Source organism: Paenibacillus sp. FSL K6-2859 (genome assembly GCF_038008265.1).
Classification (GTDB): domain Bacteria; phylum Bacillota; class Bacilli; order Paenibacillales; family Paenibacillaceae; genus Paenibacillus_AQ; species Paenibacillus_AQ nitricinens.
In genome coordinates this window covers 4,205,403-4,263,073 of sequence record NZ_JBBOYU010000001.1, presented here as the reverse complement: position 1 = coordinate 4,263,073, position 57,671 = coordinate 4,205,403, and the positions used below count along the sequence as shown (strand labels likewise).

Genomic DNA, 57,671 nt, shown 5'->3' with positions numbered 1-57,671 from the left:
AGATCCAGTCTGCCTTCAGGCATACAGCTATACAGCGGGAATGAAGGTCTTGTTGAGGTGGCAGCAGGTGGAGATGCCGAAATGGTCGTAACGGCTGTTATGGGTAGTGTAGGCCTCCAATCCACGTTAGCTGCGATCGAAGCAGGCAAACATATTGGACTAGCTAATAAAGAGACTTTGGTAACGGCAGGACACCTCGTCACTGATCTAGCTAATCGTAAAGGTGTTAAGTTGTTACCTATCGATAGCGAGCATTCTGCTATTTTTCAGTGCTTAAATGGTGAGAATCTCGCGGATATTGCTTGCATCACTTTAACAGCTTCTGGTGGATCCTTCCGGGATTTCACTCGTGATCAACTCAAGAATGTAACGGTAGAAGATGCACTTCGTCATCCGAATTGGAGCATGGGCGCGAAAATCACGATTGATTCTGCTACAATGGTGAATAAAGGGCTTGAGGTGATTGAAGCGCATTGGCTATTTGGTCTACCTTATGAACAAGTAAATGTACTTTTGCATCCAGAGAGTATCATTCACTCTTATGTGGAGTTCCGTGACAGCAGCATTATTGCTCAGCTTGGTAATCCCGATATGCGTGTCCCCATTCAATATGCGCTCACTTATCCCGAACGCTGGGAGTCACCGGCACAGCGTTTGTCGTTGGCTGAAGTTGGACGTTTGACTTTCCGAGAAATGGACTATGAACGATTCCCTGCGCTTAAGCTAGCCATGGATTGTGGAAAAGCTGGAGGGACAGCTACTACAGCTTTTAATGCAGCAAATGAAATTGCTGTTGCTCGTTTCTTGAGTCATGAGATCCCATTCCTGCGCATTGAGGAGATCATCGGAGAAGTGCTTCATCTTCATATTAACGAGGATAATCCGAATTTAGAACAAATTGAATCCTGTGATAAGCGTGTTCGTGAGCTGGCAGCAACGTTGTAGAATGTAGATTGATCTCTTTTTGGCTGGAAATACTTACTTTGCCCTAAAAATAGGTTGGGACAGTTGATTCTCTTGTGCCTGATCGGAGAATAATGATAAATTAAGAGGACATACTTCGGTCTTACAGCTAAAGGGGGATGATACGTTTGGAAATGGTTCAAGTCGTTTTATTAACGGTGCTCATGTTTTTTGTTCTGGTGACTGTACATGAATGGGGTCACTATTATTTTGCCAAACGCGCCGGTATTCTCGTGAGGGAATTTGCTATCGGTTTCGGTCCGAAACTGTTTTCTTATAAACGGAATGAGACACAGTTCACTTTGCGTTTACTGCCTTTTGGCGGTTATGCTCGGATGGCTGGTGAAGATCCAGAGATTATTGAGATTGGCTCTGGACAAACCATTGCAGTAAGACTTGGTCAGGATAACAAAGTGAAAAATATTTATCTGGACGCATTGGATACACGTAAAAATGTTATCCGTGGTGAGGCTTTGCATACTGATCTTGAAAATGATCTGCAAATCCGCTTGGATGTGGATGGCGAAGTTACTACTTATGATGTTCATCCGCAAGCGATGATGATTAAAGGAACGCAGCAGACTCAAATTGCGCCTAAAGACCGCCAATTCGGTAGTAAAACCGTGGGTCAGCGGGCATTGGCTATTGTTGCGGGTCCTGTGATGAACTTCCTGTTAGCCTTTGTTCTGTTTGCCATCCATTTGCAAATGGTTGGGATTCCGGTGGAGAACCCTACTTATGTTAAGATCGGTGATGTCTCTGAAGGAATGCCTGCACAAGAGGCGGGATTGCAAAAGGGTGACATCATTGTATCCATCAACGGTGAGAAGATTGGTGCCGATTACCAAAAAATGATTGACTTAACCTCGGAGTCCAAAGGGAAAGAAATGAAATGGATGCTGCAACGTGGTGATGAGACCCTTAATGTGACTCTCGTTCCTCGTAGCATGGAGGGACAAGAAGGCGGTAAAATAGGGATTACACCTGAGCTTCCTACCCGCAAAGCAGGGGTTGGAGAGACGTTGACAGGTTCAGGTAAAGCTATGGTCGATACGACGGAAGCTATCTTTCTGGGCTTTAAGCAATTGATCAATAAATTTAATATGGATGATATTGGAGGTCCGGTTCGTACCTTTGAAGTAACCGGTCAAATTGCCCAACAAGGCATTCAGTATCTTACCTATTGGGCTGCTATCCTAAGCTTGTATCTGGGGATTTTCAACCTATTACCGATTCCAGCACTCGATGGAAGCCGTCTGGCGTTCCTAGGTGTGGAGGCATTACGCGGTAAACCTGTAGACCCGAGCCGTGAAGGTATGGTTCACTTTGTCGGATTTGCACTGTTATTTTTATTAATGATTGCTGTTACGTATAATGATATTTTACGTTTGATCAGCGGCTAATTTTCTTCGGGAGGCATTCCATTACATGGCAAAAGATAAGCAATTCGTTACGGAAATCACGCCGCAAAGCGAGGATTTCTCACGCTGGTATATTGATGTTATAAAAAAAGGGGACTTGATGGACTACTCTCCTGTTCGTGGCTGTATCGTATTTAAGCCAGAGGGCTATGAAATATGGGAGCATATTCAGGCGGAAATGAACCGTCGCCTTAAGGAAACAGGGCATCGTAATGCTTATTTTCCAGTGTTCATTCCAGAGAGTTTCTTTCAAAAGGAAAAGGATCATATTGAAGGCTTTAATCCCGAACTGCCATGGGTAACTGAGGCTGGTGGAGACGTGCTTGAAGAACGTCTGGCTGTCCGTCCTACTTCTGAAACCATGTTCGGGCATATGTATTCCAAATGGATTCAGTCCTATCGTGACCTTCCTGTACTTATCAATCAATGGGCGAACGTGGTTCGTTGGGAGAAGCGTACGTTACCATTTATCCGCACTACTGAGTTTCTTTGGCAAGAAGGGCATACTGCACATGAGAATGAAGCTGAAGCTCGTGAAGAAACCATGAAGATGCTGGATAACTACCGTGATTTTGCCGAGACTTTCCTTGCTATTCCGGTGATTACTGGACAAAAGACACCTTCCGAGCGTTTTGCTGGTGCTGTAGATACGTATTCTATTGAAGCGATGATGAAAGATGGACGTGCTGTTCAGGCTGCTACCTCACATTACTTGGGTACCAAGTTTGCAACAGCATTTGAGATCCAGTATTTGAGCCGCGACAATAATTTAGAATATGTGCATACGACCTCATGGGGATCCACTACACGCTTGATTGGTTCGCTGATTATGGTGCATGGCGATGACCGTGGGCTTGTTCTACCGCCTAAGGTAGCGCCAACTCAAGTAATTATGATTCCGATCGGACCTCCTAAAACTCGCGAAGCCGTGATTGGACGGACGGACGAGCTGTTCAAGGAACTGAAGAACGCAGGCGTTCGTGTACGTGTCGATGATCGTTCGGATGTAACGCCAGGTTGGAAGTTCAATGAATATGAAATGCGCGGTATACCTGTGCGCTTGGAGCTTGGACCACGCGACATGGAGAATGGCGTCTGCGTAATCGTCTCCCGTGTCACAGGTGAGAAGAAGGTTATTCAGCAAGAGAACCTCGTAGAAGAAGTTCAAGCAATGCTCGAACAGGTTCATAATGAAATGTTCGAACGTGCCTTGAAATTCCGCGAGGACCATTTCTATTCTGTGGATTCCTTGGAAGAAATGAAAGCTTCAATGGAAGAAAAACGCGGCTTTGCACTAGCTGGCTGGTGTGGTTCCGAAGCATGCGAGTCCAAAGTTAAGGAAGAGACAGGTGCGGGAAGCCGCAACATTCCTTTCGATCCGGCGGAGAAGAAGCAAGTCTGCATTTGCTGTGGCAAACCAGCTGAGCATACTGTGGTTTTTGCAAAGGCCTATTAATCTTTTGGCACCGATCAACAGTCTTGTAGTATTTTAATCTAGCTTCTGGAGAGAGGAGTCAGCGGGCCGAAAGTACCCAATGCTTTTTGAATCCAGAAGCTTTTTAAAATATAAGAATTTATAGGTTTGCACTATAAATTATCCCTTTTATTTTTACGAGAAACAGATATTGTCTTTAAAAGCCGACAACGTCGTTTTTTTATCATATTGTACTTTCACTGAATATCATTGATTGTGTTTTACGGAGTTATCAAAGGTGGGAGGAAAGCATGGAACAAAACCAGGAGAGAAGAAAAAGATTCGAGCTCTTGATGAAGCAAGGTGAAATTCCACCTGCAATTATGGATCCCTACTTTTTAGATGGATATATAGAGCGTGTAGAGATCAGCCGTGGTAACCGAGACTGGCAAATTATGATTGCGAAAGAAAGCCTGGTTCCAGCGCAGGTATACCGGACATTTTGCCTCAGAATGCGGGAGAAGCTACAGCATATAGCCAAAGTAAGCTTTTTATTCGTATATGATCAAAAAGTTAGTAGAGCAGAGATAGTCCAAGAATATTGGGGATTGTTTCTGGAGTGGGTGACTCGCGAGGTCCCTTCGGTTAATGGCTGGCTGACACGTTCTACCCAAGAGCTTAAAGAGGACACTTTAATGTTGACGATGAGTGACTCCACTTCTATGGAGCTGGCTCGTAAAAAAGGCATCGATGGGGCGATTATTAAATTTTATGATACGTATTTCGGTCTGACCTTAAAAGTTAAAGTGCTAATGGCAGAGAATGAAAATAATAATGTTGAGGCATATGAAGAATTTCAGCAAAAGCTTCAGCAAGAACAACGCGAGATCGTTGAGCAGATGATGACTGCAGTAGAAACAGAAGCTCCTGCTGATGATAGCGATCCTAGTGAAGTCATTAAGCTTCAAGTGGGGTATGAAATTAAGGAACAGGCTGTACCGATTCTTGAAATTCAAGATGAAGAGAAGAAAATTACTATTCAGGGTACCATTTTTGGTCTGGATCGTAAGGAACTTCGCAATGGCAGTACCTTGTTCACTTTCAGTCTGACCGATTTTACGGATTCTCTACAAATGAAGATGTTCGCGAAGACTAAAGATGATCTGAAGGTTATGAGTCAGTTAGCTAACGGTAAATGGGTAAGAGCACGCGGAAAAGTGGAATATGACCGGTTTATGCAGATTCCTGAGCTAGTGATGATTCCTTCGGACTTAACAGAAGTTAAGGCACCGCCTGCGCGTAAAGATACAGCTCCTAAGAAACGGGTGGAGTTTCACCTTCACACTACGATGAGTACGATGGATGCGGTCACTCCGATCACTACCTATGTCAAAACAGCTGCCCAGTGGGGTCATCCTGCGATTGCTATTTCTGATCATGGCGGAGTTCAGGCTTTTCCGGATGCGAACCATGCAGCTCATAAGCATAAGATAAAAATGATTTATGGCGTGGAAGCCAATGTTGTGAATGACTCTGTGAATATTGTCGAGAATGCTCAGCCTTTGGACTTGAAGACAGCTACCTATGTAGTGTTTGATATAGAGACCACGGGGTTATCGATTACCCGCAATAATATTACAGAGCTGGCGGCCATTAAAATGTGCGAAGGCAAAGAAGTAGACCGTTATTCTACTTTTGTTAATCCGCATGAGAAGATCCCTTATCATATTCAGCAATTGACCAATATTACGGATGAAATGGTGAAGGATGCTCCTGATCTTGAACCAGTACTGCGTAAGTTTGTTGAATTTGTGGGTGACAGTATCCTTGTTGCACATAACGCCAGATTTGATATGGGTTTTATTCAGGCCTCGTTACGTAAAATAGGTGAACCTGATCTTCCGAATCCATCTCTTGATACGCTTGAGCTCGCCCGGTTACTATATCCAAGCATGAAGAATCACAGGCTGAACACATTAGCCGATAAATATAAAGTTCTTCTGGAAAGCCATCACCGAGCGATTGATGATACTATAGCACTCGGTGGAATATTAACAGGATTGCTCGCAGATGCTGAAAAGATGAAGGGCATGACCCGCCTTGATCGACTAAACGATTATGTGGGTAATGATCTTTCGAACACAAGACCGTTCCACTGTAATATTTATGCACTTAATCAAGTAGGCAAAAAAAATCTCTATAAGCTCATTTCCATGTCACATACGGAATATTTCAAGCGTGTTCCTTGTATTCCGAAATCCAAGCTGGAAGAGCATAGAGATGGACTGCTCGTGATTTCCGGTTGTGAACGTGGAGAGTTTTTTGAAGCAGTACTCAACAAAACGACTGAGGAAGCCATGGAGGTTGCTCATTTTTATGATGTGCTAGAGATACAGCCATTGACCATGTACATGCATTTGGTAGACAAGGGCTTTGTAGCAGGCCCTGATGAGCTTCGTGATGTAGTCCGCAAGGTTTGTGAAATAGGGGAACAGTTGAATAAACCTGTTATCGCAACGGGGAATGTGCATTATCTTGAACCCCGGGACAAGCTGTATCGTGATATTACCATTAATGGAATCACAGGCTTTAGTCCGCTTAAAGACCAACGTAAACCAGATGCACACTTCCGCACAACCGATGAAATGCTGTCTGAATTCGAATTTCTCGGTGCTGAAAAAGCAATGGAAGTCGTAGTTACGAATACAGTTGAGCTGGCGGAACGTTTTGAAGAGCTGGAGCTGTTTCCGGATAAGCTATTTACACCCATTCTTGAAGGGGCGGACGAAGAAATTCGCGAGACCTGTTATAACACTGCGAAATCCATTTATGGCGAAGAATTGCCTGAGGTAGTCATTGCCCGTTTGGAGAAAGAGCTTGCACCAATTATCAAATTCGGGTTCTCTGCCAACTATTTGATTTCTGAACGTCTCGTTAAAAAATCAAATAAGGACGGATATCTCGTAGGTTCGCGGGGTTCCGTAGGCTCCTCTGTAGTAGCGACATTTCTTGGGATTTCAGAAGTTAATCCTTTGCCCGCGCATTATATTTGCCTAAACCCCGAGTGTCGCCATAGTGAATGGTTCCTGGACGGCAGTGTGCGGAGCGGATTCGACTTACCGGACAAAGTATGTCCGGATTGCGGTGAGAAGCTCAAAGGCGAAGGGCAGGATATTCCGTTTGAGACCTTCCTCGGATTTAAGGGCGACAAAGTTCCCGATATCGATTTGAACTTCTCAGGGGAATATCAGCCGAATGCCCATAACTTTACCAAAGAAATGTTTGGTGAGAAAAATGTATTCCGTGCCGGAACGATCGGTACCGTCGCTGAGAAGACTGCCTTCGGTTTCACGAAGAAATACGAAGAACTGCACCAGAAACGTTGGCGTGGAGCTGAAGTTGGCCGGCTGGCAGCTGGATGCACAGGCGTTAAACGCAGTACGGGACAACATCCCGGCGGTATAGTTGTTGTTCCAGATTACATGGAGGTTGAAGATATTACACCCGTGCAATTTCCAGCGGATGATGTCAATGCCGAGTGGAAGACCACGCACTTTGATTATCATGCTTTTGACGCGAATCTGTTGAAACTTGATATTCTGGGTCATGATGATCCGACAATGATGCGGATGCTGCAGGATTTGACAGGTGTTGATCCAACTACTATCCCGATGAATGATCCGAAAGTCATGAGCATGTTTAACTCTACAGATGCACTTGGAGTGAGACCTGACGAAATCAGATCACCAGTTGCGACATATGGTGTGCCCGAAATGGGTACCAAGTTCGTACGTCAAATGCTTATTGAGTCGAAACCATCCAGCTTTGCTGACTTACTGCAAATATCAGGTTTGTCTCATGGTACTGGGGTTTGGCTTGGTAACGCGCAAGAGCTTATAAAGAATAACACTTGTAACATTAAGACTGTTATCGGTTGTCGTGATGACATCATGCTCTTCTTAATTTATAAAGCGGGAATGGATGCGAGCTTGGCCTTTAAAATTACCGAGAGTGTTCGTAAAGGTAAAGGTTTATCTGACGAATGGATCGAGGAAATGAAAAAGTGCAAGGTTCCACAATGGTATATTGATTCTTGTCTGAAGATTCAATACATGTTCCCGAAGGCGCATGCTGCTGCATACGTTATTTCTGCAGTACGTACCGCTTACTTCAAGCTGTATCATCCTATTGAATATTATGCGACTTATTTCTCTGTACGTGCAGCAGATTTTGATATTGAATTGTGCTGTAAGGGATATGAAGCGATCAACCGTCAGATCGTAGACATTGAGCAAAAAGGATTTCAAGCTTTGCCTAAGGAAAAGGCTATGTTGCCTGTCCTTGAAATGGCTTTGGAGATGACGGCACGTGGGTTTACATTCAAAAACATTGATCTTTACCGCTCAGAAGCGAATAAGTTTATTGTTGATGACAAGAGTTTGATTCCTCCGTTTTCCGCATTAGCGGGAATTGGTGAGAATGCTGCTATCAACATAGCTGCTGCGAAAGATGCCGGGGAGTTCCTTTCTATTGAGGATTTCCAGCAGAAATCCAAGGCGAGTAAGACAGTTATTGAGCTGCTAACCAATATGGGCTGCTTCCGCGGCTTACCGGAGAGCAATCAACTTTCCCTATTTTAAAGGCTTTAACAACACTTATTTCATGGCTAGAAAAGAGAGCTCCAAAGGGGGAGTCAAGGGCTAGCACTTGTCAGTCCAGACTCACTATGGTATAATTTCTTTGGTAATAATGAGATAAGTCCGTTGTGTAAAGAGTGGGGAAACCCACTCTTTATCTTTGGTATATAGCAAAAGACAAGTTCGTGGAGGTAATTTTCTTTTGAGCACACCCAAATCTAAAATTAAACAAACGGTAGAGCAGATGCTCGGGCCCTATCTCGACGACAATGGTTTCGAACTGGTGGACGTTGAATACGTGAAGGAAGGCTCCAATTGGTTTCTGCGTATATTCGTAGATAAAGAAGGCGGCATTGATATTGATGACTGCGGAAGCATTAGCGAATATTTCAGTCAGCAGTTGGATGAGAATGATCCTATCCCTGAGGCATATTTCCTTGAGGTTTCCTCACCGGGAGCAGAGCGTCCTCTCAAAAAAGCTGCGGATGTAGCTAAAGCGGTAGGTAAGGACGTGTATGTGACTGTTTATGAGCCGATTCAAGGACTCAAAGAATTTGAAGGTCGTTTGCTCTCGTTCGAGAACGAGGAACTGCTCATCTCCGCGGGCAAAAAAGAACATGTAATACCGTATGCCAAAGTCGCAAGCGCGAGATTGGCCATTATTTTTTAACGTCTTGAAAGGGGGGCCGGAAATTCATGAGTATGGAGTTTATTGAAGCAATGAATGAGCTGGAAAGGGAGAGAGGCATCAGTAAAGATGTGCTGTTCGAAGCGATCGAAGCGGCGCTGATCTCTAGTTATAAACGTAATTTCAATGCAGCACAGAACGTGCGTGTTGATATGAACCGCAACACAGGTGTCATTAAAGTGTTTGCCCGCAAGCTAATTGTTGAAGAGGTCCTGGATACAAGGACTGAAATCTCATTGCCGGCAGCCAGAGAAATTAACCCGCATTTCCAGCTTGAAGACATTGCTGAGCTTGAAGTAACACCACGTGATTTCGGGCGCATTGCTGCACAGACTGCAAAGCAGGTTGTAACACAACGGATTCGCGAAGCAGAGCGTGGACTCATCTATAATGCCTTTATTGACAAAGAAGATGATATTGTAACAGGACTTGTACAACGTCAAGATATGCGGAACATCTACATTGATCTTGGTAAAATCGAAGCGGTCTTGCCGCTTAGTGAATTGATGCCAGGTGAGAAGTTTAAGCAAAGTGAGCGTATCAAGGCTTATATCACTAAAGTTGAGAATACCACTAAAGGACCGCAAATTATGCTGTCCCGCAGTCATCCCGGATTGCTGAAGCGTCTGTTCGAACTAGAAGTTCCGGAAATTTTTGATGGTGTAGTTGAAATTCGTTCCGTAGCTCGTGAAGCTGGCTTCCGTTCGAAGATTGCTGTGTATTCCCGCAATCCGGAAGTGGATCCAGTTGGTTCTTGCGTAGGCCCAAGAGGAACACGCGTTCAAACCATCGTTACTGAGCTTCGTGGCGAGAAGATCGATATCGTCCGTTACTCTGATCTGGTGCAAGAGTATGTTGCTAATGCACTCAGCCCTTCCAAGGTGCTTGAAGTTCAAGTCTTTGAAGCAGAGAAAATGGCACGGGTGATCGTTCCTGATTATCAATTATCACTGGCTATCGGTATTAAAGGGCAAAATGCACGCCTTGCCGCTAAGCTTACCGGCTGGAAAATTGATATCAAGAGTGAGAGTCAAGCGGAGCAGGAATACGGTAGACCGAGAACTTCTATTGATGAAATGCATCAGGATTCCGTCTCCATTGATTAATTAACCTGCTTGACGGGAGGCGTATGTATGAAACAAAGAAAGGTGCCGCTGCGCAAATGCGTTGCTACCCAAGAGATGATGCCGAAGAAAGAGCTGATTCGAGTGGTTAGAACGCCCGAGGGCGAAGTACTGATTGATCTGACAGGTAAGAAGTCAGGCCGTGGTGCTTACATATGCGGCAAGCTTGAATGCTTTAAGCTGGCACAGAAGAATAAAGCACTTGACCGCGCTTTGAAATGTCAAGTGAGTCCTGAAATCTATGACCAGCTTGCCAGGGAGTTTACTTCCGTGGAAGAGCAGTTTCTAGCAGCAAAGGATAGTGAGGATAATGAGTAAGGCGCTTTCTTATTTAGGGCTTGCCATGAGAGCAGGCAAGATAGTCACCGGCGATGAGGCTGTACTCAAAGCTGTACGGTCTTCAGAGGCGAAGCTGGTCGTTCTGGCAGGTGACGCTTCAGATAATACCCAAAAAAAGTTCCGTGATAAATGCGGAACCTACGATATTCCACTAGTAATCGCATTTCACCGAGACAGCCTCGGTGCAAGTATTGGTAAAGACCAGCGCGTAGTACTGGCCATTACGGATAAAGGATTCGCGGAAATGATCTCCAAGCAACTCGGAGATACTGTCGGAGGTGGATTTATTGACTAAAGAAGAGAACAAAGATAAATTGCGTGTGTACGAATATGCCAAGTCACTAAACATGAGCAGTAAAGAAATTATTACTATTCTGAAGCGTTTGAATGTCCCTGTGAATAATCATATGAGTGTCATGGAGAACGGTTCCGTGAACAAAGTAGAGCAATTCTTCAAGGATATCAAGTCGAACGCTGCAGCCAAGCGGGATACCGGCTCCAGCAGCCGCCCGGTGTCAACCGGTGCAGTAACTGCCGAACCCCAGAGTGCTCAGAATGCCAACAAAAATCAACAGGAAAAGCAGGTAGGTATGAACAGTAACCAAAACAACAACCAATCGACGACGTCCCCAAGGCCCCAAAGCGGACAAGATTCCCGCAGAACAACAACAGGTTCAACGCAAAATGCACGTCCGCAACAAAGCGGAGCTCCACGTACAAATAGTACTACCGGAAGCCGTCCGCAAGGAAGTAGCACAGGCGGCAATCGCCCACAAGGTAGCAATACCGGTGGCAGCCGTCCGCAAGGAAGTAGTACAGGCGGCAATCGCCCACAAGGTAGTAATACTGGTGGCAGCCGTCCGCAAGGAAGTAACACAGGTGGCAGCCGTCCGCAAGGTAGTACTACCGGCAGTAGCCGTCCACAAGGAAGTAATACTGGCAGCCGTCCGCAAGGACAAAGCAGTGCACCTCGCACGGACAGCCGCCCACAAGGTCAATCTGGCACAGGCGGTGGTTTCACACGCGGTGACGACAGAGGTCCTAAGAAGAACACAACCGGTGGTAGACCAAATACGAACAATAGACGGTTTGATGATGGTAAAGGCGGTAACTACCGCGGTCGTGGTGGTAAGAATGGCCGTGGCAAGAATCAACCTATGGTTCACCGTGAGAAGATTGATAATACACCTAAGAAAATTATCGTTCGTGGCAGCATGACCGTAGGTGAAACTGCGAAATTGCTTCACAAAGACGCTTCTGAAGTAATTAAGAAGCTGATTTCTATGGGTGTAATGGCAACCATTAACCAAGAATTGGATATCGACACCATTCTTCTGCTCGCTGCTGAATTTGGCGTAGAAGTAGAAGTGAAGATTCCTGTTGATGAGGATAGCTTCGAAACTGTGGAAGAGAATGATACTGAAGATGAGCTTCAGACCCGTCCTCCAGTAGTTACAATCATGGGTCACGTTGACCACGGTAAAACTACTTTGCTGGATGCCATTCGTTCGACAAGTGTGTCACTAGGCGAAGCTGGCGGAATCACACAGCATATTGGTGCTTATCAAGTTGAAATCAATCAGAAGAAAATCACGTTCCTTGATACACCTGGTCACGAAGCATTTACGGCTATGCGTGCTCGTGGTGCACAGGTTACGGATATGACAATTATCGTAGTTGCTGCGGATGACGGTGTTATGCCTCAGACTGTTGAAGCTATTGCACACGCTAAAGCTGCTGGACTTCCGATCATTGTTGCTGTCAATAAAATCGATAAGCCAGGTGCTGATCCTGATAAGGTGAAGCAAGAGCTTACAAGCTATGAACTCGTTCCTGAAGAGTGGGGCGGAGATACAATCTTCGTTAACCTTTCTGCAAAACAACGTATTAACTTGGAAGAACTGCTGGAAATGATTCTGCTCGTTGCTGAAGTAAATGAGTACAAAGCGAACCCTGACAAACGGGCACGCGGTACAGTTATAGAAGCTGAGCTTGATAAGAATCGTGGACCCGTTGCACGTGTTCTGGTACAGAACGGTACATTGAAAGTCGGCGATGCTTTTGTAGCAGGTAACTGCTTCGGACGTGTACGTGCGATGGTTAATGACAAAGGACGTAAGATCAAGGAAGCTGGACCATCCACTCCAGTAGAAATTACTGGTTTGACTGAAGTACCACAAGCTGGTGATCCGTTTATGGCCTTCGAAGACGAGCGTAAAGCCCGTGCGATTGCTGATAGACGTTCCACCTCCCAACGCCAATCTGAGCTGAATACGAACACTCGTGTAACATTGGATGATTTGTTCCAGCACATTAAAGACGGCGAGATCAAAGACCTTAACGTTATTATTAAAGCTGACGTACAAGGTTCAGTCGAGGCACTTAAAGGTTCCCTGGCTAAGATCGAAGTGGAAGGTGTCCGCGTGAAGATCATTCACAGCGGTGCTGGTGCCATTACGGAATCCGATATTACACTTGCAGCAGCATCTAATGCTATTGTTATTGGCTTTAACGTTCGTCCGGACGCTCAGACCAAGGCAGCTGCTGAACAAGAAAAAGTAGATGTTCGTCTCCATAACATCATATACAATGTAATCGAGGAAATTGAAAGTGCAATGAAGGGTATGCTTGATCCTATCTATAAAGAGAACGTTATCGGTCACGCTGAAGTGCGTAGCGTATTCAAAATCAGTAAAGTGGGTACCATTGCAGGTTGTATGGTTATTGATGGTAAAATTACCCGTAATGCTGAAATGCGCTTGATCCGTAGCGGAATCGTTGTATTTACAGGTAAAGTTGATACCTTGAAACGCTTTAAAGATGATGCCAAAGAAGTGGCGCAAGGTTATGAATGCGGCATAACTTTGGAACGCTATAATGACGTCCAAGAGGGCGACATTATCGAAGCGTTTCTTATGGAAACTGTAGAGCGCTAAGCGAAGAGGTGAATATAGATGTCTAAAATTAGAGCAGGACGAGTAGGCGAGCAGATCAAGAAAGAGCTTAGTCAACTTATCCAAAGCGGACTGAAAGATCCTCGAATCGGTTTTGTAACTGTAACTGGCGTAGACGTGACTAACGATCTGTCGCAAGCGAAAGTATACCTAAGCGTGTTCGGGGATGAAGAGCAGAAGTCAGGCTCCCTTAAAGCGATTGAGAAAGCAAATGGTTTTCTTCGCTCCGAGCTTGGCAAGGCGATTCGCCTCCGGCATACTCCGGAACTGATCTTCAAGATCGATGAATCTGTCGCTTATGGCAGTCACATTGAGAAACTTCTTGGAGAGCTTCATAAGAACGATTAGAAATAGGTACAAAAGGAGTTCAAAATAGCTCAAGGCTATTTTGAACAACCTTTATAAAGGAGACGGCGAATGCAGAGCTATGAACAAAGTCTCCAGCAGACCCGTGAGTTTCTGCTGGAACACGACGATTACCTTGTAGTGTCGCATGTTCAGCCGGACGGAGATGCAGTCAGCTCCACCCTAGCGGTGGGCTGGCTTCTCTCATGTCTGGGCAAAAAATACACTATGCTAAATGAAGGACCGATACCGAAGCGGATGGAATACTTATGGCATTCGGAGGAAATCATCAATATGGCCTCTAGTGAGCCGCCCCGTCAATACAGCAATGTGATCTGTGTGGACTGTGCTGATTTTCAGCGAGTAGGACTAACTCATCGCTATTTTGCGAAGGATGCTCTAATCCTGAACATTGACCACCATCCCACTAACAACGGTTATGGTCTTGTGAATTTAATCAAACCGGATGCTGCTGCGACTGCGGAAATTTTGTTCGATCTGTTGAAGACGTTCGAGATTGAATGGGACATTGATATCGCCACAGCTTTATACACAGGTCTTTTGACAGATACTGGCGGATTTCGATATACCAACACATCACCAAAAGTAATGGCAGCCGTATCTGAACTGCTATCATATGGCGTTAACGGTCCTGAACTGGCTGAGACATTACTTGAAGAAATGACATTGCCGCAGATTAAAATTTTAAATAAAGCGTTAAATACTCTTCAATTATCACCCGAAGGGGATATTGCCTGGCTCTATGTTACACCGGAGGATATGATTGAATGTGCTGCTGCTAATGAAGATTTAGAAGGTCTCGTGAACTACCCTCGCAATATTCGAGGTGTGGAAGTAGGGATTCTGTTCAAAGTCATTCATGAACATGCGGTTAAAGTTAGCTTACGTTCTGCGGGTAAGGTCGATGTGGCTGATCTAGCGCAAACGTTTGGAGGTGGCGGTCATACCCGTGCTGCAGGTGCGCGTATAGAAGCTACACTCGAAACGGCAATAGCGCAAGTGCTTGAGGAGGTAAGACGTCATTTATGAGTGAATTAGAAGGTGTACTGGCGGTTTACAAGCCAGCCGGGTTCACTTCACATGATGTTGTGGCCAAGGCGCGTCGTATTCTCGGCATGAAACGGATCGGACATACAGGAACACTTGATCCACAGGTAACAGGTGTGCTACCGCTTTGTTTAGGCCGCGCTACTCGTGTCGTGGAGTATATTCAGGAGTTGCCCAAAGAATATGTGGCAACATTGAGACTGGGGATGTCCAGTGATACTGAGGACTTAACTGGGACCATTATAGAAACTGTAGATGAGGTGCATGTAACTGAAGAAGAGATTCTGTCAGTGCTTGCTTCATTTAAAGGGGTTATTTCTCAGGTTCCACCGATGTATTCTGCGGTTAAAGTTGACGGCAAACGTCTTTATGAGTTGGCAAGAGAAGGTAAAACCGTTGAACGTAAAAGCCGTGAAGTAGAGATTTACGAAATTGAAATGACGGATATGACTTGGGAAGGCAATCATCCCGATATCACATTCCGGGTGCTTTGCTCTAAGGGGACGTACATTCGTACACTCTGTGTCGACATCGGACGAGCACTTGGACTGCCGGGTGTGATGGTGAAACTAGAGAGAACGATGTCGGCAGGGATTTCTGCTAGTCATTGTCTTACGCTAGAGGATATTGCGACTCATAAAGAAGCCGGAACATTGGTAGATCATTTAATCGCTGCAGACGAAGCCATTTCTCATATGCCAAAGCACACGGTAATGGATGAGAAAAAGAAGGCAGCTTTGCAGGGGCAGCGTTTGTCCTCACGATTTATCGCTCCAGAGGTGAAGTCGAACAGTCAATTTCGGCTATACGATCTTCAAGGTGGATTTCTTGGCATTTATGAATTGGAAGATACAGGTGCAATTGCTCCAGTGAAGGTGTTTGCACAAGCTTAAATCAATTTTACCAAGTGAATTGTAGGTGAGAAACAGCGTGAGAACCGTAACGTTAACCTATCCGATGTCTCCGGAGACTGCTGCAGAGTGGGCACAGCCTCAAGTGGCTGCTCTAGGGCAGTTTGACGGATTGCATCGTGGACATGCTAGCGTCATTACATCCGCTGTGGCCCTAGCCCGTAAACAAGGTGTGCCGGCTGCAGTCCTTACATTTCATCCCCATCCTAAAGATGTTATGGGTAAGGGTGATTATGAAGGGTATTTGACGCCACCCGTAGAAAAGCAGGAGATTCTTGCTAGTTTGGGTGTCGATATCTTATATGTTATTGAATTTAACGAGCAGCTTTCCCGTGTAAGTCCTCAGAATTTTGTCTCTGTTATGCTTTTGCCGCTACATATTGTAACTGCAGTTGTCGGCTTTGACTTTCGTTTTGGTTATCATGGTGAAGGCGATGTTGAGATGCTTCGCAAGCTGGGTGAAGGTATTATGAATGTAGAGGTTGCTCCCCCTTTTCTGCTGGATGGAGAGAAGGTAAGCAGCTCCGGCATTCGTAAAAGTCTCCAAAACGGGGATTTAGAGCTGGCAAACTCCTGGTTCGGACGTTGCTATTATCTGCGTGGTGAAGTGGGGCATGGTGAGAAGAGAGGTCGCACTATTGGTTTTCCAACAGCGAACTTGAAGCTTAGTGCACATTTTGTCATCCCGACTAAAGGTGTATATGCGGTCCGAGTCTTTTATAAGGATAAAGTTTTGTATGGGGTTATGAATGTGGGCGTTAAACCTACCTTCCATGAGGGTGTATTGACTCCAAGCTTTGAGGTCCATCTGTTTGACTTTGAAGGTGATTTGTATGATCAAGAGCTCAAGGTGGAGTTAGTATCTTATATTCGTCCTGAACGAAAATTCGAATCCATTGGTGCATTGATTACTCAAATCGGTGAGGATGCAGAAACCGCGAAGAAGATTTTGGGGTATAATCTATAGTCATCCCGGACAAGCCGTTTACTTTTGTTAATGGAGATGCTATACTAATAAACGTTGCTGGCTTACAGCACCATAACCTTAGCTTGGTTGCACGTTCTCACCGACGGTGACGAGGCTAGTGGCGATTATATTGAAGGAGGTGAACAGGATGGCATTAACTCAAGAACGTAAACATCAATTGATCGACGAGCACAAAACTCACGAATCCGATACTGGATCCCCTGAGGTGCAAGTTGCTATCCTAACGGAGAACATCGTTAATTTGACTGACCACTTGCGTACGCACAAGAAAGATCATCACTCCCGTCGCGGATTGTTGAAAATGGTTGGACAACGTCGTAAACTTCTGGCGTATTTGAAAAACAAAGACATCAGACGTTACAGCGCCCTGATCGAAAGACTGGGATTGCGTCGTTAATTTTCCATAAGATAACCCTTAAAGCAGCCTGGTTGTATACCGTATGTCCTTCTCGGAGCGACAGCGGGACAGCTGGGTTGCTTTTTGAAAATTTAGGGAAAACTTTATAGCAAGACTGATGAGATTATTCGTAAAAACGGCCACTTTACATCATCTGTGAGACTTAGCCGTTTCTTCTTATATGTATACAGAACAGGCTACATACCTTAGGGACAAGCCTTTCCGATTCATTAGATCTATTTGTGAACCTGCTATATTTGATTGCGGGTCTACTACTATTCAAGGAGGTATTTATGGAAAAACGTGTAGAAATGCAGCTAGGCGGAAGACGCCTTGTGCTGGAAACGGGCCGTCTAGCTAAACAAGCAAACGCAGCCGTTATGGTGCGTTATGGGGATACTTCGGTATTATGTACCGTTACGGCTTCGAAAGAGCCAAAGGATCTGGATTTTTTCCCCCTTACAGTTAACTATGAGGAAAGATTATATGCAGTAGGTAAAATTCCTGGCGGATTTATTAAACGGGAAGGCAGACCGAGTGAGAAAGCGATTCTGTCAAGCCGTTTGACAGACCGTCCAATCAGACCCCTGTTCCCTGAAGGATTCCGTAACGATGTTCAGGTATTGAACATGGTAATGAGTGTGGATCAGGACTGCGCACCAGATATTGCTGCTATGATCGGTACTTCAGCTGCACTTAGTATTTCTGATGTGCCTTTTGATGGACCAATCGGCGGTGTTGCTGTAGGTCGGGTTAATGGAGAATTTGTGATCAATCCGGATATGGCTCAGCAAGCAATCAGTGATATTTATGTAGTGGTTGCTGGAACGAAGGAAGCAATCATGATGGTTGAAGCGGAAGCGAACGAAGTGACGGAAGATGTGATGCTCGAAGCGATTATGTTCGGTCATGATGAAATCCGTAAGATCGTTGCAACCATCGAAGAACTGGTCAAAGTGGCTGGTAAAGAAAAAATGGCTGTGAAGCTGCATACAGTGAATGCTGACGTGAATACTGAGGTCCGCGCATATGCTGAGGCTCGTCTGGTGGAAGCCGTTAAAATTGCTGAAAAACATGCTCGTCAGGAAGCGATTGATGTCGTTAATGATGAAGCGGTTGCGTATTTCGTAGAGAAGTACATAGAAGCACCGGAGCTTCTGAAAGATGTTAAAGAAGTCCTCCATGATATCGTGAAGGATGAAGTAAGACGTCTAATCACGCATGATAAGGTTCGTCCAGATGGACGTAAACTTGATGAAATCCGTCCGATTGAATGTGATACAAGCCTGTTGCCGCGTACACATGGTTCCGGTCTGTTCACACGTGGACAAACACAAATCCTTAGCGTTTGTACCCTTGGAGCACTAGGTGATGTGCAAATTCTCGACGGAATCGATCCTACTGAAACGAAACGTTTCATGCACCATTACAATTTCCCGCCGTTCAGCGTAGGGGAAGCTCGTCCGCTTAGAGCACCAGGACGACGTGAAATCGGTCACGGAGCACTTGGAGAACGTGCATTATCCAAGGTAATTCCTAGTGAAACTGAATTCCCGTACACGATTCGTCTAGTATCAGAAGCGATTGAATCTAACGGTTCTACATCCCAGGCAAGCATCTGTGCCAGTATTCTGGCTATGATGGACGCTGGTGTGCCAATCAAAGCTCCAGTGGCCGGAGTAGCAATGGGTCTGATTAAAGACGGAGAGCATGTCTCCATCCTGACGGATATTCAAGGTATGGAAGATCATCTCGGAGATATGGACTTCAAGGTAGCTGGTACAGCAGAAGGTGTTACAGCTATTCAAATGGACATTAAGATTGCCGGTATCGACCGCAACATTCTTCAGGAAGCACTTCAACAGGCTAAAGAAGGCCGTCTGTTCATCTTGGACAAAATGAATGAAGCGATCTCTGCGCCAAGACCTAATCTGTCCAAATATGCTCCTAAAATCATTATTATCAACATCAATCCGGACAAAATCCGTGATGTTATCGGTGCTGGTGGTAAGATTATCAATAAAATTATTGAAGAAACCGGCGTGAAAATCGACATCGAACAAGATGGCCGTGTCTTTATCGGTTCTTCAGATGAAGAAATGATCCAAAAGGCTCGTTCGATTATCGAAGGTCTTGTGCGTGAAGTACAAGTCGGAGAAATCTATGTGGGTACAGTTAGACGTATTGAGAAATTTGGTGCATTTGTTGAACTGATTCCGGGCAAAGACGGATTGGTACACATTTCCCAATTGTCCACTGAGCGTGTAGCTAAGGTAGAAGATGTTGTTGCTATTGGTGACACCATTACCGTTAAAGTTACCGAGATCGATCCACAAGGCCGGGTTAACCTGTCTCGTAAAGCGGTGTTGACTTCGGAAACTGGAGCTAAAGCGTAAGTTTGATCTTAGTAATAACCTTTACAAAAGGGATCTAATTTCATTATTAAAAGAGACAGAAGCGATTTGCGTTCTGGCTCTTTTTTTATATGAAAGAAGGTGGAAAACTGTAGCAAACATTCCTATCTATTAGTCTTGTATCTGTTCATGACATAAATTCCTCCCTTGTCTCATAAATTGGGACAAAGTGTCTTTGTAATCGTGTGGAACGAACCTGAAATTCGTTTCTACCGGGGAGGAAGTCGTCATGAAGACGGAAAAAGTGGCATTAGTGGTTGCTTGTGTAGCAATCGTGATAGGAATTGGTAGCACACAGGGACCAGTCAAGGACATGCTTGCGCAATTGAAGCCGCAGGATGATCTTGCGGTGTGGATGGATATCCCTAAGGCGGCCAATAACGATCTTCGTCTGAGGATTGAGACCGCCGCGGCCAAACTAAATGCACCTCCAGTGGATGCAGTGGTTGACCGGGTGTGGAAAGCCATTCCGGGTTATAACGGACTTGAGATTGATGTAGAGAGTACCTATCGGAATGCTCTTTTGGCACCAAAAGAGCCCATAAAGTTAGTGTATCGGCAGATCGAACCAAAAGTATCGTTAAATGAACTGGGAGCAGAACCTATATATCGAGGAAATCCGGCGAAACCGATGGTATCACTGATGATTAATGTGGCTTGGGGGAATCAGTATATCGTGCCCATGCTGGATATTTTGGATGAAGAGAACGTGAAAGTTACGTTTTTTCTGGATGGAAGCTGGCTGAGCAAGAATCCAGAGCTTGCTGCAGAAATGTTAAAGCGTGGTCATGAGATGGAGAATCACGCCTATACCCACCCCAATATGAGTACTTTAAGTCGAGCGCGTGCTACAGTTGAGATTGAAAAGACGCAAAAGCTGCTAAAAGAATCACTTGGAGTCACTAATAAATGGTTCGCACCTCCATCTGGTGATTTCGATCAAGAGACAGTAGAAATTGCTAGCAGCTTGGGCTTAAAGACTGTACTCTGGACTGTGGATACGGTGGATTGGCGCAATCCTTCTCCTGAATCTATAGTTGCCAAAATCACAAGTAAAGCTGAATCCGGGACACTGGTTCTAATGCATCCTACTGCCTCATCCTCCAAGGCGCTGAAGGCCATGATACGCGGGATAAAGGCAAAAGGGTTACAGCTAGGAACAGTCAGCCAAACGCTGTCAGCGGAGCGTCTAATCCCCTCTGATGTTGAGTGAGTGATCTATTTCTGGTAGGATTATAGGCACGTGTATTAAATTAGATAGAACATGGCTATTGCCAGGAGGACATGAAGTGGAAAAAATAGTATTATCCAATGGATTACGAGTAGTGATGGAAAAAATTCCGACCGGCCGGTCCGTATCATTTGGAATTTGGGTGAAGACAGGTTCGCGGAATGAACACCCTGGAAACAACGGGATATCCCATTTTGTAGAGCATATGCTTTTTAAAGGTACGGACCGATATAGTGCTAAGGATATTGCCGAGCAGTTCGATGCTATTGGCGGCAATGTAAATGCGTTTACCTCTAAGGAATATACTTGCTATTATGCAAAGGTATTGGATGAGCATCTGCCTATCGCAGTAGATGTGTTAGCAGATATGTTCTTCCGTTCACGTATGGATGCTGAAGAGCTGGAGAAGGAAAAAAACGTCATCCTTGAGGAAATTTCTATGTGCGAGGATACACCAGACGACCTTGTGCATGATTTGATGTGTGCTGCTGCTTACAAGGATCATCCGCTTGCGTATTCTATCCTAGGCTTAAAGGAACGGCTGATGGAAATGAAGCCAGATGATCTTCGTGCTTACATGAAGGAGCAGTATACGATTGAGAATACGGTAATTAGTGTAGCGGGGAACATTAGTGATGGACTGATTGAGCTGCTGGAGCAGCATTTTGGTTCTTTTGCTAATCATGGCACATCTGCGCCGCTGACTCCACCGGATTATTATGGGGATTTGTTGTTTCACCGCAAAAAAACAGAACAGAATCATATCTGTCTTTCCTTACCAGGGGTCCGCTCTGGCGACCCAATGCAATATGCTATGGTGCTTATTAATAATGCCATTGGTGGGGGGATGAGCTCACGGATGTTCCAAGAGATTCGTGAAAAACGTGGCCTAGCTTATTCTGTATATTCATACCACAGTTCTCAGGCGGATTCTGGTTTATTCACGGTCTATGCTGGAACAGCACCGAAGCAAACTAAGGATGTAACAGAGCTAATTAAGGAAATGATGTACGAACTTGCTACTAAGGGTCTTAGTGAAGATGAACTGCGAAAAGGCAAGGAGCAGCTTAAAGGTAGCCTTATTCTTAGCCTGGAAAGCACTAGTAGCCGGATGAATCGGATTGGGAAAAATGAACTCATGCTCGGAAAACATAACACATTAGACGATATGATCGCCAAGATTCAGTTAGTAACGATGGACAATATCAACAGTGTGCTTGATAATATGTTTGCTGAGCCGCTTTCTTTAGCGATGGTAGGTTCAACAGATAAAGCTATTGCAAATGTTAGGAGAGATGATCTTGTCTTATTACGTACAAATCAATAAACTAGCTGGAAACGAGGATGTTAATCTTCCTTGTAAAATGTCAGAACAGGCTTCCGGGTATGATCTTTATGCCGCGGTTGAAAGCGAAGTCGTGCTTGCTCCTGGAGAACGTGCATTAATTCCAACAGGCATATCATTAGCTATGCCAGACGGATTAGAAGCTCAGATTCGCCCACGAAGTGGACTGGCCTTGAAGCATGGGATTACGTGTTTGAACACACCTGGAACGATTGATGCTGATTATCGTGGAGAGATCAAAGTGTTGTTGATCAATCTAGGGCAAGAGCCATTTGCTATTGCTCGCAATGAGCGTATTGCCCAAATGGTATTTCAAGCGGTTCCAGTGGTCACTTTGGTTGAAGTAGATACTTTATCCGAAACAGAACGTGGAGCCGGAGGCTTCGGTCACACTGGCAAATAATATGACTTATTAAAAAGCTTGCGAATTTATGCCTAATCGGCGTGATTCGTGAGCTTTTTTTTCGTTTAAATATGACGATTTATAAGTTTCACACATTTAAGCCTGCATGGTAATTCTTCTCCGCTTTTCACCCATTAAGAATGCCCAGCATAAGATGCTCTATAGTCGATAGTGTATGTTGAAAGGAGCGTCATCCCTATGCTTACTGGCGTCAGGATCGTGTTCCTGGGCGGGGACGCGAGACAGCTTGAAGTGATTCGGAAATGTGTGGAATTGGATGCGACGGTAAGCGCTGCCGGGTTCGATAAATGGGAAACCCCTTGCCCAGGGGTGAGCCTGGAACAGATGACGGTAGAGCTGCTTAGTAATGCAGATGTATTAGTGTTGCCTACGATTGGTTGTGATGATGAAGGAAATATCAGTGCTTTATTTTCTTCTGAACGCTTGATGCTCTTGGAAGAACATTTTGCTGCTCTGCCACCCCATTGTTTGGTGTATAGCGGCATGGCTAAAAGCTACTTACGCGGCATGTGCGCCAAGCATTCGTTAAAGTTAATTGAATTGCTTAATCGTGATGATGTAGCCATCTACAACTCCATCCCAACAGCGGAAGGGGCATTGGTTATGGCCATACAGAACACGGATTTTACCATTCACAGTTCCAAATCGATGGTACTGGGCTTGGGCAGAACGGGTTTTACAATGGCAAGAAGCCTGCAAGGGTTGGGTGCTAGTGTCAAAGCCGGAGTTAGAAAACAGGAACATTATGCACGTGCTGAGGAAATGGGCTGGAAGCCGTTTATGACCAGTGAACTGTTGCTTCATGTGCCGGATGTTGATCTAATATTTAATACGATTCCAAGTATGATCATCACCGCACAAGTGCTTTCACGTATCTCACCGAATTGTTTAATTGTTGACCTGGCTTCCGCTCCAGGTGGATGTGACTTTCGTTATGCGGAGAAAAGAGGAATTAAAGCGATGCTGGCACCTGGACTCCCTGGCATTGTAGCTCCTAAAAGCGCTGGGATTATTATGGCAAATGCGCTGGTTCAGTCGATATCGGACGAGGCTTTAATCAAGGGGGACGAATAAAATGGATTGGCACGGAAAAACAGTAGGGTATGCGATTACCGGATCTCACTGCACATTTGCGGAGGTAATGCCGCAAATTCAACGCTTCGTAGATGGAGGAGCAAACGTAGTGCCCATAGTTTCAGCATCCGTACTAGGCACCGACACCCGCTTTGGAACATCGCAAAATTGGCTAAAACAGTTGAAAGATATAACAGGTAATGATATCATTTCTACAATTGTTGAAGCGGAACCGCTGGGTCCTTCCAAGCTGCTGGATGTGCTTACCATAGCACCTTGCACTGGAAATACAACGAGTAAATTGGCAAATGCTATGACCGATAGTCCAGTGCTCATGGCTGCGAAATCGCAGATGCGCAATGGACGTCCACTAGTTCTCGCGATATCTACCAATGATGGCTTAGGTCTTAATGCCGCAAATATTGCAAAGCTTCTCGTGGCTAAACATATTTATTTTGTGCCATTCGGACAGGATAACCCTGAGGGCAAACCTAATTCGTTAGTAGCGCGTATGGATCTTATCCCAGAAGCTTGCTATGCCGCTTTGCAAGGTAAACAACTACAGCCGATGATTATTGAAAAGTTTCATTCCGTCTAGAATAAGGCGGAATCGGTGGGCTAGTTGCGGATAATAAAAGGGGAGATGCACTAAATGAGCAATGAGAAGTTAAATGCCGCCTTGGTTGGAGTTGCTTCTTAATCAATAGACGCGGTCGTTAACGCTCAAAGCCAAGATCTGCTAAACCCATTGCTGAGATCATTGCTACCAAAAAATATAAGCTTACTGCTACCGTCCTCATTTCGAGGGCGGTACAACCATTTTTCAAATTAAAAGAAAATTACTTAAGAAATAAGCTTACGTACTGTAAAGGAATTTCTCATTAGAAACGAAATGAATTCTATTTACGAACGATTAGTGTGTTTGCTTTGACAATAATGGAGGAATTATACATGGGTATTCTGGTACAAAAATTCGGAGGAACATCACTTTCAACACCGCAAGCTAGAGAGCACGTCATTCGTAATGTCAAACGGGAGCTCGCTAGTGGCTATAGTCTGGTCATCGTTGTTTCGGCTATGGGCAGACGCGGAGAACCTTATGCAACGGATACGCTGCTGGATTGGGCCGTACAGAATGGAGATTCACTTCCAGAGCGTGAGAAGGATCTCTTGATGTGCTGTGGTGAGATTATCTCTGCGACTACACTTTGTGGATTGCTGGAGAATGAAGGGATTGCTTCTACGGTATTAACGGGAGCTCAGGCTGGTTTCTTGACCGATAGCAACTATGGCAATGCAAGAATTCTAGATGTACGTCCTGAACGAGTTCTCCGCGAATTGCGTGAAGGTAAAGTGGTTATAGTGACAGGGTTCCAAGGACAGACTGAAGCGGGTGATTTGACGACTTTAGGACGTGGAGGAAGTGATACCTCTGCGACTGCACTGGGTGCTGCTCTTCATGCAGATATGGTTGATATCTATACAGACGTTAATGGGATTCTTACAGCAGATCCGCGGATCGTTGAAGATGCTAAACCGTTAACTTATGTTAGTTATACAGAAATTTGTAATATGGCTCATCAAGGAGCAAAGGTCATCCATCCGCGTGCGGTTGAGATTGCTATGCAGGCACAAATTCCAGTACGTGTTCGTTCAACATTTTCTGAGAATGAAGGAACGCTGGTTACGAATCCAGAAGGATTCAACGACATTCAGTCTGGCGGCATTGTAGATCGCTTCGTAACAGGGATTGCATATGTCAGCAACGTCACACAGATTTCTGTGGAGTGTCCAGATGGAAATGGTACGGGCGTTCAACTGCAAATTTTTAAAAGTATGGCTGACAACGGAATAAGCGTTGATTTTATTAATGTAACACCTACGGAAGCTCTTTATACTGTGTTCGATGACAAATCAGAAAAGGCCATCTCAGTTCTTCAGCAATTGGGCCTGCGTCCTAAGAGCTTATCAGGTTGTGCAAAAGTTTCCGTTATCGGAGGCGGAATTAATGGTGTGCCTGGTATTATGGCTCGTATCGTTGAGGCACTTAGCTCACAAAATATTCAGATTCTCCAATCCGCAGATTCGAATACAACGATTTGGGTGCTGGTGAAGAAAGAGGATATGGTGCAGTCCCTGCGTTCGCTGCACGCTATGTTTGAATTGCACCGCTAAGGAGGAATTCAAAGTGGATTTCGGAAGATTAATAACAGCCATGGTAACTCCCTTTGACGGGGATGGAGAAATCAACTGGGATGTAACTTCACAGCTTGTCAATTATTTAATTGAGGAACAGAAATCAGAGGCTTTGGTTGTCTGTGGCACAACTGGGGAATCCCCTACGTTAAGTGATGAGGAGAAACTGCAGCTGTTTTCTTTCGTACTAGAGAAGGCGAATGGTCGCTGTAAAATTATTGCTGGAACAGGCAGTAATAACACGAAGCACTCTATTCACCTCACGAAGGAAGCGGAGAAAATAGGTGTGGATGGCGTACTTTTGGTCGTTCCTTATTACAATAAGCCTAATCAGGAAGGGCTCTATCAGCATTTTTCTACGATTGCTTCGGAGACTTCATTGCCAGTTATGCTGTATAATGTTCCCGGTCGCACGGGTGTGAGTATGAGCGTAGACACAACCCTTCGACTTGCAGAAATTTCGAATATTGTTGCGACAAAAGAATGTGCATCTGTTGATCAAGTGACACTTATCGCTTCTGCGTCTGCCGATGACTTCCGTGTATATACTGGTGATGATTCAGCGGGCTTAGCTAGTCTAGCTGTAGGTGGATACGGAATTATCAGCGTAGCTAGTCATGTGGTTGGTGCACAGATGTCAGAAATGATCTATGCATACAGCTCCGGAAATGTGCAGCGAGCGGGAGAGATTCATCGGAAACTGTTCCCAATTTTTAAGGGATTATTCGAATGCCCGCAACCGCTACCGAATCCTTCCGCGGTCAAATATGCTTTAACTCTGAAGGGTCTGCCTGTTGGAGGCGTCAGATTGCCGCTTATTTCACCTACGGAAGCGGAAGCGGCCTTTATTGAAGCGCTATTTCACTAAGTGCTGAACAATGATATTCTTGTGTTTAAACCGGCTTCTCCTGTGGAGAGCCGGTTTTTATATTTATTATATTTTGCTAAAATAATGGGTCACATTTAAGGAAAGAATTTGGATACGAGATAGGGTGACTTGTCTTTTGCCAAAAAAATCATGTATAATGATCTTAAGTGACTGGGTGCGGTTAAAATTAAATATGCGGTAATCTTCCGTCAATGGTTTACATTGTGAGACAGGATAGGTCCCAAGATGAGTCTGTGTAAATGATTGAAATGTCTTCGCGCGAGGGGCGCGACGGTGAATTTTGACGGCATTTGTCCGTTTCAATATGAACTTTACTGCCCGGAATCGGGAGCTTTCGCATTGCGCATTTTACAGATATCAGGAATATCCTTGTTAATTAGGAAGCTATCAGCTGTTTGAAGAATGTGTTCAGCGCCGCTGAAATAATCGAAGTTCAATATTTACCAATAAAAGTATGACGTCCAACATCATAGGAGGGTTAGATTCATTTGTCCAAAAAAAACAACAACGATAAATTGATGATTTTCGCATTGGGCGGAGTCGGAGAAATCGGGAAAAACATGTATGTCATTCAATATGGAGCTGACATTGTAGTCGTGGATTCGGGACTTAAGTTCCCGGAAGAAGATATGCTCGGTATTGATATTGTAATTCCTGATATCTCTTATTTGACAGAGAACCGTGACAAGGTAAGAGGAATTGTACTTACCCACGGACACGAGGATCACATCGGTGGTCTCCCATATGTCCTGAAGAATTTGAATGTTCCGGTTTACGGAACAAGACTTACATTAGGCCTTGTAGAAAACAAATTGAAGGAAGCAAACTTACTGGGTGACACCAAACGGATTCTGATCAATGAAGATTCAGAAATTCAACTGGGAAGTTCACTCAAAGTTACTTTCTTCAGAACCAATCACAGTATTCCTGATTCCGTCGGTGTATGCATCGAAACACCGGAGGGTAACGTAGTTCATACGGGAGATTTCAAATTTGACCACACTCCAGTCAACGGTCAATTTGCAAATCTGCATCGGATGGCTGAAATTGGTCAGAAGGGCGTGCTTGCTCTTTTGTCGGATAGTACAAATGCTGAGAAACCAGGCTTTACCCCATCTGAAAAGAATGTTGGTATTGTTCTGGAAGATATTTTCCGCAAAGCTGAACAACGTGTCGTTGTAGCAACTTTTGCTTCCAATGTGCACCGTATTCAGCAAGTGGTTAATGCGGCAGAATCCACAGGTCGTAAAATTACAGTAATTGGCCGTAGTATGGTAAACGTTGTATCTATTGCTTCTGAGCTTGGATATCTGAACGTACCTGACGGTATGCTGATCGAGCCTGAAGAAATGAACAGAATGGCAGCGAACCGTGTCGTTGTTCTTTGCACAGGATCCCAAGGCGAGCCAATGTCTGCATTGACCCGTATGGCACGTTCCAGTCATCGTAAAGTAGATATCTTGCCAGGTGATACTGTTATTATTGCAGCAACACCGGTACCAGGTAACGAGAAATATGTAGGTCGTACCATTGATGAATTGTTCCGTCTTGGCGCTAACGTAATTTATAGCGGTTCCAATTCTGGCGTTCACGTATCTGGTCACGGTAGCCAGGAAGAGCTTAAGCTTATGCTCAATCTGATGAAACCAAAATATTTCATTCCAATTCATGGTGAATACCGTATGCAACGCAAACATGCGCTTTTGGCAGAATCCGTTGGCGTAGAGTCTCAGAACATTTTCATCACTGAAATTGGTGAGATTGTGGAAATTCAAGGCGGTGCCGCTCGTAAAGCTGGTAAAGTAACGGCTGGTAACGTATTGATTGACGGTCTGGGTGTAGGTGATGTAGGTAATATTGTATTGCGTGACCGTAAGTTACTGTCTCAAGATGGTATTTTGGTTGTCGTGGTTACATTAAGCAAACAGAATGGTGCAATTGTCTCCGGACCTGACATCATTTCTCGTGGTTTCGTTTATGTCCGTGAGTCCGAAGGACTGCTTGACGAAGCGAACCGAATTGTTTCCAGTACACTGCAGCGCCTGATGAGTGAGAAAGTAAATGAGTGGGCATCGCTTAAAACAAGCGTAAAAGATTCACTCGGTCGTTTCTTATATGAGCAAACGCGTCGTAGACCGATGATTTTGCCAATTATCATGGAAGTGTGAGGAGAATTCTCCTTAAATAAATATATAGCTTGGGCATTGGCCCCTTTTCCCCGGAAATATTGGACGGTTTCTACGGGAAAAGGGGTTTTTGTATTGTTTATATTCACATCATGAGGAGAGCTTTGCATAATGCGGGGCCCTGAAATGTCATACTAATGAAAGTTAGTAAGGCTATTGCAGACCAGAGCTGCATAAGAAAAGGGAGAGCTGCGAAGATGAACTACATGAATGGATCAAATGGAGCAAAGAATGAGGAAGTTATACCACAAGAGGGAAATCCAAGTACAAATGAAAATATGCCGCCCACTACAATGGGTGCACTGAAAGAGCTTGGACAAACAGCGGTACCTACTGGTGAACCGGATATCTTTTGCATAACGATCATCGGTCAAATTGAAGGCCATATTGTAATGCCTCCTCAGAACAAAACGACAAAATACGAACATATCATTCCCCAGCTGGTGGCAGCTGAACAGAATAAGAATATTAAAGGTCTGCTTATTATTTTAAATACGGTTGGTGGAGATGTAGAAGCTGGTCTAGCGATTGCCGAAATGATTTCTTCGCTCTCTAAACCAACGGTAACAGTAGTCATTGGAGGGGGCCATAGTATTGGCGTTCCGATCGCTGTATCCTCTACGTATTCAATTATTGCGGAAAGTGCAACGATGACGATACATCCGATTCGTATGAATGGTTTAGTAATTGGAGTGCCACAGACGTTCGAATACATGGAAAAAATGCAGGAGCGTGTAGTGAAATTCGTTACTTCTCATTCTCGGATTTCTGAAGAACAGTTCCGTGATCTCATGTTTAAGACAGGTGAGCTCAATCGTGATATTGGAACAGCCGTTGGGGGGTTGGACGCCGTTAAATATGGTCTCATGGATGAGGTGGGCGGGATCGGAGCTGCCTTAGCGCATCTTAACCGGATGATTGGTGGAGATTTCTCTGCAGCGCCTACAGCTGCGATTTCGGGAGGGCTTACGCAATGACACTCTACACGATAATGTCGATGGAACAGGTGTGGGAGGGTGCCTTTAATAATTACGCTACAACGCGAGAAGTAAGTGTTCAAGGGATGCTCATGCAGGTTGAGCCGATGGAGGAAGGACGCGCGCGCATAGTAAGATTGCTGGATTGTCCTTTGGAGCGATATTTGGATCCGTCGTTCTCTCCAGGAGCGATAATTACGTTAACATAAAGATTCAATTTTTGACAAAAGAGAACATAGGTACGCCACGCCATTATATGGTATAATGTTGTTCCGGGGGTGGCTGGCGTGGCTAAACGAAAAAAGAAAAAGAAAAAAGCGCTGCTCGGCAGCGTTTTAAAATATGAAATTTATGGAATTTTACTAATAACGATATCCGTTATTGCTCTGTCCGGTGAAGCGGCGGTAGGGCGGTCACTTTCAAGTATGGCGGGTTATTTATTAGGGAGATTTTATTTTGTGTTGCCGCTTATTGGTATTTTTTATGGGCTTATGGTTATGATCCATCGAAGATGGCCTTCTTCTTGGAACAGTCGGCATACAGGCGTGCTTTTGCTTCTGCTTTCCATGTGCCTTATGAGTACGATTTCTGCAATGGAGCAGAAGCTTGGCCCGTTGTCCTTGCTCCATCCTGGCAACGTGATGACACAAATACATAATGATCTTTCGGGATCTCTTTCGCCTGGTGTTAACAATAGTAATGTCTATATGCTGGGTAAGGATATAAGTGGTGGATATATCGGCGGGTTGGAGTATGCTGCGCTGCTGTGGCTCTTTGGTAGTCTGGGCGCTAAGCTGCTCATGATAGTTATGCTTGCCATCAGCTTTATGTTAATTACAAATCTCTCTTATGTAGAGATTATTACTCTTTTACGAGTTCGTACGGTTAAGTTTGTGGAGGGGATTCGTCTCCATGCGGCAAACCGTCCGAAGGCAGTCCCGGTAGCGGCTAGACCTTCTAAATCAGCTGCCCAGGCTAAGACTCGGCAGGTGAAGCAGCCTGTCTATGAAGAAGATGACGAAGAGGAAGAAGACGATCGATATTTACCTAACCGCAAGCAACCTGTTCTTTTGAAAAAAATATCCGGTTGGTTCTCAGGCTCCACCCGTTCAGAGGCGGAAGCCGATTCTGGGAATGATGATCAAGGTCCAATTGTAACAAGTGCTTCGCACGGTCCGATCATTTCCGGGCTTTCTGTAGATAGTCGTGTGACTTCACTTGAGGATATTCATCAGGATTTTGATGATGCAGATATGGATATGGAACCTGTGACGCCAATTATCCGCGACTTCTTTGAGCATATCCGCTCAGAAGGGTTGAATGAGGAAGATAGGGAGGATTGGAGTGAATTCTCTCCAGCGGCTCGTGGTGTTACTAGCAAAGCTCCTGTTACTGGGGCTAATCCAATTCATCAACAGATTTCAGATGAGCCTGAGGAGAATGTGAACATAGACTTGAATGGATTGCTAAGTGCTACTCCGGATGGCGAGATCGTTCCTGCACCACCAGCACCACCTCCACCAAAGCCTTATAAGCTGCCATCTTTCCGTCTTCTAGCTAAACCTAACAACAGCGGCAAAGCGGGAGATCAGAATGATTATATGCAGACAGCCCGTAAGCTAGAAGCTACACTTGAGAGCTTTGGTGTAAGGGCAAAGGTTCTTGAAGTAGTTAGAGGTCCAGCGGTTACACGGTATGAAATTCAGCCGGATATTGGTGTTAAGGTTAGCCGTATTGTTAATCTGACGGATGACATTGCACTTGCTCTTGCTGCCAAAGATATACGTATGGAAGCACCCATTCCGGGTAAATCAGCAATTGGAATAGAGGTGCCAAATTCCGAAGTGTCTGTTGTTACTATGCGTGAAGTTATGGAAACACAGATCTTTCAGGAAGCAGAGTCCAGATTATCGATTGCCTTTGGACGTGATATTTCGGGTCAGACAATTATCGGTAATTTAGCGAAGATGCCCCATTTATTGGTGGCTGGTGCAACGGGTTCTGGTAAATCGGTTTGTATTAACGGGATTATTACGAGTATTTTATACAAAGCTAAACCTGATGAAGTCAAATTCCTGATGGTGGACCCGAAGATGGTAGAGCTGAATGTCTATAATGGGATTCCGCATCTTCTGGCTCCAGTGGTTACTGATCCGAAGCGGGCGAGCTTAGCTTTAAAGAAGATCGTTGTGGAAATGGAGAAAAGGTATGAACTCTTCTCCAAATCGGGAACACGGAACATGGAAGGCTATAATAAGCTGATGGCTGAGAATCCAGCGGCTATTCTTCCTTATATTGTTGTTATTGTGGACGAGCTTGCGGATTTGATGATGGTTGCCGCTAACGATGTAGAGGATGCTATCTGTCGACTCGCACAGATGGCGCGTGCAGCTGGTATTCATCTAATTATCGCTACCCAGCGTCCTTCCGTAGATGTCATTACAGGTTTGATTAAGGCTAATATTCCTTCTCGTATAGCTTTTGGTGTATCGTCCAATGTAGACTCTCGAACCATTCTGGATATGCCAGGCGCGGAGAAGCTTTTGGGTCGAGGAGACATGCTGTTCTTACCGATGGGGGCTTCTAAACCGATTCGAGTACAGGGTGCTTTTATGAGCGATCAGGAGGTTGAGACGATCGTTCAATATGTCAGCAGTCAAGGGGAAGCAGAATATGATGAGTCTATTGTTCCAGAGGTAGATGACACAATCGCAGAAGATCAGGAACCTCAGGATGAGTTATATGAGCAGGCCGTAACGATCGTGCTTGAAGCGAAGCAGGCTTCGGTCTCGCTTCTACAGCGCCGGATGAGGGTTGGTTACACCCGTGCAGCCCGTTTGATTGACTCCATGGAGGCTCGTGGGGTCATTGGGCCATACGAGGGCAGCAAGCCGCGTGAGGTGCTTGTGTCACTGGAGCAATATCAGCATAACAAGATCAGTTCTTAAGCTGGACAAGTCAGTTCTAGCATTTAATAGACAGTGAGAAGGGGCGGTGCTCAAGTAGTTTGTACTACTTGGGCACCGCCCCTTACTCTGCTGAAAAAGTGTAAACGCCCCTTCAAATAATGGTCTTTGTGAAGCTGCATTAAAGAATTAGGGAATTTCTCCCTGAAATACTGATATTATGGTCCTCAGAATTACAATTAGGGAAAAGCTCCCTATAATTCGTCTGGTTTGGTAAGAAATCAGGGAATTAGCCTGATTTTTAGGGAGGAATTCCCTGAGTTCATTCAATATTAGGAAATATCGAATATTTTTAGGGAGTTTTTCCCTAAAAGTGCGAACCTGTTACTTGGACTATTGTGAATTCATATCACTAAAAGGTTGAGAAGTATGACGTATATCTATAATTTCAATTAATGCGTGGTTCCACAGTAAAATGTAGTCCTTTAAATTCATGATTCATATCAACTCCATGGTTTTCTTATTTCGATTATAGTTGATAATCATTCTCAATTACAATGGAAAGCTATTTCTTCTTTTTAGTAATGCATAGGATGCGCTGACAGTCGTCATAATAACTTTAGCCATCCATGCAGAACTTACAAAAGAAAGGTAGAGCGAACCCTATGAAGAAACAAAAGATGTGGATATTTGCTGCTTTAACTCTTGCACTTGCTGCCGCGCCGTTTGCAGGAACGTTTTTCAAGGGGAATGGCATTGTTCAGACCAAGCAAAGTGCTGCTGCGTCATTTGTCCACGAGTTAAATAATCCTGACGAAGAAGCCTTGCCGGCTTTCAGTACAACACCCATTAAGCTTGGGTCCACGGGTCAGGATGTCTATGAATTGCAGGGACGATTAAAGCATTTAGGTTATTATGCCGGAAAAATAGACAGTCAGTTTGGGCCGAAAACGAAGAATGCAGTCACTTGGTTTCAATGGAAGTTCGGAATGAAGTCTGATGGCATTGTAGGTGCCAAAACGAAGCTGAAGCTGTATAACGCCACGAAGAACTGGAAGCCGACTGAGCCTTCTACGGGCACGGGAAATAAGACAGCAGAGGGAAACACTGGCAATAAAACAAATACGACAGATAAATCGAATTCTCCAGGGTTGTCTTCAGGCAATTCGATGGGTTTATCGGAGAATGATCTGAAGATCATGGCCAATGCCGTGTATGGAGAAGCCAGAGGTGAGCCTTTTGAAGGCCAGGTTGCTGTGGCTGCGGTCATTTTAAATCGTGTGAAATCACCTAGTTTCCCGAATACGCCGTCAGGTGTTATTTTTCAACCGAGAGCATTTACAGCTGTAGCCGATGGCCAAATCTATCTGGAGCCAAATGAGCAAGCACGTAAGGCAGTACAGCAAGCACTCAGTGGTTGGGATCCATCCGGAGGATGTCTGTATTACTTCAACCCTAAAACGGCTACCTCAAAATGGATTTGGAGCCGGCCTCAGGTTAAGACGATAGGTCAGCATATTTTCTGTATGTAGAACAGTAGGATAGAGAATTCAAAGAGCAACCGGGAAGAGGCTTCCGGTTGCTTCCTTACTTTGGAATGGTTTAGAATGGTTAATAATTCATAAACATGATGTAGAGTAACTATCCACGCCGTAAAGGAGTTTTGGACTTGACTAATAATGTATTTCAGCATGGCACCGTAGGAGGCTTGCGCATTCACGTTATGCCAACCAAGGCGTTCAAGACCTATGCGATCTCACTTTATGCAGGGATCCCTCTTGATGAGAATACAGTAACCTCTACTGCACTGGCTCCATTCGTGCTTCGCAGAGGTACCGCGACTTATCCTGAGACTACGCAATTCCGCGAGCGTTTAGAGGAGCTGTATGGCGCTGGGTTCGGGTTTGATATTTATAAAAGAGGCGATTATCAAATCGTTCAGTTCCGCATGGATACGATTAATGACTCTTTTGTGCAAAGCCAGGAGAGCTTACTTGAACAATCCTTCGCTTTCTTAGGTGAAGTACTGACTCGTCCATTAGTTGAAGACAGCAGCTTCCGGCCTTCGTATGTTGCAACAGAGCGTGAAACCGTTCGCAAGAAGCTGGAGTCTATCGTAAATGACAAGATACGTTACGCCGCTGAACGCTGTATTGAGGAAATGTGCCGCAAGGAGCCATACCGTCTTCACCCTCTGGGTCAAAGAGCGGACCTGGATCAAATCACTCCGAAAAGTTTGTATGAATCGTATAATTCCTGGCTGGATGAAGCCATCCTTGATCTTTATGTAGTGGGTGACACAACCACTGAGGAAGTAGAACAGCTTGTACAGCGTCATTTCGGCCGGGTTCAGTCCGAGGTGGGCTTATATAGCTCTAAGTTCATACCAGTATCGGTTAATGAGGTACGGACTGTAGAAGAGAAGCTGGATGTCAGTCAGGGCAAGTTGAACCTGGGCCTGCGTACCTCTATTACTTATAAGGATGATAATTACGCTTCCGCGATTATGTACAACGGTATATTAGGAGGGTATCCACACTCTAAACTCTTCGTGAATGTACGTGAGAAGGCAAGCCTTGCCTACTATGCTTCGTCTCGTTATGACGGCCACAAGGGCATTGGAACGATTCAATCCGGCATCGAAACGCAAAATTACGGCAAAGCCGTGGACATTATAGAGAAGCAATTGGAAGAGATGAAAGCTGGCAATATCAGTGATCTGGAACTGAGTCAGACCAAAGCTATGATCCGCAATCAGCTTTCCGAGATTCCGGATTCTGCTTTTGAAATGATCTCTTACGACTTCAACCGCCAGTTGTCAGGAAAAGAACGGACAGCGGATCAGCTATTGGGGCAGGTGGAACAAATCGGTGCTGAAGATGTAAAAGCCGCTGCCGAAACCTTTCAGCTGGATACGATTTATTTCTTGACAGGAAAGGAGGAATAACGATGGAACAAATTCATTACGACAGACTTCAAGAGACCATTTATCATGAGGTCATGGATAACGGACTTCAGGTATATGTGTTGCCGAAACCAACCTTCAAAAAGACTTATGCTACATTTGCAACTAAATACGGTTCCGTTGACAACCATTTTCATGTCGCAGGTGGAGAAGAGACCACTGTTCCTGATGGTATAGCTCACTTTTTAGAGCACAAGATGTTTGAAGAGCCAGAAGGCGATATTTTTGCTACCTTTGCTTCAAATGGAGCCTCGGCCAATGCTTTTACAAGCTTTGATCAGACCGTTTATCTTTTCTCAGCAACAGAGAATATAGAGACCAATCTTAGTACGCTCGTTGATTTTGTTCAGCGACCTTATTTTACAGATGAAAATGTAGAAAAGGAAAAGGGAATTATTGGACAAGAAATCAATATGTATGCTGATAATCCGGACTGGCGCGTGTATTTTGGCCTTATTGAAGCGATGTATTCGAAACACCCGGTTCGGATTGACATTGCAGGTACGGTAGAATCGATTAGTACGATCACGAAAGAAACGCTGTACACATGTTATAACGCTTTTTATCACCCTAGCAATATGTTGTTGTTCGTGGTTGGGGGTGTGGACCCGGAGAAAGTATTCTCCTTGATTCGCGCTAACCAAAAAGGTAAAACCTACGGCAAGCAGGGTGAAATCAAGCGTATTTTTGAAGATGAACCCGAACAAGTCGCTACAAAACGGCTAGAAAGCAAGCTTGCTGTTTCGATGCCTAAAATCATGTTTGGTTTTAAGGAAAAAGTAGAAGATCTAACAGGTGAGGCTTCTCTAAAACGCGATCTGATAACGAAGCTAATGCTCGATTTGTTGGTAGGCAGTAGCACAGTATTGTATCAAAAGCTATATGATGAGGAATTGATCTCTGACAGCTTTGGACATGAATTTAATAGTTCTCCGCAGTATGCTTTTTCTGCAATGGGTGGGGATACGAAGGATCCTGATCTGCTGTTAAACCGAATTAAAGAAGAAGTAGATCTAATCTTAAAGTCTGGCTTTTCGGAGAAGGATTTCGAGCGGGCACGGAAAAAGAAAATAGGCGGATATTTGCGTATGCTTAATTCCCCTGAAAGTATTGCACATGAGTTTACACGCTACCAGTTCCGCGGTGGTGACCTGTTTGAAGTTCTGCCTATGTATGAGTCGATTACTTTGGCGGAAGTTAACGAGCGTCTGCAAGCCCATGTAAAATGGGAACAGCTTGCCGTTTCATTGGTGGTGAGTCCTTAGGTGAGCGTTTTGGGAGAGAGCAGCAAACCACTAGGGGAAATGACAGTGCTCATTACAGGGGGAAGCGGAGGGATCGGCGGCGCCATTGCGGAACGATTTGCTTCTGTGGGGATGAATATAGTTATTCATTACAAACACTCACATGAAGCTGCGAATGATGTCGCGCGGCGTTGCATGGCCCTTGGGGCAAAGGTAATGACAGTAAACGCCGATATGAAGGATCGTAGTCAGATTGTACGTATGGCTGAAAAGCTTGAGAGTAATGGGGTGCAGCCGGATATTCTCGTCAATAATGCCGGTAAATCGCATTACGGAATGCTCGCTGACGTGACCGAAGAGGAATGGGATGACATTATGTCCATTAACTTGAAGGGAACCTTTATGTGCAGTCAAATCTTCATGCCGTACATGGTATCGCAACGTTATGGTCGTATCATCAACGTTTCTTCCGTTTGGGGAATCACTGGAGCTTCTTGCGAAGTAGCTTATTCGGCTAGCAAAGGCGGAGTGAATGCCTTTACAAAAGCTTTAGCAAAAGAGCTGGCTCCATCTGGTGTAACGGTTAACGCGGTAGCTCCAGGAGCGGTTAATACGAACATGTTGTCCAATTTACAGGAGGATGAAGTCCGTATGCTGGAGGATGAGATTCCAGTAGGGCGTTTGGCTACGCCTAATGAAATATCTTCACTAATTTATTTTTTGGCTTTGCCTGAGTCCGGGTATATTACTGGCCAAATTATTAGTCCAAATGGTGGATGGATTACCTGATCTTCAGTTGGAGAAAAGCTCCAGCATAATAACTTAGCTTCTAAGACATATTATAAGTGTTGTTTTTAAATCTCACGTAAGGCGGCTTACAGCCTGTATGCAGGTGTTTGACCGTAAACATGAAGGAGGATTTAAGATGACACAAGAAGATAGCGTAATCAAAAACTTTGACACCTGGAAGAAATTCCTGGGAAAACGAGTTGTACAGGCGGAGAAACTTGGGATGAGCGAAGACACAATCTCAAAGCTGGCTTTTGAAATTGGGGAATTCCTCGATGAAAAAGTGGATCCAGCAAACACTCAAAACCGTGCAATCAAAGAGCTATGGGACGTCGGCAACGATGAAGAAAAGCAGACGATTGCTAAACTCATGGTCAAGTTGGCGAAAAATCACGCCTAAGCTTGCGGAAAAGCTCCCCTTGTGGGAGCTTTTCTGCAATTATTACAGGACTGACCTTGCCTTTCATTTTTATTTTATATATCATTAACATGACCCGTGTTTCAGACCGCTTTGTCTGAACGGCATTTTTTTGATGTATATCAAAGTGCGGGAAAAGGAATCTATGAGGTGTACAAGTGGAATATAAACAATGGTATATGGAATACAAGATTCACAAGAACAGACCCGGTCTGCTTGGTGATATCGCTTCAATGTTAGGGATGCTAGAAGTCAACATTCTGACGATTAATGGCGTTGAAGGAAAGACTCGCGGAATGTTGCTGGAGACCAATGACGATGACAAAATAATGCTAATGGGCGAAATGCTCAAGAAAGTTGATAATATTACAGTTTCAGCTCTGCGGTCTCCAAGACTCGTAGACAAGCTGGCTGTGCGCCATGGGCGATATATTGAACGGGATTCAGATGATCGGAAGACGTTTCGTTTCACCCGGGATGAGCTTGGACTATTGGTCGATTTTCTCGGGGAACTGTTTAAAAAAGATGGAAATCAGGTAATAGGACTTCGAGGTATGCCCCGTGTAGGAAAGACGGAATCAATCATTGCTGGCAGTGTCTGCGCGATGAAGCGTTGGACATTTGTCTCTTCGACACTTTTACGTCAGACGGTGCGAAGTCAATTAGCAGAAGATGAGATGAACCCGCATAATGTATTTATTATTGATGGTATTGTTAGTACGATCCGCTCTAATGAGAAGCATTATAATTTATTACAAAATGTTATGAGTATGCCAAGCACGAAAGTGATCGAGCATCCAGATATTTTTGTGCGGGAATCTGAGTATACCTTTGATGATTTTGATATTATTATCGAGCTTCGCAATAATCCAAATGAAGAAATATTGTACGAGTCGTTCACGACTAGCTACAGTGATGATTTATAGAACACCAATGATATTCATTGAAATTTACAGGAGGTGATGGTATGTCGGAACTGGGCCGGCAATTGAAAGAGGCGCGTCTGCAAAAAGGGATGAGTCTTGACGATGTCCAGGAAGTAACGAAAATTCGCAAAAAGTATTTGGAAGCCATCGAGTCTGGAGATTATAAGGTGCTTCCAGGAAGTTTTTATGTTAGGGCGTTTATCAAAACGTACGCAGAGGCAGTAGGGATGAGCCCTGACGAACTGCTTGAGGAGCATGGGAATGTACCAGCCCCTCCCGAAGACACAGCCATGGAAACGGTGATTCAAAAACGGAGCCGTAGACCAGAAACAGAACGGAATGCAAAATGGCTGCCAACAGTGTTAATGTGGACATTTCCAATATTGATTATTGTTGTGATTTACATTTATGCTTCTAGCTTGAACAAACCGGACCCTGCTCAGATTGATCAGACAAATCTGACGAACGAACAGCAGGATCCTACGACAGCCCAAACATCTCCACCGGCTTCAGGAGGAGGCGTTGTGGCGCCAACTTCTTCGGCAGGAACAGAAGCAACAACGGAACCTACTGCAGAGCCTACTGCAGAGCCTACGCCAGTACCAACACCTACACCTTCCCCGCAATCCATTACAGTTACACCGGATGGGAAAGCAGGGAAAACAACAAAATTCAAGGTTTCAGCTCCGGCTGGAAGTGAAGTGAAGGTTGAAATTTCTGCTACTGGAGTAAGCTGGCTTGAGGTGTATAAAGGTGAGAACTCTAAAGGTGAAAAACTTTCATTTGGAAACACAGCGGCTGGAAATCGTATGAGCTTTGTGCTTGGAAGTGAAGGAATGTATATTAAATCTGGTTATTCACCAGCTACTGAGATTACTGTCAATGGACAAGTAATTACAGATGAAAAGACATCATCTCGTCTGCTACTTAATCTGGATGATGGTACTGGAAGTGAAACGACCCAGAATGAAGGTACCACCGATACTACCGACCAGACTAATGAAACAGGCCAATAAGAAAAATGATGCATAGACTTTGGCTTTGCGGGGAACATAAGAGTGTTTCCAGTTTCTTAGCCAAAGTGGGGTGTGCGTTCATGATTGTTAGCTGGATTGTAGCTGGACTTGGGGTTATTGTCAGTCTTATCGGATACTATATGACACCAAGTGCTTGGGGTTATGGAATTCTCGGGTTCGGTCTTGCACATATTGTGCTTGGAATTCTGGATATGTTTCGGAGCCCGCTTCGAAGCAGATAGAGAATTTAGAATGTGCGTCTCCAAGGGATATCTTCCATTGGAGACCTATTTCTACCTGAAACACAACTCATTTCGAAGGAAAAGCTCCACTATGTGGGGCTGTTTTCTGTGTCGGGTGAGGTACATATTATCCAATATTAGACTTAAGGGTATCATTCTTTTATAATAGTAGCAGACTAAAAAGTACAAAGGACGTGTAGTTATGAGTTCAGAAAGTTCATTTGATATCGTATCTAAAATGGATATGCAGGAATTAACCAATGCGATCCACCAAACAGAGAAAGAAATTGACAACCGCTTTGACTTTAAGAATAGCAAGAGTAGTCTGAAGCTGGAGAAAGACGCACTTATTATCGCCTCTGAGGACGAATATAAGTTAAACGCTGTTATTGATATTTTACAATCGAAGATGGTGAAGAGAGGCATCACGCTGAAGAACTTGGATTTCGGCAAAGTAGAGCCTGCTTCCCTGGGAAGTGTTCGTCAGCGCTTAGGTCTTAAGCAAGGGATTGATCAGGAGAACGCGAAAAAGATTAATATCCTGATTCGTGACTCGAAATTGAAGGTGAAGAGCCAGATCCAAGGAGATCAGATCCGTGTAACCGGTAAGAACCGTGATGATTTGCAGCAAATTATCCAGATCTTGCGTAAAGCCGATTTGCCACTAGATTTGCAATTCATGAACATGAAATAGAAATTGGTACCCCGCAGTGCACTTCAGCACCATATGCGGGGTGCTTTGTATTTTTTTTGACACCTATTTATAGCTATAATATACTTGCTTAAGTAGAAAAAGATGAGCCTGATCCAGGCAATTTGTATGAACGATTTAGGGGAGGAACTTCAGTGAATTTACCCAACCGCATCACGCTATCACGTATTTGCCTAATCCCGATTATGATGTTCTTTTTGCTGGTGGATTTCAGCTTTTATCCAGAACCGATACATTGGGGCTCTTTTCAGCTATCTGTTAATCATTTGGTAGCAGCTGTAATCTTTTTGCTTGCTGCGAGTACAGATGGAATAGACGGCTACATAGCTAGGAAATATAATATGGTCACCAATCTCGGTAAGCTCCTTGATCCGTTAGCGGACAAGCTGTTAGTTTCCGCAGTTCTGATTTCACTTGTGGAATTGGGCAGATGTGATTCATGGATCGCAATTGTTATCATTAGTCGTGAGTTCGCAGTAACCGGGCTTCGCCAGATAGCATTGTTAGAAGGAAAAGTGGTTGCCGCCAGCAAATGGGGTAAGATAAAGACGGTTGTACAAATTGTAGCGATCTCACTGCTGTTGTTGAATAATTTCCCATTTCAATTCGTCAGCATTCCTGTAGACGATATTGCCATCTGGGCTGCAGCCTTGATCACTATCTACTCTGGAATTGATTATTTTGTGAAGAATAAGGAGCTATTACAGCTGCATAATGCTTAAGCATTATAGGCAGCTACATATAGGAGAGGTAATAGGTAAAGCACCTATTACCTTTTTTAAACCCTAAAAGCAGTGTATCTACATTATAACGAGGAGGCGAAAGCCAAGTATGAAAGCGGAGATTATTGCAGTAGGCACAGAGCTTTTGCTCGGTCAAATCGTAAATAGTAATGCCCAGTTTTTGTCTATTGAGCTAGCTGCTATTGGGATTGATGTATATTTTCAAACCGTAGTTGGGGATAACAGCAGCCGTCTGCAACAAGCCATTGAGATCGCTCAAAGCAGAGCGGATGTTATCATATTTACCGGTGGTATCGGTCCTACAGAAGATGATCTAACGAAGGACGCGCTGGCTGCTTCCTTAGGCCGCACACTTCATATAGATCGCTTGGCAATGGATCATGTACAACGTTTCTTTGATGATCGCAAGATCGTAATGACGGAGAATAATCGTAAACAGGCACTTATAATTGAAGGAACCACACCTTTGCCAAATGAGATTGGTCTTGCTGTTGGCATTGCTTTTGAGCATGAAAAGAAATATTATATTGTGCTTCCGGGTCCGCCTCGTGAGATGAAGCCGATGTTCGTAGATAAAGCTGTACCGTGGCTCCAGCAGCACGCTCTGACGACAGAAATGCCACTTTATTCTAAAATGCTTAAATTTGCCGGTATCGGAGAATCACTGCTTGAGGATAAGCTAATTGATCTTATTCACAGCCAGACAGACCCAACCATAGCTCCTTACGCTAAAGAGGGAGAGGTAACCGTTCGTATTTCGACAAAGGCGCCTTCCGAGCATGAAGCTTACAAGAAGCTGGAGATTCTGGAGAAACAGATCAAAGAGATTTTGCCAGAACATTTATATGCAAATATTGATGTGCCGCTGGAGCAATTGATTGTGGATTGGATGGCGGATGCAGGTCTGACTTTAAGTGCGGCAGAGAGTTGCACTGGAGGCTTGCTGATGGAGAGTATAACTAACATTCCCGGCAGTGCTTCGATGTTTGCGGGAGGAATCGTCTGTTATTCCAACGACCTGAAGAAAAAACTTCTAAATGTGCCGAGTGCATATTTGGAGGGGCCAGATGCTCCAGGGGCAGTTAGTCGTGAAGTTGCCGAGGTGTTAGCTGATCAGGTGAGAATGATCGCGGATAGTGATTTCGGTTTATCTGTAACGGGTGTAGCAGGACCAGGCTATTCTGAACGTAAGCCAGTTGGACTTGTATTTATTGGTTTAGCTGAACGCGGGCGTAAGACAGAAGTGTATGAGCTTAATCTTAAAGGTACACGTGAAAATATACGACTGCGTACTGTTAAAGCTCTGTTGTATCGTCTATGGCGCAGACTTGAGGAACGGAAGGTGGAGACACCGCTAGAAGGCTCAGACTTGTAATGGGAGATTAGCCCAGTTATAATTGAGACATACGGAAGAACCGTGGCACTGAGATTTCTTTGCTGCGGTTTTTTGTATATCTGCGGAGATTTTGATCGCTGTTTTGGTTTTGATCATAAGTCGTTGATGTCCGGTGAAGTAGAAAAATCAGTTAACTTCTATGTCCGGAGGGAGGCTTACAATAAAAGGGATAATTAACGCTTGAGACAAAAAAAACGAATGTATGTTCGAAAAAAAGCTTGGCAAGACCTCAAAAACACGTTATTATATTATTATAAACAGTGAAGGAAGTGGTCTGATTGTCAGATCGTCGTGCAGCGCTTGATATGGCGCTTCGTCAAATAGAAAAACAATTTGGTAAAGGTTCGATCATGAAACTGGGAGAATCCACTCATATGCAAGTGGAAGTTGTACCTAGCGGATCTTTGGCACTTGATATTGCGTTAGGTATAGGCGGACTTCCAAAGGGACGTATCATTGAAATATACGGACCTGAATCCTCCGGTAAAACAACTGTTGCTCTTCATGCTATTGCAGAAGTGCAAAAACAAGGAGGACAAGCTGCATTTATCGATGCTGAGCATGCGCTCGATCCGAAGTATGCACGTAACTTGGGCGTAAACATTGATGAATTGTTGTTATCTCAGCCAGATACGGGTGAACAGGCACTTGAGATTGCTGAAGCACTTGTACGAAGTGGTGCAGTAGACATTATTGTCGTTGACTCCGTAGCTGCATTGGTTCCTAAAGCGGAAATCGAAGGTGATATGGGTGACTCTCACGTCGGTCTACAGGCTCGTTTGATGTCTCAAGCGCTTCGGAAGCTATCTGGTGCCATTAGTAAATCGAATACAATTGCTATCTTTATTAACCAGCTTCGTGAGAAAATTGGTGTTATGTTCGGTAATCCTGAGACAACCCCGGGTGGTCGGGCGTTGAAATTCTACTCTTCCGTACGGTTGGATGTTCGTCGCGTCGAAAGTATTAAGATGGGTAACGACGTTGTAGGTAACCGCACCAAGATCAAGATTGTGAAGAATAAGGTAGCACCTCCATTTAAACAAGCTGATGTTGATATCATGTATGGTGAAGGGATTTCCAGAGAAGGAAGTCTTGTAGACATCGGTACTGAAATGGACATCGTGAATAAGAGTGGTGCATGGTATTCCTATGAGGGTGAGCGTCTCGGCCAAGGACGTGAGAATGCCAAACAGTTCTTGAAAGAACATCAAGATATTGCACTCATCATTGAGAATAAGATCCGTGAAGCAAGTAATCTGTCCACTATTGTTGCTGCACCAAATGAAGCGGAAATCATTGCAGAGCAAGAGGAAGAAGAGAAGCTACTTCTCGAAATCGAACAATAGAATTTATTAAGGAATAGGACGCCCTGTGATTCATTGTTGCAGGGTGTCTTTTCTTAACAGTATAAAAAATATATATTTGGGGTCCCCAAAAGTACCTGAGTACGCATCGAATTTAAGCGACACTTTGTGGGGATATTTTATTGCTATGAGGTGACAAGTAACTATGGTAATACAGCTGGATATGGATTTTGAATCGGATGAGCAGGACGTACAGGTCCTATCTGATTTTCCTGATGGAGAACTTTTAGAAATTACTAAGGTAGAACGTCAGAAGAAATCGGACCACCGCTATATCATACATTTCGGAGCCTATAATATGACTGTACACGAAGACGTCATGATTAAATATCGGATGATTACTGGAAATTCTTTTATGAAAGCCGATTTGGAGGAAATTGTTGTTGCTGATGAGCGACAGCGAGCTTATGTAGAAGGACTTCGTTATCTAGAACGGAAGCCACGAACCGCTATGGAAATGACTCGCCGTTTACGGCAGAAGGAAATAGGGGAGACTATTATTGCGGAAGTGGTGCAACGGCTGCAGCAAGAAAGATTTCTTGATGACCCCTTGTATGCAAAGCAATGGGCGGAGCAACGCATTACGAACCAGCGAAAGGGGAAAATGTGGATTCGCCAAGAGCTACGTGAGAAAGGAATCGACAAAACCTTGATTTCGGAAGCACTAGAGAATGTCAGTCCTGAACAAGAACTAGAGAGTGCACTTCAGATTGGTCGTAAGAAATGGAATCTTATTCGTGGTGAAGCCACAGATAAGCGCAGAAAGACTGGAGCCTTCTTAATGCGGCGTGGATTCTCGGGTGATATGGTGCGACAAGTGATTAATACTTTACTTGAAGAAGACAATTATGAGGGTGAAGATGAGGAATTTTACTAGACTCACTGATTCTCTTGACATTAATGCGCATATCGACTCTCTTGACAATGTCTTTTTATAAATAATAAAATATAACATGAATCGGCATAAAGTAAGAATCCTTTTTCCTTCCCAAAAAGGGGACTTTTTAAAACGGTTCGCGTACAACTCATATGAAATGTAATCGCCGGATAAGGCGGGCAGTGTGCATGTGCAGCATGTGCAGTATGGCAATCGGTTATTTACCGGTTTTTTGTATGGTGATGAACGGATAGTTTAACAACTGCACAATTCCCAGGGATATACCTTGGAGAGGAACCAACGAGGAGGTGAACAGATGCAAGCATGGATCTGGGTCATTATCGTTCTCGTTGTAGCTGCATTATTCTTTGGGTTCGGTTATTTTATTCGTAAATCCCTTGCAGAAGCTAAAATTCAAAGCGCAGAAAGAGAAGCCGTAGTCATCGTGGAGAACGCGAAGAAAGACGCAGAGGCGCTGAAGAAAGAAACAGTATTGGAAGCTAAGGATGAAGTCCATAGAATCCGTACTGAAGCTGAGAAAGAAACTCGTGAACGTCGGAATGAAATCCAACGGCAAGAGAGACGTTTGCTGCAAAAGGAAGAATCTCTGGATAAAAAAATGGAATCGCTTGAAAGAAAAGAAGAACAAGTAGCTAACAAAGAGAAACGAATTGATGAAACCCAACAGCAAATTGATGTTATTTACAAAAACCAAGTCACTGAATTGGAGAGAATTTCCAATTTAAGCATCGAAGATGCAAGAAGTATTATTCTTAGCAATGTTGAGCAAGAAGTTCGCCATGAAACGGCTCAAATGATCAAAGAGATTGAACAGCAGGCGAAAGAGGAAGCGGATAAGAAATCCCGCGAAATCATTACACTCGCTATCCAACGCTGTGCAGCTGATCACGTAGCGGAGACAACAGTTTCAGTTGTTACCCTGCCGAACGAAGAGATGAAAGGTCGGATTATCGGTCGTGAAGGCCGTAATATTCGTGCACTTGAAACTCTCACAGGTATCGACCTCATTATTGATGATACGCCGGAAGCAGTTATTTTGTCGGGATTTGATCCAATCCGCCGTGAAGTGGCCCGTACGGCACTTGAGAAGCTTGTGGCAGATGGACGTATCCATCCCGCTCGAATTGAAGAGATGGTGGAGAAATCCCGCAAAGAAGTGGACGAACGAATTCGCGAGTATGGTGAACAAGCTACTTTCGAAGTGGGTGTTCACGGATTACATCCAGATTTGATCAAGATTCTGGGTCGTCTGAAATTCCGTACAAGCTATGGTCAAAATGTATTGAAGCACTCCATGGAGGTTGCTTATTTAACTGGACTGATGGCCGGTGAGCTTGGGGAAGACATCGTGCTTGCAAAACGTGCAGGATTACTCCATGATATCGGCAAAGCGCTGGATCATGAAGTAGAAGGATCGCATGTTGAGATCGGCGTTGAACTAGCGAAGAAATATAAGGAACATCCGGTTGTTATCAACAGTATCGCGTCTCATCATGGAGATTGCGAAGCTACTTCGGTTATTGCTATGTTGGTTGGTGCAGCTGATGCATTGTCAGCAGCAAGACCTGGCGCTCGCCGTGAAACACTGGAAACGTATATTAAACGTCTAGAAAAACTGGAAGAAATCTCAGAGTCATTCGAAGGTGTTGAGAAATCATTTGCTATTCAGGCGGGCCGTGAGGTACGCGTGATGGTACAGCCAGAGAAGATTGACGATGCAGAGGCATTCCGTCTTGCTCGCGATATTACGAAGATGATTGAAAGTGAACTGGATTATCCAGGACATATCAAAGTTACCGTTATTCGTGAGACACGGGCTGTTGAATACGCTAAATAGGTGGAATATAAGGTTAAGGGATAAGATGTAACTTATACTTTCTTATATTTGTTGAGAATTGGCCCCTAAGCGGGGCCTTTTTCTTTTGAATATGAGGCCTTATCCATAAGCTATAGCGGTTAAGATTAGGAGGAGAGAATCATTAAAGTACTATTTATTGGAGATATCGTTGGAAATGTTGGCAGAAAGGCTCTTCGTGAGATGTTGCCCTCACTAAAAAGTAAATATCAGCCACATATCATTATTGTTAATGGTGAAAATTCAGCTGCTGGAAGAGGGATCACTAAGGCGATTGCGAATGAATTTTTTAACTGGGGCGTTCACGGAATAACGATGGGGAACCACACCTGGGACAATAAAGATATTTTTGAGTTCATCGATGATGAAGCCCGGATTATTCGCCCTGCGAATTTTCCACCAGGAACACCGGGAAGAGGTTATACGGTCGTTAAAGGTAACGGTAAAGAACTGGCCATTGTAAATTTGCAAGGCCGGACATTCTTACCTGCTATCGATTGTCCTTTCCGCGTTGGAGAAGAAATTGTGGAGGAGCTTCGTAGAGATCATAAATGTATTTTAGTCGATTTCCATGCGGAGGTAACCTCTGAGAAAATCGCCATGGGATATTTTATGGATGGTCGCGCATCGATTGTTGTGGGGACACATACTCATGTTCAGACAAATGATGATGTGATTTTGCCAGGAGGAACTGCGTATTTGACCGATGCGGGTATGGTTGGTTCAAGCGAAGGGATTCTGGGTATGGAAAGAGATGCAGTACTTTATAAGTTCACAACTCAGCTTCCAGCGCGATTTGTTGTCGATGAAGGCAAGTGGCAGCTTCACGGTTTATTTGCAGAATTAGATGAATCAACTGGTGCGGCAACTCGTCTGGAGAAGATACGGCTTCGTGAAGATGAATGGGTTATGAGCTAAGCGTATTACAGAGTATTTTGTTAATTCGGGTAATTTCGCCGAGTTAGGGTAAAGTGTGATATTTTTTATATCGTAACAGAGTATCTTGTACACCGTTTTTGGAAGACGTGGTCCGTAAAAAGAAGGAATTATTTCTTCTCTCGCGAATAACATCTAAAGTAGTGGAAGAACACCATTATTTTCCCAGGGGAGGTACTTACTATGGATGTATTAAAAGTATCAGCTAAATCCAATCCGAATTCCGTCGCCGGCGCATTAGCAGGTGTTCTTCGTGAACGTGGATCGGCCGAATTGCAAGCTATTGGAGCTGGAGCACTGAATCAAGCAGTCAAAGCAGTTGCCATTGCCCGGGGATTTGTTGCACCAAGCGGAGTTGATTTGATCTGCATTCCTGCTTTCACTGATATAGTGATTGATGGAGAAGATCGAACCGCGATTAAACTGATTGTTGAACCCAGATAATAGACCTATAGAATGAATGAGCCTGTTTACTTTTGTAAACAGGTTTTTTGCTTTTTATTTATAGTCTGAAGTTTTTTGGCATAGGATTTGAAATAGGGTCTTGGAAGATGAATTATACGGCTAGAACTGCGAGAAAGTGAGGTTATAGAATGAGTGTTAATAAGCTTAAGGTAGCGGATTTTCATTGTGATGTGCTAAGCAAAATGCAAGCCTCTCCGGATATTGATTTTGACAATGATCCCCGATTAGATGTTACTGCAGAGCGGTTAAGATCGGGCGGAGTGGAATTGCAGATTTTTGCAATATATCTTTCGACAAGTAGGGGCAGAGCAAGCTTTGAACATGTCCTAGGGCAAATGGATCTCTTTAGGCAAAAGATAGTGAACACAGATGGGCTTCAGTGGTTACGGTGGAAGGAGCAAGTAGGGAATCGGCTAGTAGGTGCTCCTCCGCAAGCAATGCTCTCTCTGGAGGGCGTAGACGGCTTAGAAGGGAACTTGTTTTATGCCCAGCTCTGTTTCGAACTTGGAGTACGCTTTCTTGGTGTAACTTGGAATTATGCGAACTGGGCAGCAGATGGTGTGCTAGAGAAACGAAATGGTGGATTTACGGAAAAAGGGAGAAAGCTGATAGAATGGTGCAACGAAAGTGGAATGCTGCTGGATGTGTCGCATTTGTCGCAAGCGGGGTTCTGGGAGTTGGCTGATTTAAGTAATCGTCCGTTTATTGCCTCCCATTCGAATGCTGCAGCTATATGTGGGCATGTTAGAAATTTAAATGATGAACAGATTAAAGCTTTGATTGCAATGGATGGAAGAATAGGCCTGACCTTTTATCCGTGGTTTGTACGTGATGATGGGAAGGCTTGCATGGATGATTTGTTAAAGCACATTGAACATGTAAGTAGTCTCGGCGGAGAGAAGCATATGATGTTTGGCTCGGATTTTGACGGCATTGATACTTGGGTGGAGAAGTTGGAGCATCCGGGAAAATACCCTGATCTTATAGAACAGCTGCTTCGTTATTATCCAGAGGATACTGTGAAAGGTTGGATGTATGAGAATGCGACCTCTTTTTTAAGCGAAAACTTGCCCTCTCAGGTGTCTAAACCATGACAATCTTGTGCAAAAAACATAAAATGTCGAAAAAAGGGGCTTCGTTATGATGCAGCCCTTTTTATTTTTGGGTAAGAAGATGTATAATGGTTAATGGCTTGTACAGATACTAGAGAAAATACAAGGAGTGACTTTACAATGAGTAAGACTGTACCCGTAGGTGTGTCGGCTAGACATATTCACCTTACGCAAGAGCACGTGGAGGCTCTGTTTGGCCCAGGATATCAATTAACTGAGTTCAAACCACTTTCACAACCAGGACAATTTGCAGCAAATGAACAAGTAGCAGTTATCGGTAGCAAAGGTAAATTTGACAAGGTAAGAATTTTGGGACCTGCTCGTCCGGCTTCCCAATTAGAAATTTCCCGTACTGACTCCTTCGCACTTGGCGTGAAAGCTCCAGTTCGCGAATCTGGAAATATTGAAGGAACACCTGGCATTACGCTTAAAGGACCTGCTGGTGAAGTTGAATTAGAACAAGGTGTTATTATCGCAGCTCGTCACATTCACTTCCACACATCTGAAGCTGAAGCTTGGGGCATTGCGGATAAGCAATTGCTTAAAGTTCGTCTGGGTGGCGACCGCGGTCTCGTATTGGAGAACGTAATTGCTCGTGTATCTGACAGCTTCAAACTTGATATGCATATTGATACTGACGAAGCTAATGCTGCAGGTGCCAACAATGGCGACACTGCTGAAATCGTAGACTAGTCTTCATACGAATGATAAGAAGCGGGGGAGAAATCCTTCGCTTTTTTTTGTTTGTTTTCTGCGTGCAAAAATGTTATGTGACTAATATGCCCGCTCACTTGAACATTTTTCCGACTGCATAGCTCTTATTGTTTCGTATTTGTGCGGATTTGTGCCCGATTTACACGAATAGGTGCAATAGAGTCCGATCGCTCAAAAAGATGTGTATTCAGGAGCATAGGAATTCAGGAACACAGAACTCAGGGTGGATCCTATCCTGAAATGGATTTTTAATGAAAATTGGTGCGATGATAAAGAATATCTATTATTATTTGACTGATTATGTTATGATTATTGTTTATGACGTGACAAAAGGATTTTTTGTTAAGAATATATGTATTAGAAATTAAGGAGACAAAATGACATTTAACGAACTGAATATTATGCCTGCGATTTTAAAGGCTTTAACCAAAGAAAACTATACATCACCTACACCAATACAGGAGCAATCGATCCCAGCTGTATTAGCAGGTAGAGATTTACTTGGATGTGCTCAAACGGGAACAGGAAAAACAGCTGCATTCTCTGTACCTATTATTCAATTATTAAGCGAACAAACAAGTCCCAATAAATCAAACAATGTGCGACGTATTCGCTCACTGATCTTAACACCGACAAGAGAACTAGCGATTCAAATTGCTGATAACATAAAAGCGTATAGCCAATATACAGATATCCGCTCTGCTGCCATCGTTGGCGGTGTATCACAGAAAGTACAAGAGCGTGCCCTGAATCAAGGTGCTGATATTCTAATTGCTACACCAGGTAGACTTATCGACCTGATCAATCAAAAACGTGTGGACTTACAGTATGTCCAAATTCTTGTCTTGGATGAAGCTGACCGTATGCTAGATATGGGCTTTATCCATGATGTAAAGCGGATTATCGCCAAAATGCCAACGAAAAAACAAACGCTGTTCTTCTCGGCAACGATGCCTACTGAGATCTCCAAATTGATCAAAACCTTGCTTGTAAATCCAGTAAAAGTAGAAATCACACCCGTGTCATCTACTGCGGACAGAATCGAACAATCGATCTATTTGTTAGAGAACGGAAACAAGCAAAACCAATTGAATCTTTTATTACAGGATAAATCAATCGTTTCTGCGCTGGTGTTTACTCGTACTAAACGTGGTGCAGACCGTGTTACTCGTGATCTAGCAAAAGTGAACATTTCTGCACAAGCCATTCACGGCAATAAATCGCAGAATGATCGTCAGAATGCATTGCGGAATTTTAAAAGTGGTGCAACCCGTGTGCTAGTAGCTACGGATATCGCCGCGCGAGGAATCGATATTGATGAGTTGTCTCATGTAATCAACTTTAACTTGCCTAATATTCCAGAAACCTATGTGCACCGAATTGGTCGTACGGGTAGAGCGGGTTTAAGCGGGACTGCAATCTCTTTTTGTGAATCTGAAGAGCTTCCGTTCCTTAAAGATATTGAGAAATTGATCGGAAAATCGATTCCTGAAGTGAAGGATCACCCGTATCCGATGTCTCGTAAAACGCAGATGAAGACAGAACGATCTTCGAAACCGTCAGGTTCGAGATCTGCCTCTTCAAAACCGTCGACCTCTAGACCTTCTACAGCTAAACCTGCGGGGTCAAAGCCAGCGGCATCTAAGCCTGCCAAAGCAAAGCCTAAGTCTAACCCTCCACTAAAGCCAAAGTCTGAGTGGTTCACCAAGGGAAGACAGCAAACTTCGAGCAGCAGATAAGTTGTTTTGAACGCTGGACGTTTTATATAGTAAGATCTCAAAACCGTCAGAGAAATCTGATGGTTTTTTTTGTTTTTTGATGCTGCGGTAAGTTAATAGGTGATACTCTTTTATTTAAAATTAGAGGTGATGTTGTGGACGATACTAAACTATATACACTGTGGATAGAATCAGAAGAATGGTTAGAATAATATCGAAAAAGTTATTGCTGATCTTCTCGATGAGAGCGATTTCGACGTTAGATTCATTACAAAAAAGCCGCTACACAGTTCCCACTGTATAACGGCTGTTGTTATTATAGTTATGCAGTCGCTTCAATCGCGTTGTCCTGAATATAAGAACTAAGCTCTTGCTGAAGCGCTGTGCTGATGGAAGTCATTGGGAGGCGAAGCGTATCCGAATTGATTAGGCCATTTTGGCTAAGCATCCATTTGATTGGAGCGGGGTTCGATTCCTTGAACAAGAGACGGATGATCGGCAGTAGTTGTTCAAAGTTTTCTTTGGATAAGTCGAATTGACCCGATTTGAAGGCTTCGTATATACGGATACATTCTGCTGGATAAACGTTCGCAGTAGCAAGCATACCACCAGCTGCCCCGGAGCTAAGCATTTCAAAAAAGAGTGAATCGTCGCCGCCAAGCACAGGTTTGCTACCTGTACGAACTAGCTCAGTAACCATTTTGGTGCTACCAGAGCAGTCTTTTAATCCGACAACATGATTCATTTCTAGGATTGTACGTGCAGTATCTAGGGTCATAGCAGTACCCGTACGACTTGGAATGTCATAAGCCATGATCGGAATACCTACTTCTGCCGCTTTGCGGAAATGGGCAATGATGCCCTCTTGCGATGGACGACTATAATAAGGGACGACTACTAGTGCGCAATCCGCACCAAGGTTAGCTGCGATCTCTGTGCGTGCTACCGTAGAAGCTGTGTCATTGGTTCCTGTACCGACTACTAAGGGGATAGATGTAGATTGTAAAAGCTCACGAGAAGTGTTTACTAGAAGCTGCATTTCATTTACGGTTACAGTTGGCGATTCACCGGTGGTTCCATTAACGACCAGACCTTGTATGCTGTTGTTAATAAGGTTCTTTACATAACGCTGATACGAATCCAGATCGACTTCACCAGCAGCATTGAACGGGGTGACCACGGGGACATAAATTCCATAAATCTGTTGTTCTGTAAGCATAAATTATCGGCCTCCAAAATATTTTAATTCCTCTACATACACTTTACCATGGAATGTTGCATCGTCGTTAGCTATAATAAATGATGTGTATCATCAAAAATATTGATGTTAGGGTGAGGTTATGGAGTTAACCTATTTACGAACATTCCGCGAGGTAGCTAAACGTCAGAGCTTTACACGTGCTGCTGAAGAGCTAGGTTATGCCCAGTCGAGTGTTACGATGCAAATACAGAAGATAGAGAAGGAATACGGAGTCCCTTTAATAGAACGGCATGGTCGCCAATTGCGTCTTACCCCGCCTGGAGAAGAGCTATTGAAGCTATTCGTGGAGATTTTGGATCTGTATGATCGTTCTAAAGAAACCATCGCCCAGCAAATAGGAGGCACGCTAACAATTGGGACAATAGATTCATTAGCCGCATTCTACTTGCCCCCTTACCTACAGCAGTTGAGGACGAAATTCCCGAAACTTGATATCCATCTACAAACTATGCAGGAAGCTAGTCTTGTGGCCAAAATAAAAGACGGGGAAGTGGACATCGGCTTGATGCTTGATCGTACCACTACGGATTCTCTACTTGATCGTACGATCATTAGAGACGAACCGCTTGTATTGATCGCCCCCATTAATCATCCACTTGCCCGGAAGGATATAGTAAGCTTACAGGATCTAAATAACTGTGAATTAATTGTTTCTGAAGAAAGCTGTATTTATCGGAGTCTGTTCGAGAATCTGTTAAAGGATCACGGCATTATATTCCGCATAGGCTTTGAGCTTTCGAATCTAGAAGCGATCAAACGTTGTGTAATGAATGGTCTGGGAATTGCCCTGCTACCAAAAATCGTGGCAGAGGAAGAAATTGAGCGGGGGAACTTGGCCGAGCTGCCCTTCGCACATCCGGAAATTCACTTTGATCTGCAGCTTCTGATGCATCCTAAGAAATGGAAGTCTCAGCCGTTGCAATTTCTAACGCAAATGTTACTTGTGAATGAATCGTTAGCGAAAGGTAGCATTATTTAATGAAAGTCGCTATAAATATTGACATTCAAAATCAGTTTATGTTATATAAAAAGAAGAATTAGCACTCATCTAAGAAGAGTGCTAATCATAGAGTGTTGTACAAGAAGGTTATTTTGAAAGGAGATTTATTTATTCATGGCCAAAAAAGAGTTTAAAGCCGAATCGAAAAGATTGCTGGAAATGATGATTAACTCCATTTATACCCAACGAGAAATTTTCCTGCGCGAGTTGATTTCCAATGCAAGTGATGCGATTGATAAGATCTATTACAGAGCATTAGCTGATGAAGGCCTGGTCTTCAACAAAGAGGATTACTATATTAAAGTGAGTGCTGATAAGGCGAACAGAACCTTGACGATTTCCGATACAGGGATCGGGATGACTCAAGAGGAACTGGAGAATAACTTAGGAACGATCGCGAAGAGCGGATCGCTTGCTTTTAAAAAAGAGAATGAAGCTAAAGATGGTCATAATATCATCGGACAGTTCGGTGTTGGCTTCTACGCTGCGTTTATGGTGGCAGATGACGTTACAGTGATCAGTAAGGCACTAGGCAGCGACGAGGCCTTTAAATGGGAGTCTAAGGGCGCTGACGGCTATACTCTGGAGTCTGTCGAGAAGGATTCTGTGGGTACTGATGTTATTTTGAAGATTAAAGAGAATACCGAAGAAGATCAATATGATGAATATCTGGAAGAATATCGCCTGAAATCCATCATTAAAAAATACTCCGACTTCATCCGTTTCCCTATTAAGATGGACGTGAAGGAGCAAAAGCCAAAAGAAGGCACAGAAAACGAGTTTGAGGAAGTTGTTCAAGAACAAACCGTAAACAGCATGGTACCAATCTGGCGGAAGAACAAAAGCGAGCTGACCACAGAAGATTACGATAACTTCTATGCAGAGAAACGTTACGGCTTCGACAAACCGCTTAAACATATTCATATCAGTGCCGATGGTGCTGTAGTATATAATGCAATCCTGTTCATCCCAGAAAATACACCTTTTGATTATTACACAAAGGAATATGAAAAAGGTCTTGAGCTTTATTCCAACGGTGTATTGATCATGAACAAATGTGCAGATCTGCTGCCTGACTATTTTAGCTTTGTAAAAGGTATGGTAGATTCAGAGGATCTTTCGCTGAACATCTCCAGAGAGATGCTCCAGCATGACCGTCAGCTGACCTTGATCGCTAAGAACATTAAGAATAAAGTGAAGAGCCAACTGCAAAGCTTGCTGAAGGATGAAAGAGAGAAATATGAGCAGTTCTATAATGCTTTTGGCAGACAGCTTAAATTCGGTGTGTACAATGATTATGGAATGCACAAAGATACACTTCAAGACTTACTGATGTTCTACTCCTCCAAGGAGAAGAAGCTGGTAACACTGGACGAATATGTATCAAGAATGCCAGAAGATCAGAAGTACATCTATTATGCATCCGGAGAGTCGATCGACAGAATCGAAAAGCTCCCACAAACCGAGCTGGTATCGGATAAAGGGTATGAAATTCTCTACTTCACTGATGATATTGATGAATTTGCGATCAAGATGATCCAGTCGTATAAGGAAAAAGAATTTAAATCCGTATCCAGTGGTGATCTGGGAATCGAAGCTGACGAAGCGGACAAGCCAACGGAAGCGGAAGAGAACGAAAACAAGGAGCTTTTTGAAGCGATGAAGGACATCCTGTCCGGCAAAGTGAAGAATGTTAAAGCTTCCAAACGTTTGAAGACGCATCCGGTATGCCTCTCTGCAGAAGGTGAACTGACGATCGAGATGGAAAAAATCCTGAAATCGATGCCGAATGGGCAAGAGGTTCAAGCGGACAAGGTACTCGAAATCAACATTCATCACGAAGTATTCCAGTCCTTGAAAGCGGCAGCTGAGAACGATAAAGAGAAGCTCGGTTTATACACGAACTTGCTGTACAACCAAGCCCTGTTGATCGAAGGATTGCAAGTTAGTGATCCTGTTCAATTCACCAATGATATTTGTAAAATCATGAAATAATATAAAGTACAGGGACCATCCAATTGTATTATGATTGGGTGGTCTTTTTCATGGGAATTATGGCGAATTCATTATGTTTGAGCTTATGCATTGACATTACTCGATAAATTAAGTATTATTTCCAGTAACTTGAATATGTAAAAGCAAAGAAGAGAAAGAGTACCACGGCAATTCTTTCAACAGAGAGCTCCGGTCGCTGAAAAGGAGTAAAGAAAACCCTTGGGAATATGGTCTCAGAGCTGCGCATCGAAACCTTATGGGTTGTAGGCTGCGCCGGAACCTGCATCCGTTACAGTGCTAGGGTATAAACGTTAATTAACGTCGTACCTGAAGAGGTAAATGTCATGAGGCATTTATAAAATTAGGTGGTAACACGTGAGTAGAACTCTCGTCCTTTGTGGATGGGAGTTTTTTTGTTGTCTAAAAAAAGGAGGAGAAGGTTAATGAGTAATGTGTTAATAGGTGGTGCTTGGCCGTATGCGAATGGATCTTTACATCTTGGGAGATTATCAAGTGTGTTGCCTGGGGATGTGCTGGCACGATATTTTCGCTCCAAAGGGGATAACGTATTATATGTATCAGGCAGTGATTGCCATGGCACACCCGTAGCGGTTCAGGCTGCGAATGAAGGAATTACGCCCGGAGCCTTTGCGAGCAGATATCATGAAGAGTTTCTGAAGTGTTTTGAACAGCTGGGATTTAGTTATGATCTATATACTCGAACGGATCAACCGCAGCATCATAAGGTCGTGCAAGAGTTGTTTACAAAGCTGCTAGAGAATGGTCATTTATATAAAAAAACCATTGCGCAATGTTACTGCGAGGTAGATCAGCGCTTTTTGCCAGACAGATATGTAGAAGGGACTTGTCCGGTATGTGGCCAGCGTGCACGAGGGGATCAATGTGATTATTGTTCTACGATTCTAGATCCTGCCGATTTGTTAGACAGAGTCTGCAAATTATGTGGGAGTACGCCAACAGAACGGCCTACAGAACATTATTATCTTAGCT

At 44.0% G+C, this 57,671-nt stretch carries 48 protein-coding genes, 1 pseudogene and 1 other annotated feature (2 of these 50 cut by a window edge); of the genes and pseudogenes, 48 read left to right on the top strand and 1 reads right to left on the bottom strand.

The window, feature by feature from the left end; genetic code table 11:
- The 45 genes and pseudogenes from MHB64_RS18990 to MHB64_RS18770 form a co-directional block, all read left to right on the top strand.
- On the top strand, positions 1 to 945 hold the 3' portion of the coding sequence (locus tag MHB64_RS18990; protein ID WP_341135157.1) for a 1-deoxy-D-xylulose-5-phosphate reductoisomerase. The gene continues 195 nt to the left of window position 1, outside the view; the window shows 945 of its 1,140 coding nt (coding positions 196-1,140); its start codon lies beyond the left edge, outside the window; the stop codon is at positions 943 to 945.
- Between the two features lie 146 nt (positions 946 to 1,091).
- Complete coding sequence (rseP, locus tag MHB64_RS18985) at positions 1,092 to 2,366, top strand: RIP metalloprotease RseP (RefSeq protein ID WP_042189420.1); 1,275 nt, start codon at positions 1,092 to 1,094, stop codon at positions 2,364 to 2,366.
- A 25-nt stretch (positions 2,367 to 2,391) separates the two neighbouring features.
- Positions 2,392 to 3,840, top strand: coding sequence for a proline--tRNA ligase (gene proS, locus MHB64_RS18980; protein ID WP_280786398.1), 1,449 nt, complete (start codon positions 2,392 to 2,394; stop codon positions 3,838 to 3,840).
- Positions 3,841 to 4,109: 269 nt separating this feature from the next.
- The gene (locus MHB64_RS18975) at positions 4,110 to 8,438 is read left to right on the top strand and encodes a PolC-type DNA polymerase III (RefSeq protein WP_341135156.1); all 4,329 of its coding nucleotides are present in this window, start codon (positions 4,110 to 4,112) and stop codon (positions 8,436 to 8,438) included.
- Positions 8,439 to 8,637: 199 nt separating this feature from the next.
- The gene (rimP, locus tag MHB64_RS18970; protein ID WP_094870292.1) at positions 8,638 to 9,105 is read left to right on the top strand and encodes a ribosome maturation factor RimP; all 468 of its coding nucleotides are present in this window, start codon (positions 8,638 to 8,640) and stop codon (positions 9,103 to 9,105) included.
- 26 nt (positions 9,106 to 9,131) lie between these two features.
- Positions 9,132 to 10,229: a transcription termination factor NusA gene (gene nusA / locus MHB64_RS18965; RefSeq protein WP_042189417.1), complete on the top strand. Its 1,098-nt coding sequence runs from the start codon at positions 9,132 to 9,134 to the stop codon at positions 10,227 to 10,229.
- Between the two features lie 27 nt (positions 10,230 to 10,256).
- Positions 10,257 to 10,565 (top strand): RNase P modulator RnpM, encoded by a 309-nt coding sequence (rnpM, locus tag MHB64_RS18960; protein WP_042189416.1) that lies wholly within the window; start codon positions 10,257 to 10,259, stop codon positions 10,563 to 10,565.
- Positions 10,558 to 10,879: pseudogene (locus MHB64_RS18955) on the top strand (YlxQ family RNA-binding protein); the annotation flags it as partial. The gene rnpM and the pseudogene MHB64_RS18955, both read left to right, overlap by 8 nt.
- Positions 10,874 to 13,522, top strand: a complete 2,649-nt coding sequence (gene infB, locus MHB64_RS18950) for a translation initiation factor IF-2 (RefSeq protein ID WP_341135155.1) — start codon at positions 10,874 to 10,876, stop codon at positions 13,520 to 13,522. The pseudogene MHB64_RS18955 and the gene infB, both read left to right, overlap by 6 nt.
- 18 nt (positions 13,523 to 13,540) lie before the next feature.
- Entirely contained in the window at positions 13,541 to 13,888 is a 348-nt protein-coding gene (gene rbfA / locus MHB64_RS18945; protein ID WP_042128856.1) for a 30S ribosome-binding factor RbfA, read from the top strand.
- Positions 13,889 to 13,957: 69 nt separating this feature from the next.
- Positions 13,958 to 14,935, top strand: a complete 978-nt coding sequence (locus tag MHB64_RS18940; RefSeq protein ID WP_094870290.1) for a DHH family phosphoesterase — start codon at positions 13,958 to 13,960, stop codon at positions 14,933 to 14,935.
- On the top strand, positions 14,932 to 15,846 hold the full coding sequence (gene truB, locus MHB64_RS18935; protein ID WP_341135154.1) for a tRNA pseudouridine(55) synthase TruB: 915 nt from the start codon (positions 14,932 to 14,934) through the stop codon (positions 15,844 to 15,846). The genes MHB64_RS18940 and truB overlap by 4 nt, the downstream gene beginning before the upstream one ends.
- Before the next feature lie 37 nt (positions 15,847 to 15,883).
- Entirely contained in the window at positions 15,884 to 16,831 is a 948-nt protein-coding gene (locus MHB64_RS18930) for a bifunctional riboflavin kinase/FAD synthetase (RefSeq protein WP_341135153.1), read from the top strand.
- A 148-nt stretch (positions 16,832 to 16,979) separates the two neighbouring features.
- Entirely contained in the window at positions 16,980 to 17,249 is a 270-nt protein-coding gene (rpsO, locus tag MHB64_RS18925; protein WP_036656390.1) for a 30S ribosomal protein S15, read from the top strand.
- A gap of 293 nt (positions 17,250 to 17,542) precedes the next feature.
- Entirely contained in the window at positions 17,543 to 19,645 is a 2,103-nt protein-coding gene (gene pnp, locus MHB64_RS18920; protein WP_341135152.1) for a polyribonucleotide nucleotidyltransferase, read from the top strand.
- Between the two features lie 247 nt (positions 19,646 to 19,892).
- Positions 19,893 to 20,876 carry a polysaccharide deacetylase family protein gene (locus tag MHB64_RS18915; protein ID WP_341135151.1) on the top strand — a complete coding sequence of 328 codons (984 nt, stop codon included), beginning with the start codon at positions 19,893 to 19,895 and terminating at the stop codon, positions 20,874 to 20,876.
- Between the two features lie 76 nt (positions 20,877 to 20,952).
- Positions 20,953 to 22,221 (top strand): M16 family metallopeptidase, encoded by a 1,269-nt coding sequence (locus MHB64_RS18910; protein ID WP_094870285.1) that lies wholly within the window; start codon positions 20,953 to 20,955, stop codon positions 22,219 to 22,221.
- Positions 22,196 to 22,642: a dUTP diphosphatase gene (gene dut, locus MHB64_RS18905; RefSeq protein ID WP_234533961.1), complete on the top strand. Its 447-nt coding sequence runs from the start codon at positions 22,196 to 22,198 to the stop codon at positions 22,640 to 22,642. The genes MHB64_RS18910 and dut overlap by 26 nt, the downstream gene beginning before the upstream one ends.
- A gap of 198 nt (positions 22,643 to 22,840) precedes the next feature.
- The gene (gene dpsA / locus MHB64_RS18900; RefSeq protein ID WP_341135150.1) at positions 22,841 to 23,737 is read left to right on the top strand and encodes a dipicolinate synthase subunit DpsA; all 897 of its coding nucleotides are present in this window, start codon (positions 22,841 to 22,843) and stop codon (positions 23,735 to 23,737) included.
- Between the two features lies 1 nt (position 23,738).
- The gene (locus MHB64_RS18895) at positions 23,739 to 24,335 is read left to right on the top strand and encodes a dipicolinate synthase subunit B (RefSeq protein WP_042189406.1); all 597 of its coding nucleotides are present in this window, start codon (positions 23,739 to 23,741) and stop codon (positions 24,333 to 24,335) included.
- Between the two features lie 353 nt (positions 24,336 to 24,688).
- Positions 24,689 to 25,912, top strand: a complete 1,224-nt coding sequence (dapG, locus tag MHB64_RS18890; protein ID WP_094870282.1) for an aspartate kinase — start codon at positions 24,689 to 24,691, stop codon at positions 25,910 to 25,912.
- A 13-nt stretch (positions 25,913 to 25,925) separates the two neighbouring features.
- A complete protein-coding gene (gene dapA / locus MHB64_RS18885; protein ID WP_094870281.1) occupies positions 25,926 to 26,801 on the top strand; it encodes a 4-hydroxy-tetrahydrodipicolinate synthase in 876 nt (291 codons plus the stop codon).
- A gap of 509 nt (positions 26,802 to 27,310) precedes the next feature.
- Positions 27,311 to 28,990 carry a ribonuclease J gene (locus MHB64_RS18880; protein WP_042189403.1) on the top strand — a complete coding sequence of 560 codons (1,680 nt, stop codon included), beginning with the start codon at positions 27,311 to 27,313 and terminating at the stop codon, positions 28,988 to 28,990.
- A 215-nt stretch (positions 28,991 to 29,205) separates the two neighbouring features.
- The gene (locus MHB64_RS18875; RefSeq protein ID WP_179281594.1) at positions 29,206 to 29,985 is read left to right on the top strand and encodes a ClpP family protease; all 780 of its coding nucleotides are present in this window, start codon (positions 29,206 to 29,208) and stop codon (positions 29,983 to 29,985) included.
- Positions 29,982 to 30,194 carry a YlzJ-like family protein gene (locus tag MHB64_RS18870; RefSeq protein ID WP_042128829.1) on the top strand — a complete coding sequence of 71 codons (213 nt, stop codon included), beginning with the start codon at positions 29,982 to 29,984 and terminating at the stop codon, positions 30,192 to 30,194. Before MHB64_RS18875 ends, MHB64_RS18870 begins: the two co-directional genes overlap by 4 nt.
- A gap of 78 nt (positions 30,195 to 30,272) precedes the next feature.
- On the top strand, positions 30,273 to 32,933 hold the full coding sequence (locus MHB64_RS18865; RefSeq protein WP_094877309.1) for an FtsK/SpoIIIE family DNA translocase: 2,661 nt from the start codon (positions 30,273 to 30,275) through the stop codon (positions 32,931 to 32,933).
- Positions 32,934 to 33,556: 623 nt separating this feature from the next.
- On the top strand, positions 33,557 to 34,423 hold the full coding sequence (gene sleB, locus MHB64_RS18860; RefSeq protein ID WP_094870303.1) for a spore cortex-lytic enzyme: 867 nt from the start codon (positions 33,557 to 33,559) through the stop codon (positions 34,421 to 34,423).
- Between the two features lie 137 nt (positions 34,424 to 34,560).
- A complete protein-coding gene (gene yfmF / locus MHB64_RS18855) occupies positions 34,561 to 35,838 on the top strand; it encodes an EF-P 5-aminopentanol modification-associated protein YfmF (RefSeq protein WP_341135149.1) in 1,278 nt (425 codons plus the stop codon).
- Positions 35,839 to 35,840: 2 nt separating this feature from the next.
- Complete coding sequence (gene yfmH / locus MHB64_RS18850) at positions 35,841 to 37,121, top strand: EF-P 5-aminopentanol modification-associated protein YfmH (protein ID WP_341135148.1); 1,281 nt, start codon at positions 35,841 to 35,843, stop codon at positions 37,119 to 37,121.
- Between the two features lie 39 nt (positions 37,122 to 37,160).
- Positions 37,161 to 37,889, top strand: a complete 729-nt coding sequence (ymfI, locus tag MHB64_RS18845) for an elongation factor P 5-aminopentanone reductase (RefSeq protein WP_341136101.1) — start codon at positions 37,161 to 37,163, stop codon at positions 37,887 to 37,889.
- A 136-nt stretch (positions 37,890 to 38,025) separates the two neighbouring features.
- On the top strand, positions 38,026 to 38,289 hold the full coding sequence (locus MHB64_RS18840; protein WP_042189396.1) for a DUF3243 domain-containing protein: 264 nt from the start codon (positions 38,026 to 38,028) through the stop codon (positions 38,287 to 38,289).
- A gap of 176 nt (positions 38,290 to 38,465) precedes the next feature.
- Positions 38,466 to 39,233 carry a DUF3388 domain-containing protein gene (locus MHB64_RS18835; protein ID WP_042128818.1) on the top strand — a complete coding sequence of 256 codons (768 nt, stop codon included), beginning with the start codon at positions 38,466 to 38,468 and terminating at the stop codon, positions 39,231 to 39,233.
- Between the two features lie 41 nt (positions 39,234 to 39,274).
- The gene (locus MHB64_RS18830) at positions 39,275 to 40,249 is read left to right on the top strand and encodes a RodZ domain-containing protein (RefSeq protein ID WP_341135147.1); all 975 of its coding nucleotides are present in this window, start codon (positions 39,275 to 39,277) and stop codon (positions 40,247 to 40,249) included.
- Between the two features lie 80 nt (positions 40,250 to 40,329).
- A complete protein-coding gene (locus MHB64_RS18825; RefSeq protein WP_179281593.1) occupies positions 40,330 to 40,491 on the top strand; it encodes a hypothetical protein in 162 nt (53 codons plus the stop codon).
- Between the two features lie 202 nt (positions 40,492 to 40,693).
- Complete coding sequence (locus MHB64_RS18820) at positions 40,694 to 41,185, top strand: YajQ family cyclic di-GMP-binding protein (RefSeq protein WP_094870275.1); 492 nt, start codon at positions 40,694 to 40,696, stop codon at positions 41,183 to 41,185.
- Positions 41,186 to 41,337: 152 nt separating this feature from the next.
- The gene (gene pgsA / locus MHB64_RS18815) at positions 41,338 to 41,925 is read left to right on the top strand and encodes a CDP-diacylglycerol--glycerol-3-phosphate 3-phosphatidyltransferase (protein ID WP_094870274.1); all 588 of its coding nucleotides are present in this window, start codon (positions 41,338 to 41,340) and stop codon (positions 41,923 to 41,925) included.
- A 109-nt stretch (positions 41,926 to 42,034) separates the two neighbouring features.
- Positions 42,035 to 43,321, top strand: a complete 1,287-nt coding sequence (locus MHB64_RS18810; protein WP_042189391.1) for a competence/damage-inducible protein A — start codon at positions 42,035 to 42,037, stop codon at positions 43,319 to 43,321.
- 299 nt (positions 43,322 to 43,620) lie between these two features.
- Positions 43,621 to 44,688 (top strand): recombinase RecA, encoded by a 1,068-nt coding sequence (gene recA / locus MHB64_RS18805; RefSeq protein ID WP_094870272.1) that lies wholly within the window; start codon positions 43,621 to 43,623, stop codon positions 44,686 to 44,688.
- A 163-nt stretch (positions 44,689 to 44,851) separates the two neighbouring features.
- Complete coding sequence (locus tag MHB64_RS18800; protein ID WP_094870271.1) at positions 44,852 to 45,583, top strand: regulatory protein RecX; 732 nt, start codon at positions 44,852 to 44,854, stop codon at positions 45,581 to 45,583.
- A 316-nt stretch (positions 45,584 to 45,899) separates the two neighbouring features.
- The gene (rny, locus tag MHB64_RS18795; protein WP_042128807.1) at positions 45,900 to 47,441 is read left to right on the top strand and encodes a ribonuclease Y; all 1,542 of its coding nucleotides are present in this window, start codon (positions 45,900 to 45,902) and stop codon (positions 47,439 to 47,441) included.
- A gap of 141 nt (positions 47,442 to 47,582) precedes the next feature.
- On the top strand, positions 47,583 to 48,377 hold the full coding sequence (locus tag MHB64_RS18790; protein WP_280786616.1) for a TIGR00282 family metallophosphoesterase: 795 nt from the start codon (positions 47,583 to 47,585) through the stop codon (positions 48,375 to 48,377).
- Positions 48,378 to 48,578: 201 nt separating this feature from the next.
- Positions 48,579 to 48,839, top strand: a complete 261-nt coding sequence (locus MHB64_RS18785) for a stage V sporulation protein S (RefSeq protein ID WP_019910496.1) — start codon at positions 48,579 to 48,581, stop codon at positions 48,837 to 48,839.
- A gap of 149 nt (positions 48,840 to 48,988) precedes the next feature.
- Positions 48,989 to 49,954 (top strand): dipeptidase, encoded by a 966-nt coding sequence (locus tag MHB64_RS18780; protein ID WP_094870269.1) that lies wholly within the window; start codon positions 48,989 to 48,991, stop codon positions 49,952 to 49,954.
- A 138-nt stretch (positions 49,955 to 50,092) separates the two neighbouring features.
- Positions 50,093 to 50,665 (top strand): phosphate propanoyltransferase, encoded by a 573-nt coding sequence (gene pduL, locus MHB64_RS18775; RefSeq protein ID WP_042128797.1) that lies wholly within the window; start codon positions 50,093 to 50,095, stop codon positions 50,663 to 50,665.
- Between the two features lie 398 nt (positions 50,666 to 51,063).
- Positions 51,064 to 52,425 carry a DEAD/DEAH box helicase gene (locus tag MHB64_RS18770; RefSeq protein WP_280786394.1) on the top strand — a complete coding sequence of 454 codons (1,362 nt, stop codon included), beginning with the start codon at positions 51,064 to 51,066 and terminating at the stop codon, positions 52,423 to 52,425.
- A gap of 301 nt (positions 52,426 to 52,726) precedes the next feature.
- On the opposite strand, the gene dapA (MHB64_RS18765) is transcribed toward MHB64_RS18770, so the two are convergent.
- Positions 52,727 to 53,623, bottom strand: a complete 897-nt coding sequence (gene dapA / locus MHB64_RS18765) for a 4-hydroxy-tetrahydrodipicolinate synthase (protein WP_094870266.1) — start codon at positions 53,621 to 53,623, stop codon at positions 52,727 to 52,729.
- A gap of 121 nt (positions 53,624 to 53,744) precedes the next feature.
- Here dapA (MHB64_RS18765) and MHB64_RS18760 point away from each other — a divergent pair, with 121 nt between their 5' ends.
- The 3 genes from MHB64_RS18760 to metG form a co-directional block, all read left to right on the top strand.
- The gene (locus MHB64_RS18760; protein WP_341135146.1) at positions 53,745 to 54,644 is read left to right on the top strand and encodes a LysR family transcriptional regulator; all 900 of its coding nucleotides are present in this window, start codon (positions 53,745 to 53,747) and stop codon (positions 54,642 to 54,644) included.
- A 135-nt stretch (positions 54,645 to 54,779) separates the two neighbouring features.
- On the top strand, positions 54,780 to 56,660 hold the full coding sequence (gene htpG / locus MHB64_RS18755) for a molecular chaperone HtpG (protein ID WP_341135145.1): 1,881 nt from the start codon (positions 54,780 to 54,782) through the stop codon (positions 56,658 to 56,660).
- A gap of 137 nt (positions 56,661 to 56,797) precedes the next feature.
- Positions 56,798 to 57,059: a binding site (T-box leader), on the top strand.
- A gap of 44 nt (positions 57,060 to 57,103) precedes the next feature.
- A protein-coding gene (gene metG, locus MHB64_RS18750; protein WP_341135144.1) for a methionine--tRNA ligase crosses the window boundary here: on the top strand, positions 57,104 to 57,671 show its 5' end (the start). Its footprint extends 1,079 nt past the window's final position; the window shows 568 of its 1,647 coding nt (coding positions 1-568); it begins with the start codon at positions 57,104 to 57,106; its stop codon lies off the right edge, out of view.

Bases quoted from the DNA above. Each gene is read 5' to 3' on its own strand.
- proS (WP_280786398.1), top strand. From the start codon at position 2,392: ATGGCAAAAGATAAGCAATTCGTTACGGAAATCACGCCGCAAAGCGAG.
- MHB64_RS18975 (WP_341135156.1), top strand. From the start codon at position 4,110: ATGGAACAAAACCAGGAGAGAAGAAAAAGATTCGAGCTCTTGATGAAG.
- nusA (WP_042189417.1), top strand. From the start codon at position 9,132: ATGAGTATGGAGTTTATTGAAGCAATGAATGAGCTGGAAAGGGAGAGA.
- rnpM (WP_042189416.1), top strand. From the start codon at position 10,257: ATGAAACAAAGAAAGGTGCCGCTGCGCAAATGCGTTGCTACCCAAGAG.
- rbfA (WP_042128856.1), top strand. From the start codon at position 13,541: ATGTCTAAAATTAGAGCAGGACGAGTAGGCGAGCAGATCAAGAAAGAG.
- MHB64_RS18940 (WP_094870290.1), top strand. From the start codon at position 13,958: ATGCAGAGCTATGAACAAAGTCTCCAGCAGACCCGTGAGTTTCTGCTG.
- truB (WP_341135154.1), top strand. From the start codon at position 14,932: ATGAGTGAATTAGAAGGTGTACTGGCGGTTTACAAGCCAGCCGGGTTC.
- rpsO (WP_036656390.1), top strand. From the start codon at position 16,980: ATGGCATTAACTCAAGAACGTAAACATCAATTGATCGACGAGCACAAA.
- pnp (WP_341135152.1), top strand. From the start codon at position 17,543: ATGGAAAAACGTGTAGAAATGCAGCTAGGCGGAAGACGCCTTGTGCTG.
- MHB64_RS18915 (WP_341135151.1), top strand. From the start codon at position 19,893: ATGAAGACGGAAAAAGTGGCATTAGTGGTTGCTTGTGTAGCAATCGTG.
- dpsA (WP_341135150.1), top strand. From the start codon at position 22,841: ATGCTTACTGGCGTCAGGATCGTGTTCCTGGGCGGGGACGCGAGACAG.
- MHB64_RS18895 (WP_042189406.1), top strand. From the start codon at position 23,739: ATGGATTGGCACGGAAAAACAGTAGGGTATGCGATTACCGGATCTCAC.
- dapG (WP_094870282.1), top strand. From the start codon at position 24,689: ATGGGTATTCTGGTACAAAAATTCGGAGGAACATCACTTTCAACACCG.
- MHB64_RS18875 (WP_179281594.1), top strand. From the start codon at position 29,206: ATGAACTACATGAATGGATCAAATGGAGCAAAGAATGAGGAAGTTATA.
- MHB64_RS18870 (WP_042128829.1), top strand. From the start codon at position 29,982: ATGACACTCTACACGATAATGTCGATGGAACAGGTGTGGGAGGGTGCC.
- sleB (WP_094870303.1), top strand. From the start codon at position 33,557: ATGAAGAAACAAAAGATGTGGATATTTGCTGCTTTAACTCTTGCACTT.
- yfmH (WP_341135148.1), top strand. From the start codon at position 35,841: ATGGAACAAATTCATTACGACAGACTTCAAGAGACCATTTATCATGAG.
- ymfI (WP_341136101.1), top strand. From the start codon at position 37,161: ATGACAGTGCTCATTACAGGGGGAAGCGGAGGGATCGGCGGCGCCATT.
- MHB64_RS18840 (WP_042189396.1), top strand. From the start codon at position 38,026: ATGACACAAGAAGATAGCGTAATCAAAAACTTTGACACCTGGAAGAAA.
- MHB64_RS18830 (WP_341135147.1), top strand. From the start codon at position 39,275: ATGTCGGAACTGGGCCGGCAATTGAAAGAGGCGCGTCTGCAAAAAGGG.
- MHB64_RS18825 (WP_179281593.1), top strand. From the start codon at position 40,330: ATGATTGTTAGCTGGATTGTAGCTGGACTTGGGGTTATTGTCAGTCTT.
- MHB64_RS18820 (WP_094870275.1), top strand. From the start codon at position 40,694: ATGAGTTCAGAAAGTTCATTTGATATCGTATCTAAAATGGATATGCAG.
- MHB64_RS18810 (WP_042189391.1), top strand. From the start codon at position 42,035: ATGAAAGCGGAGATTATTGCAGTAGGCACAGAGCTTTTGCTCGGTCAA.
- MHB64_RS18800 (WP_094870271.1), top strand. From the start codon at position 44,852: ATGGTAATACAGCTGGATATGGATTTTGAATCGGATGAGCAGGACGTA.
- rny (WP_042128807.1), top strand. From the start codon at position 45,900: ATGCAAGCATGGATCTGGGTCATTATCGTTCTCGTTGTAGCTGCATTA.
- MHB64_RS18785 (WP_019910496.1), top strand. From the start codon at position 48,579: ATGGATGTATTAAAAGTATCAGCTAAATCCAATCCGAATTCCGTCGCC.
- MHB64_RS18780 (WP_094870269.1), top strand. From the start codon at position 48,989: ATGAGTGTTAATAAGCTTAAGGTAGCGGATTTTCATTGTGATGTGCTA.
- pduL (WP_042128797.1), top strand. From the start codon at position 50,093: ATGAGTAAGACTGTACCCGTAGGTGTGTCGGCTAGACATATTCACCTT.
- MHB64_RS18770 (WP_280786394.1), top strand. From the start codon at position 51,064: ATGACATTTAACGAACTGAATATTATGCCTGCGATTTTAAAGGCTTTA.
- dapA (WP_094870266.1), bottom strand. From the start codon at position 53,623: ATGCTTACAGAACAACAGATTTATGGAATTTATGTCCCCGTGGTCACC.
- MHB64_RS18760 (WP_341135146.1), top strand. From the start codon at position 53,745: ATGGAGTTAACCTATTTACGAACATTCCGCGAGGTAGCTAAACGTCAG.
- htpG (WP_341135145.1), top strand. From the start codon at position 54,780: ATGGCCAAAAAAGAGTTTAAAGCCGAATCGAAAAGATTGCTGGAAATG.